Consider the following 56,891-nt stretch of genomic DNA (forward strand, 5'->3'; position numbering starts at 1 on the left):
GGCTCGGGGGTCGCGGCGGTCTTCTTCGCGGCGCTCTTGCGCGCCGGCGCCTTCTTGGCAGGCGCTCGACGCGAGGTGGTCTTCTGCACGACCGGGGCGTCGGCGTCTCCGGTGTCACCGGTCTCGCTGGCGTCGGGGGCGGGCGCGGCGGCCGCCTTCTTCGCAGGCGCCTTGCGCGTCCGCCGGGTCACGACGGGCGTGGCAGGCGCGGCGGCCTCGGTGGGCTGGCCCGCCTCCGACTCGGTGCGCTCGGGCTGGTCGTTCTGGTCATCACTGAGCATGTGGTGCTCCTCGGGCACCGTGACGGTGCCGGTACGGCGTCCGCCCCTCTCGCAGGACGATCGGCGCGGACGCAAAGCTTCTGTGGCGGCGACCCCCTCCGCGGGTGCGTCTCCGGTCGGCCGGTGCGCCACCCGCCGCGGTCGCCGGGCCCCTGAGTCGCTGTCACCGACTCGTGTGGCCGCGTCGCGGTCCGGTGACGTCCACCCATCCGGGGTGCCGACCGCTGGTGCGGCCGGCGAGAACGTCGTCGGCTCGACGGATCCCGACGGTGGTCAGGGCGTCGAACGTGGCGAGTATCGCACACCGCGACCGGAGTGGCGCTATGCCCGATCCGCCAGCGGGTCGCCGACCTGGTCCGACCCGAGCAGGGGGCCCTGGGCCAGCCGCGTCATCAGCGGCGCCTCGTCCATCGGCAGGCCGGCCACGGCCTCGAGCCCGCGCAGGACGTCGTCGGGACGCACGGCCGGGGTCCCGTGCCGCAGCACCACGTCCATCGACGTACGTCCGGGGGCGGCCACGTCGGCCGCGTCGACCACCAGCGTGAGGACCGCGCCGCGCGCGTCGAACTCGCGCATCCCCTTCTTGGTCATCCGCTCCACGAGCACCTCGTCGGCTGCCAGGAACCGCGCGACGGCGTCCGCGACCGCGGCGTGGTCGGCGGTCAGCCCGATCCGCCAGCGGCTGGCCTCGAGCAGGTCGGCCAGCGACCCCCCGGGCGACTCGGCGACCTCGAGGACGTCCAGCCCGGGCGGGAGCGCCTCGTCGAGCATCGCGTGGACGTCGTCCGCCCTGACGACCTGGGCGAGGGCCAGCTCGAGGTACTCCGCCTCGCTGGCGGACCCCGTCGGCGCAGCGCCGGCGTAGGAGATGCGCGGGTGCGGGTTGAAGCCGGACGAGTAGGCCATGGGCACCCGCGCGCGGAAGACGGCACGCTCGAAGGCGCGGCTGAAGTCGCGGTGGCTGGTGAAGCGCATCCGCCCCCGCTTGGCGTAGCGGACGCGGAGTCGCTGGACGGGAGGGGCCTGCTGCTCGGGTTGCTGCTGGGGCACGGCTGAACGGTAGTGCCGTGCAGCAGCCTCGCCGAAGTCGGCGGCGTCGGCTCAGAAGTTGACCGGGATGAGCTCGAGCCACCAGGGCAGCACGAGGTACGCCGCGAGCAGCAACCAGGACACGACGAGCGCGGTGCGCGTGCGCAGCAGCAGCCAGGCCGCCAACGCCAGACCGAGCGGCCACAGCGCCAGGCCGTACCGGTACTGGATCGGGACGTACTGGTCGGAGCTGACGAAGACCAGCACCACGAGAACGATCGGCGAGACGACGGCGCCGAGGACGTAGCCCGCCGCGACCGGGCGCAACAGCGGGGCCTCCCGATGACCGCTCCCACCCCACACAGCCAGGGCCGAACCGGTGAGCGCGGCCATCAGCATGGTGCCGAGGAGGACGGTGCCATGGCCGACGACGGGTCCGACGAAGCGGGTGCTGTCAAGCATGAGCAGGGCCGGGTCCAGCGACGTCGCTGCGTAGTCGCCGGGCGGGGCCACCTCGGCGAAGCGCATCGCGCCGACGACCGCCAGCCACCCGGCCGTGAGGACGACCGAGCTGATCCCGAGCGCGAGGGAGCCGACCAGGGCCCGCAGGCGCAGCGGCCGCGGGAAGCGGTCCGAGGGCCACACAGCGACCACGAGCATCGCCAGGCACATCGCGACTGTGATCGTCAGGTTGGTGCCCTTGACGAGGCCGACCAGGACGCCGCCGATCACGAGGGTCCACCAAGGCCACTCACGGCGCAGGAACCTCAACGTCGCCAGGGCGACGAAGGCGCCGACCGGAACGTCGAGGGCGTGCGGGGTCATGTAGTGGTACTGCATCAGGAAGACCGGCACCGTCGTCACTGCGATCGACGCGGTCGCCGACGCGGCACGGGTCGCGCCCACCGCGCGCGACAGGATCCAGACGGACCACATGCCCAGGGCCGCCCACAGGATGCCGACGAGGCGTCCGGCGGTCACGGGGTTGTCGACCACACCGACCAGCGTCGCCACCTTGGCCACGGCACCGGTTGCCCAAAAGTAGGTTGGCGGGTCGGAGGCCGCGGAGTTGGTCGTGTGGCGGACCTTGGGCTCGGGACGGCAGTCCGCGGGCGGCACGATCGTCTCGATGCCGCGACAGGTCAGCAGCCGCTGGCCCCACCGGGAGATCTCCTCGCCCTCGCGGCTGACCAGGTCGCCCTCCATGACCTGGTGCACGCGGTCCGCGTACTGCCACTCGTCGAAGACACTGAGCTGGGGGTGCTGTACCGCCTTCGTCGCCACGATGGGCAGGGCCAGCAGGGCGAAGGCGACCAGCAGCAGGAGGTGGCGCTGCCACGGTCGCGTCCGTCCGGCTGCCTGCCGCAGGCGCTCTCCTCGCGCAATCACCGGCACATCCTGACAGCCCGCTTCCGGCGACGCGGGGAGCAGGTCGCCCCGTTGCTACGGTTCGGGCATGCCGCCACCTGCTGCCGTACCGCGCGCGCTCGTGATCGTGCCGGCCTGGAACGAGCAGGACTCGATCGGCACCACGGTGGCCGAGATCTTCGCCACCAACCCCGATCTCGACGTCCTCGTCGTCGACGACGGCTCCAGCGACCGTACGGCGCAGCTGGCGCGTGCCGCGGGCGCCGAGGTCTGCGTGCTGCCCTTCAACCTCGGTGTCGGTGGCGCGATGCGCGCGGGCTACCGCTACGCGTTGCGTCACGGCTACGAGGTCGCCGTGCAGGTCGACGCGGACGGCCAGCACGATCCGCGCTACGTGAAGGCGCTGCTGGAGGCGCTGGACGGTGCCGACGTCGTCATCGGCGCCCGGTTCGCCCGTGAGGGCGACCCCTACCGCGTCCGCGGCCCGCGCCGCTGGGCCATGGTCTTCCTCGCCGCGGTGCTCAGCAGGCTCGCAGGCACCCGGCTCACCGACGTCACTTCCGGCTTCCGCGCGACCAATGGCCGCGCGATCCGGGTCTTCGCCGCCCACTACCCGGCGGAGTACCTCGGCGACACCGTCGAATCGCTCGTCATCGCGATACGCACCGGTCACGTCGTCACCCAGGTGCCGGTCGACATGCGGGTGCGCACCGGCGGGAAGGCAAGCGCGTCCCCCATCCGTGCCGCGATATACCTCGTCCGGGCCGTCGTCGCACTGTGCCTGGCCCTTGTCCGGCGATGGACCGCCACCGTCGAGCCCGATGTCCCGCGCGAGCAGTACGACTCCTCCCCCACCGACCCGGGGACCGCGTCATGACCGGATCGACGATCCTCGGCCTGGTCGGCTCGGTCCTCATCCTGGTCACGCTCTTCGAGATGCTGCGCCGCCAGCGGCTGCGGGAGAAGTACGCGCTCTTCTGGAGCCTGATCGCCGTCGCTGCCCTCGTCCTCGCACTCTTCCCCGGCCTGCTGGCCGGCTTGACCAGCGCTCTCGGCGTCGCGCTGCCGGTCAACCTCGCGTTCTTCGTCGGCGGGCTGCTGCTCTTCCTCGTCTCGCTGCAGCACAGCGCCGATCTCGGCCGCCTCGAAGAGCGCACCCGCACCCTTGCCGAGGAGGTGGCGGTGCTCCGGCTGGAGCTCGACCGGCTCCAACGTCGTTCGGACGACGGCCCGGAGGGACGGCCATACGGCCTCGACGGCCCCACCGACGGCCGTCCCGGCGGCCGACCCCAGGGCCCGGAGTGAGCGAGTCCGGGGCCGCCGCCCGCGACGGGGTCGTGCACCTGCTCGTGCCCTACTGGGGCGACCCCGCGTTGCTCGACCAGACGGTGGCGAGCGTGCTGGCCCAGGACGACGACCGGTGGGCGCTGACCATCGTCGACGACTGCTACCCCGACCCCACCGCCCAGCAGCGCTGGGACGGGCACCCTGACCCGCGCGTCACCTACGTGCGCAACGACACCAACCTCGGCGTGACGGGCAACTTCGAGCGGTGCCGCACCCTGGTGGCCCACGAGCTCGCCGCCTTCCCGGGCTGCGACGACCTGCTCCACCCCTCCTACGTACGGCGGGTCCGGGGGGCGTTCGACGCCTTCCCCGAGGCGGCCGTGTTCCAGCCGGGCGTGCACGTGGTCGACGAGCATGGCGCCGAGGTTCACGGGCTGGCCGAACGGGTGAAGTCGTGGCTGCGCCCGAACGTCGCCGTACCGACGCTGCTCGGGGGTGAGCGACTCGCGACCGGGCTGCTGCACGGGGACTGGCTCTACTGGCCGTCGCTGGCCTTCCGCAGCGCCGCGCTCGCCGGTCGGCCGTTCCGGCAGGACCTGCCGGTGATCCTCGACCTGGCGCTCGTGATGGACGTCATCACCGACGGGGGCGGGCTGGTGCTCGACCCCGAGGTCTGCTTCACCTACCGCCGCCACGACGCCAGCGCGTCCTCGACCGCCCGTTTCGACGGCCAGCGGTTCAGCGACGAGGAGCGCTTCCACCGCGAGGTCGGGGCGCGCCTCGACGAGCTCGGGTGGCGCCGTGCGCGGCGCGCGGCGCGGTGGCACGCCACCAGCCGTCTGCACGCGGTGTCGCTGCTGCCCGGCGCGCTGCGCACCCGCGACTGCGGCCAGGTGGGACCCCTGCTCGGGCACGCACTGGGCCGCGCGCAGGACCTGGACCAGTGAGCACGCCCCGGTGACCCGGACCGCGCCCGCCGCGCGTGACCAGCCTGCGGGCGCTGCCGGCCAGATGACGAGGGGGCGTCGGCCCATGGTGCGGATCGACCGCATGCGAGGTGCCCGCACTCCTGGTCGTGGCACGGGCTAGTCTTCCGCGCGGCGCGACGGGAGACTAGCCCGAGACGAGCGGGGGCTGAGCAGGAGTGCGGAGCAAGACGATCCACGTCGCTGCACGGCAGCACCGCAGCTCACGCAGTGCCTACGTCCTCTGCGGCCTGGTGTTGGCGGTGCTGGCGATCGGTCTGTGGGTGCGAGCGGGCGAGGGGATGCCCATGAGCGCCGTCGACGAGCACATGCACCTCGACACGCACGTGCACGTGCACCGGGGCGACTTCCCGCACCGCGGGTCGCTGATGACGATGGACGTCGTGCGCGAGTGGGCCTGCGGCGTCGGCCACGAGGCGGGTGCCGCCATGGCGCCCTGCGACCACCCGGACCTCGGCCCGAACTCGCTGCCGTCGGGCATCTACACCAGTGGATACGTGCACTACCCGACGTACTTCATCGCCGGGGAGGGATATCGCGCCGTCGAGGAGGCCGTCGCCGCCCCGGACTCGTGGGTGGACACCTATCGCCGGTACGCCGCACTGCTCACCATCGCTGGCCTGGTGGCCTGCCTGGTCGCAGGGCTGGCGCTGGGGTTCCGCGGTGCCGCGCTCGTCGCTGCCACCGTCGCGCCCACAGCGACCGCGGGGATCCTGCTCTACGGCACGATCGCCAACCCCGAGTCCGCCGCGACCCTGTTCGGGGCGCTGATCGCGTGGACGGGCATCAGGTGGGTGCAGACCGGACGCGGCTTCTGGTGGCTGGCGGCGGCCACGGCGCTCGCCTCCGGCGTCGCCGTCACGCACTCGCTGCCGGCTGGCGTCTTCATGCTCGCGATCATCGTCGCACCGCTGTTGCGGCGCATCGGGTGGCGCGTGTCCGGGGAATGGAGCCCGCGGTGGTGGCAGCTCGGAGTCCTCACGGTGCTCGTCGTGGCCCCGGTCATCGTGTTCGGCTGGTGGACCTCGTCGCGCGCCACCCTCTCCAACGAGGAGCTCTACGCATTCGTCGCCCTCGACTCGTGGCGCACCGTGGTCACCGGGGCGCTCGAGGAGCTGCTCGTCATCCACAGCCCGTGGTACGGCACCGAGTCCCTGGGAGCCGGTGCGGACGGCACCCTTCCCCAAAGGCTGCTCCGGGCCGGCGCGCAGGGCCTGCCCCTGTGGCTGACCATCGCCGTGTTCGCCGTCCTCGCCGTGGCGGGTGCGCGCGTGTGCTCCCGGGTCGTGGCCGATCGCAGGCGCGGCGCCGACGCGGTCCCCGTCGAGGAGTCACGAGCCCTGTCCCCGACCGGCCTCATCACCGTCTGCGCCCTCGTCGGAATCACGGTCTACCCAGTCCTGTTGAGGGCGAGCAACGCCATCACCATGGGCTTTGACCATCCGGTCGTCGCACGCTACTCGATCGGCTTCGCGCCCCTGCTGATCTGGCTGGTGCTGCTGCTCGCGCGCGACCGTCCCCTCCTCACGAGGGGCGTGGCCACTGTCGCCGTGGTCTCATCCCTGGCCGTCGGCCTGGCGATCTGGTGACGGGGGCGCGGTCTCGTGCCCGCCGTCTTGGGGCGTGACGGTGCCCACGACTAGGTTGGTGCGCCGCACGCACTCAGGAAGGTGACGACATGCAGTCTGTTCGACAGGTGGCCCTCGGCCAGCCCACGGTCGGCGAGGAGGAGATCGAAGCCCTGCGCGACGTCTTCGCCAGCGGCTGGCTCTCCGGCGCAGGTCCGACGTGTGTCGCCTTCGAGGGTGAGTTCGCCGAGACCACCGGCACGACCCACGCGCTCGCGACCTCCAACTGCGGCTCGTCGCTCCACCTCGCCCTGCAGGTCCTCGGCGCCGGACCCGGCGACGAGGTCATCGTGGCCGACTACACCTTCCCGGCCACCGGCCACTCGGTCGTGTGGACCGGTGCGACGCCCCGCTTTGCCGACGTGCGCCCCGACATCGGCACCATCGACGTCGACTCGGCGGCCGCCCTGGTCAACGAGCGCACCGTCGGCATCATCGCCGTCGACATGGTCGGCCAGCCGGCCGACTACGACGAGCTGGCCTCGCTGGCCCAGCGCCACGGACTCTGGTTGCTCGAGGACGCCGCCTGCTCGGCCGGCGCGACCTACAAGGGCCGTCCCGCAGGCAGCCTCGCCGACCTGGCGGCGTTCAGCTTCCACGGCCGCAAGGGCATCACCGCAGGTGAGGGAGGCGCGCTCGTCGGCTCCGACGCCGAGCGGATGAGTCTGGCCCGCAAGCTGCACACCTACGGCATCGCACCGGCCGTCAGTCGCGAGGGGACCTCCTCGCTGGCCGTGCCGTCCTTCGACACCGCGGGCTACAACTACCGGATGTCCGACGTGCAGGCAGCCATGATGCGCGTCCAGCTCAAGCGCCTCCCCGACCTCGTCGCGTCGCGCACCGCCGCCGCGGACGGCTACGCCGAACGGCTCGCCGACGTCGACGGGATCGACTTGCCGGTCGTGCTGGAGGACCGCACCCACCCGTGGCAGTCCTACCTCGTCACCAGCCACGACTCCGTCGACCGCGACGCCGTCGTCATGGCCCTCCGCGAGCGCGGCGTCGGCAGCAACTTCGGCACCTACGCCTCGCACGTCCAGCCGGTCTACGGCACCACCGACGTGTGCCCGGTGTCCGCCCGGCTGTTCACCTCGCAGTTCGCGCTGCCGATGCACGCCAACCTGTCGGCCGACGACCTGGACTACGTCGCCGAGCAGCTGCGCGCGGTCCTCGCCGACTCCGGCGTGCGCCGCTGAGCCGGGCGCAGGGAGCACAGCCGTCGTGAGCAACCGGATCCACCCCACCGCCGTGGTCGGGCCCGAGGTCACCCTCGGTGAGGGCAACACCATCGGCCCCTACTGCGTGCTGCAGGGCCGAGTCACCCTGGGCGACGACAACTACCTCGCCTCCCACGTCGTGGTGGGTGGGGCCGCGGAGGTCCGCGGGCACGACATGACGGCGTCATGGGAGGAGCCCTTCGACGGCGGTCCGGTGCTCATCGGGTCGCGCAACGTGCTGAAGGAGCTCGTCACCATCAGCGGTGGCTGGGCCCACGAGACCTCCGTGGGCGACGACGGCTTCTTCATGACCAAGGCGCACATCAACCACGACGGCCGCATCGGCGACGAGGTGACCGTGTCCGCCATGGTGGTCGCGGCCGGCCACGTCACCATCGGCGACGGCGCCAACCTCGGTCTCGGCACCGTCGTGCACCAGAGGCTCACGGTGCCGGAGGGATCGATGATCGGCATGCAGTCCGCCGTCACCCGCGAGCTCCCGCCCTTCGTCGTGAGCATGGGCGTGCCCGCTCGCGCCGCACGCCTCAACACCTACCGCCTCGACCGCCTGGGCGTGCCGGCCGACCAGCACGAGCCGCTCGCGGCGGTGCTCCTCCACGGCTCGCGCGACACCTCCGCGATCCAGGACTCGCTGCGGCCCTCCGTCGACGCGTGGCTCGACCGCTCCGCGTCCCACTGACACCGAACCCACGACAGCCCACCAGGCTCACGCCCCGCCACACCAGCACCGAAAGGCACCCCATGTCCGCCGAGTCCGTCCCGTTCATCCCGCCCGCAAAACCGATCGTCGGCGATGACGAGCGCGCTGCCGTGGACCGCGTCATGCGCTCGGGCATGATCGCCCAGGGTCCCGAGGTTGCCGCCTTCGAGCAGGAGTTCGGCACCACGGTCACGGGCGGTCGCACGTGCGTGGCGGTCAACTCTGGCACCTCCGCGCTGCACCTGGGCCTGCTGGCCGCCGGCGTCGGCCCGGGCGACGAGGTCATCGTCCCGTCCTTCACCTTCGCTGCGACCGCCAACTCCGTGGCCCTCACCGGCGCGACGCCGGTCTTCGCCGACGTCGAGCCCGACTATTTCTGCCTCGACGCCGACAGCGTCCGCGCCGCGGTCACCGAGCGCACGGCCGCGATCATGCCGGTCCACCTCTACGGCCACCCGGCCGACGTGGACGCCCTGCGCGCGATCGCCGACGAGCACGGACTGCGGCTCTTCGAGGACGCGGCGCAGGCCCACCTCGCCACGTGGAAGGGCACCCAGGTCGGCACGTTCGGCGACTTCGCGATGTTCAGCCTCTACCCCACCAAGAACATGACCTCCGGCGAGGGCGGCATGGTCTCCTGCGCCACCGACGACATCGCCCGCACGGTGCGCCTGCTGCGCAACCAGGGCATGGAGAAGCAGTACGCCAACGAGGTCATCGGCTTCAACGCCCGGATGACCGACATCCACGCCGCCATCGGCCGGGTGCAGCTCACCAAGGTCGAGGGCTGGACGAAGGTCCGCCAGGACAACGCCGCCTACCTCGACAACCACCTCGACGGCGTCGTCGTGCCCCCGGTGGCCGAGGGCGCTACCCACGTCTACCACCAGTACACGATCAAGGTCGACGGCGCGGAGCGCGACCGGATCGTCACCGCGATGCGCGAGGAGCACCAGGTCGGCACGGGCGTCTACTACCCGATCCCCAACCACCAGCTCGCATCGCTCACCAAGTACGCCGATGGCCTCGAGCTCCCGGTGACCCAGCAGCTCGCGCGCGAGGTCATCTCGCTCCCGGTCCACCCGTCTCTGGACGAGGCCGACCTCGAGCGCATCGTGACGGCGGTCAACGCCACCGTCCGAGCCGGCGCCTGACGACCGCACCCGCACAGCCGCACCGGCCGGTGTCCCGCGGGGACGCCGGCCGGTCCTCGTCTCAGCCGCGGTCGCGCAGCGCGTAGACGTACTGCGGGCCGCCGTTCCAGGTGAACGTGCGCACCGGCGTCACGCAGCGCCCGGTCACCTCGATGGTGGAGACCAGGTAGCCGACGTCGAGGTCGCTCTCGGCGAGCCAGCACGGGTGGGCGTGGATGACGATGACGTCCGGGGCCGCCTCCTCCACCCAGGGCGCGTCGCGCTCGCCGTCGAAGGCGACGTAGAGATAGCTCGCCCCTCGGTTCCACACGTTCTCGTACTCGTGGTCGGGGTCGACCTTCTCCCACTCGGACACGATAGGGCCGGTGACCTGGTTGCCGGTGAGGGTCGGGGCGCCGTTGGCGATAAGGAGCGCGTTGGCGGCCATCGAGTTGGTCGCGATGAGCGTGCCGTCGGCCTCCGCGCGCTGGGTGAGTGCGCGGGCCGCGTCGGCCGCCGGGCTGGAGCGCAGGTCGCCCACCCCGCGTACGACCGGGTTGGCGTCGATGCCGGCGGCGAGGCACACAACGAGCGTGCCGACGACCGGCCAGGACCGGGACGGCCAGCGGGTCACGGCGTAGGCCACGGCCGACACCGCCAGCACCGCCGCCCAGACCTGCCAGGTGGCGAGGTCGGGCAGCGCCCGACGCGCGTCGGAGGCGCCGTAGGCCGTGACCACGCCCGTCGTCGCGGCGGCGGCGACGGCGAGGCGTGAGGAGTCCCCGGTCAGGCGGGAGACCAGCAGGACCAGCAGCAGCGTCGCCGGGAAGCCGACGGTCTGCGCCGCGCGCACCGGCAACACCGAGCTGAGCAGCGGGATGTTCTCGCCGAGCGACCCCCAGTCGAACATCGCCCATGCGCTCCAGAGGGCGGTGGCCACGGCGAGCGTGGCGATCGCACCCCGTTGGGCCGTGGTGGCACCCGTCCAGGCGCGCCGCCAAACCACCAGCGCCCAGAAGGCGCACACGAGGAAGCCGGAGGAGATCTCGCTCTGGTTGAGCAGGGTCGGCGCGGCCCCGTCCTCCATCTCGAACAACGCCGGCCCGCCGACGAGCTGAGCGGGCATCTGGGCCGCGCCGGTGACGCGCCGCAGCCCCGGATAGACGGTGTTGAGCTCGGCCGACAGCGACGCGGCGTTCTCGAGCAGCGTGCCGGCGAGCACGGCCAGCGAGACGAGGGCGCCCGCGCCGACGGTCAGCAGGGCCTGCCGCCGGGTGACCCGGTCGGCGACGAGGTAGACGCCGGTGGCGATGACGAGGGGCACGCCGAGGGTGAGCGACCACGGGACGTAGTAGGTCACCAGCCGGGCGAGCAGGATGCCCGCGACGGCGGCCTGGGCCAGCGCGGTGACACGTTTGCCGGCGACCATCCGGTCGCGCGCCAGCCAGAGCACGTAGCTGCCAGCGGCGGCGAAGGCCATGATGCGCACCGGCATGAACGACCACCACAGCGAGGCCGGGGCGAGGAAGACGAGCACGACGCCCAGCCAGGACAGGGGCCGCGAGGCACCCATCCGGCGCAGCAGCGGCGGCAGGGCGAGCAGGAGGAGGAGCCACGGCCACGCCCGGAAGGCGGAGAACAGCATCTCGTCGGGTAGCCAAGGTCCGAGGCGCAGGAAGTTGCCCTCGTGGAAGAGGACCGACTCCACGACCTGTCCGGAGGAGATCTGGTAGATCAGGTCGGGGTCCTGCGACAGGGCCGGAGCGGTCGACGAACCGGCCGCCAGCACCGACAGGTCGATCGGCGCTTGGGTGAGCCACTCGTCGCTGCGGATGGGGAGCGAGTTGCCCCACTGGTCGGCGCCCTCACCGGTGCCCTCGACCGAGAGCAGGCCGAGCGAGGAGGTCGACAGGCCACCGAGCGAGATGACGACATAGGCCAGCAGCGGCAGGAGCACCTCGAGCCGGTCGGCCCAGCTCCCGCGCAGCCGCATCGTCGGCCGCGGTGGAGGCGTGGCCGACGCGGTGTCCTCGGGGGGTTCCGGCGGAGCGGTCGGCTCCGCTGACGTGCTGGTGATGACGGCCTCCCCGTGTCTGGACCCGAGCGGCGGTCAGGCTACTGCACCGCGCCATCGCGCGCGGCCTCCGGGACGCGCTCCGATGGATTGGGCGGAGGGAGGCAGACCTCGTTATGGTTGCCCGGTTTGTCGGCGCAATCGATCGGGGTCCCTACGTGCGCATCGTCGTGGTGAACAACTTCTACCCGCCGCGGGTGGGAGGCAGCGCCCACCTCAGCGACGCCCTCGCGCGTGGCTACGCGGCGCGCGGGCACGAGGTGCTCGTCGTCACCGCCGCCTACCAGGACGCCCCGGCCGAGGAGTGGCGCGACGGCGTGCGCGTGGTCCGCTTCCCCGCCTTCGTGCTGCCTGAGAGCCGACTCGCGGTGTCGTTCGACATCTCCTTCGCCACCCGTCCCGGCCTGCGCAGCCGCCTCGCCCGGCTGCTCGACGACTTCCGCCCCGACGTGATCCACCAGCACGGCCAGTTCATGGACCTCACCTGGGCCACCGGCGCGTACGCCCGGCGACGCGGGATCCCCGTGCTGCTGAGCATCCACACCCGGCTGGAGAACCCTGCCGCGACCTACCGGCACGCCTTCCGCTTCCTCGACGCCACACTGGTGGCACCGCGCCTGCGCCGCTTCAATCCCACTCTCGTGGTGATGGACTCCTACATGGACGAGTACATCAAGCAGCGCTACCGCGGCCGCTACCGAGACCTGGTCCCCATCCCGGTCGGCGTCGACCCCGACTGGGTCCGCTCGGGCGAGGCGGCCCGCGGGCGCGAGCTGGCCGGCGTGGGCGCGGACGCTCCGATCATTCTCTCGGTCGGCCACGTCATCCCGGTGCGTGACCGGCTCGGCATCGTCGAGGCGCTACCCGCCGTGGTCGCCCGTCACCCCGACGCACGGCTCGTCGTCGTGGGCCGCGTGTACTACGACCTGTTCCAGAAGCGTGCCGAGGAGCTGGGTGTCGCCCACGCCGTCGTCAGCCTGGGCGCGGTTCCGAAGGCCGACATCCCGCACCTGCTGGCCGCGGCGACCGTCGAGAGCCACGAGCAGGGTCTGGGCCTGGGTACCGCCACCTTGGAATCCATGGCAGCAGGTACCCCCGTCGTGGCCTGGGGCCGCATCGACAACTTCCCAGGCATCCCGATGATCGACGGCGACGACATCTTCATGTGTGACGTGGGCGACGTCGAAGGTCTGGCCGAGCGCCTCAACATCGCCCTCGACGATCCCGAGGCCACCCGCCTCGTCGGCGCGAGCGCCCGGGCGATCGTCGACCAGCACTTCGCCCTCGACCGGGTGACGGAGCGGCACCTCGAGGTCCTTGGCGACCTGGTGGCCACCCCGGCGCCGGCGCGCACCCGCTGAGCGGCGCGACCGCACCCAACGTCCCGAAACCCCCGTTCACACACCGAGGAGATTCACCAGATGAGCTCGAAGGAAACCGTCTTCTTCACCGGCGGTGCCGGCTTCATCGGCCTGCACGTCGTCCCCATGCTGCTGGAGAAGGACTACAAGGTCCGGATCTTCGACAACATGTTCCGCGGCGACCGCGACGCGGTCGCGGCGCTCGGTGACGATGTCGAGCTCATCGACCAGGACGTGCGTTACGGCGGCGCCGTGCACTCCGCGATGAAGGGCTGTTCCAAGGTCATCCACGCCGCCGCGGTGTCGATCAACAAGAGCCAGTCGGACCCGTATGAGTCCATGGACATCAACATGATCGGCAACCACAACGTCTTCGCCGCGGCTGCGGACCACGGCGTCGACCGCCTGGTCTACTGCTCGTCGGCGTCGGTCTACGGCGATCCCGAGCGGCTCCCGATGCACGAGGACGACAAGCTCCTCCCCATCACGCCCTACTGCATCGCCAAGCGCGCCGGAGAAGACCTCCTGGCGTACTACCAGCGCCGGGCGAACCTGTCGTGGGTCGCGCTTCGCTTCTTCAACGTCTACGGCCCCGGCCAGAAGACCACGGCGTACTACACCTCGGTGATCAACCACTTCGTCAACCGGATCAAGAACGGCGAGCCGCCGGTCATCGACGGCAAGGGCGAGCAGTCGATGGACTTCATCCACGTCCACGACATCGCGCGCTCGGTCGTGCTGGCGCTGGAGTCGGAGCAGGCGAACGTCCCGGTCAACATCGGCACCGGCATCGACACCTCGATCGCCGACCTGGCCCGGCTCCTCATCGACGCCGTCGGCGCCGACGTGGAGCCGCAGTTCAACCCCCGCGACGTGCTCGTCAGCCGCCGTGCGGCCGACACCACCCGCGCCAAGGAGGTCCTCGGCTTCGAGCCGACGATCGACGTGCGCACCGGCATGACCGAGCTCATCCGCGGTCAGTGAGCGAGCGGTGAGCGCGTCCTTCCCACCCAACCCGTGGAACGAGCACGCGTGGGTGGTCGGCGAGCCGACGGTCGGTGAGGGCACCTGGATCGGGGCCTTCACCATGATCGACGGCTCGGGCGGGCTCACCATCGGCCGGGGCTGCGACATCTCCTCCGGCGTGCACATCTACACGCATTCCTCGGCGAAGCGGTGCGTCTCCGGCCGCCGCTTCGCCGAGGTCGAGCGGCGCCCGGTCACCATCGGTGACCACGTCTTCATCGGCGCCAACGCCGTCATCAACATGGGCGTCACGATCGGCGACGAGGCCGTCGTCGGCGCGGGCGCCGTGGTGACCGCCGACGTCCCGGCCCGCACCATCGTGGGCGGCGTCCCGGCGCGCCGCATCGGTCGGGTCGACCTGACCGACCCGACCGACCCCGGCTTCGCCGTCAGCGGGTCCTGAGGACCTCGTCCACCACGCGGTGTGCCGGCAGGATGCTGGCGCGCTCGGCGTCGACGTCGACCTTGCCTGCGACGAGGTCGACGAAGTGGTCCAGCTGCGAGACGAGGGGCTCGGCGCCGCCGATCTCGGGAACCTCGATCTCGGTGAACTGGCGGAAGCCGACGAACGCGTCGTCGCCCTCGATGCTCGAGTGCCGGTAGCTGGTCAGCCCACGGCGCAGCAGGTCTATCTCGATCATCCGGTCGAGCTCCTGGATGACCATCGAGCGCACCTTGACCTGGCCGAGCCGGCTCGCGGACACCGAGGCGATGCCGCCGCCGGAGAACCGGACGCCCGCCTCCACGATGTCCTCGGCGCCCGGGACGCTCGCGGGGTGGAACTGGCCGACCTTCACGTCGAACGACTCGGGCTGCTCGCCGCCGAAGGCACGCACGACGAGGTCCACGTCGTGCACCAGCAGGTCCCAGGCCACGCCCGTCTTGATGCGCGGCGCGTACGGCGAGTGTCGTTGGGCACGGACGTAGAGGGGCGCCTCCACCATCCTCATCGCCGTCATCACGGCGGGGTTGAAGCGCTCGAGGAAGCCGCACATCAGCGGCGTGCCGGCGGCCGCGGATGCCTCGACGAGCTCTTGGGACTCCTCGAGAGAGGGGCACAGCGGCTTCTCGACGAGCAGGGGGAGGCCGGCGTCGATGACCTGCGCCGCGAGCTCGCGGTGGGCCTCGGTCGCGGCGGCGATGACCACCGCGTCGTAGGCGCCGATCTGGTCGAGGTCGGCCTGCCACGCTGAGCCGTACTGATCGGCGACGGCACGTCCGCTCTCCTCGTGCGGGTCGATCACGGCGGCCAGCTCGGTCCGCGGACCGCTGGCGATGACACGGGCATGGTTGCGGCCCATGGACCCGGATCCGACGAGTGCGATACGCAGTGGTTCAGCCATGGCGGCACCATATCGACGCGTCGTGTTTTGGTCGCATCGCGCCCCGGTGAGGCAAGATGGCTGTCCGGACGCCGACCGCGGCGTCGTCTCAGCAGGCGCTGCTCCGGCGGGCGCCCGACGAAGGGATCCGTCACGTCCTCCGAAGTGCAGTCCGCGCACACCACGCGCGGCCGGCTCATCCACTGGGCGCGCATCCTCCTCGTCGTCGCCGTTGTGCTGGCCGCGGGCTATGCCCTCTGGTCCAACCACGAGGTGGTGCAGGAGACCCTCGCCGAGCTCTCGTGGCGTGACTGGCTCCCGTCTTTCGTGGCCCTGCCCGTCGCGATCCTGCTCTCCACGCTGAGCTGGCAGCTGCTCGTCGACGAGCTCGGCGAGCCGATCGGCGTGGCGCGCGGCGCCCAGATCTTCCTCGTGGGCCAGCTCGGCAAGTACCTCCCCGGCTCGGTGTGGGCCTACGTCCTCCAGATCGAGCTCGGCCGCCGCGCCGGCCTGGCGCGTGCGCGCATCTTCACCGCCACCCTCTTCTCCCTCGCGGTCGCCGTCGTCGCGGCGCTGCTGGCGGGCTCGCTGGTCCTGCCCGGTTTCGTCCGCGACTACGAGGCGCTGCGCGGCCTGGTGTGGCTCTACCTCCTGCTGCCGGTTGGGCTGGTGTGCCTGCACCCCGCGATCCTCCAGCGGATCGTCTCCATCGGCTTCAAGCTGCTGCGCCGCCCCCAGCCGGACCACCCGGTGCGGATGCGCGCGGTCGCCCTCTCGCTCCTCGCGGCCGTGGCGTCGTACGGCTTCTTCGGCCTGCACCTGTGGCTGCTCGTCCGGGGCGTGTCGAACGTCGACGGCAACGCGTCGTTCCTGCTCGTGTGCATCGGCACGATGGCGATCGCGATGATCTCGGGCCTCTTCTTCTTCCTGCTGCCCTCCGGCGCCGGCGTGCGCGAGCTGATCATCGTCACCGCCCTGGCGCCCACCATCGGCTCGGGCGAGGCCATCGCCATCGCGGCTGTCTCGCGGGTGCTGATCGTGCTGGCCGACCTGCTCACCGCGGCCTCGGCCGCGGGTCTCGGGTGGTGGGAGCGGCGCCACTTCGGCCCGATCCCGCACGACCAGGGCGTCGACGACGACGAAGCCTGATCCTCAGGCGCGCGCCTCGTCGACCCGGTCGACGATGAGGCCGGCGATCGGCAGGGCGGACGTCGCGGCGGGCGAGGGCGCGTTGACGACGTGCAGGGTGCGCGGGGTGTCGCGCAGCAGGAAGTCGTGGACGAACGAGCCGTCGCGCATGACCGCCTGCGCCCGGATGCCCGCCTCGCGGGGCGTCAGGTCGTCCAGCCGCAGCTCGGGGCAGTACTTCTGACACAGGCGCAGGTAGCCCCGCTTGGACAGCGAGTTGCGCATCTCCCGGGCGCCGGTGCGGACGTTGGCGCGCGCCACCCGCCACATGCCCGGGAAGGTGACGATGTCGCGGACGTCGCGCCGGTCGAAGGAGAACTTCGGGTAGCCCTCGCGCGAGAGCCCCAGGACCGCGTTGGGGCCCACGTTGAGCCCGCCGTCGACGGTCGGTGTGAGGTGGACCCCGAGGAACGGCAGCTCGGGGTCGGGGATCGGGTAGACCAGGGTGTCGACGAGGTCCGCACGCTCGGGCCGGACGTCGTAGTACTCGCCGCGGAACGGCACCATGGCGAAGTCGACGTCGATGCCGGCCATCGCGGCCACCCGGTCGGCCTGGACGCCGGCACAGAAGACGACGTGGGAGCCGCGTACGTCCCCGCGGCTCGTGTTCAGCACGACCTCCTGCGCGGTCTCCCGGATCCCCAGGACGCGGGTGTCGCGCATCAGGGTGCTGCCGGCCTCCTCGACCAGCGTGGCCAGGCGGCGGTTGATCATGCCGTAGTCGGTGATGCCGGTGGCCGCCACGAAGAGCGCGCCGAGTCCGGTCACGTGCGGCTCACGCTCGCGGAGCTCCTCCCCGGAGAGCACCGTGGCCTCGATCCGGTTGACCGCGGCCCTCTCGGCCAGCGCCTGCATGGCGGCGAGCTCGCGCTGGTCCGTCGCGACCAGCAGCTTGCCGATGCGTCGCCACGGGATCCCGTGCTCCTCGGCGAACTGCTCGGTCGCGGCCGCGCCGGCGCGGCACAGGTCGGCCTTGAGGCTGCCGGGCGTGTAGTAGATCCCGGAGTGGATCACGCCACTGTTGTGACCGGTCTGGTGCCGGCCGAACTCGCCCTCCTTGTCGAGCAGCAGCACGCGCCGGCCGGGGTGGCGTCGGCTCAGGGTCCACGCGGTCGCGGCTCCCACGATGCCGCCGCCCACGACGACGTGGTCATAGGTGTTGGCCACTGGGTCCTCCACGGGGTCCTCCAAGATGCCGGCGCGAGATCGGGCGACAGCATAGGTACTGCGTGCCGAGGGTAGGGTGCTGCCCCGTGGAGAATCGGCGAGACGAGACCGAGGTGGCCGTCAGGCTCGCCCGCACGGAGAAGGCCCTGCGCCAGTCCGGCCGCGAGCTGAAGTGGTGGCAGATCGAGCTCGAGCACTGCAAGGAGGCCCTGCAGCGCGCGCGCCGCCAGCGGGCGCGGCTGCGCGAGCAGGTCGACGTCCTCTCCGACGTCCTCGCCACCGCCCTGTCGCAGGCCTACTGGGCCGAGCACGAGTCGCGCGGCTCCGGCGTGGCCCGCCTGGTCGGTCGGCGTTTCTCCGGCGATCCCGAGGCCGCGCTGGTGCGTGAGGTCGAGGCCAGCACCGCCTTCGACGGCGGGTGGTACCTGCGCACCCACCCCAAGGCGGCGCGCTCCGGACTGAGCCCCGCCCTGCACCTCGTGCGCCACGGCAACGCGAAGCGGCTCGACCCCGGGCCGTCCTTCAGCACCGCCGCCTACCTCGAGCGCCACCCCGAGGCGGCCGAGGCCGGCGTACCCGCGCTCCTCCACGCGATCCGCCACGGCCGGCTGGACGAGACGAGCGACGACGCGACCGCGTCCCCGGCCAGCGACCTGCACCTGTGACGGACATGTTGGACCTCACCGAGTTCACCTCGCGCTGGCGCGCCTTCGTGCCCCGATGGGTGGCCGCATCGCCCGAGGAGCGGACGCGCCTGGTCGAGGACGCGATGGCGCGCGGCCTGCCCGAGGCCGAACCCGCCGAGGCGCCCGACCGCGACGCCGTCCTGGCGGCCGAGGTGGCCGTGATCCGGGCGAGCGGGGAGTTCGACGAGTTCGGCTACATGTGGCACAACCCGGACCTGCGCTGGCACCTGTGCACCGGTCCCGAGCAGGCGATCCACTTCGCCGAGCGCGGTTGGCACGAGATGCGGCACCCCTCCCCCGGCTTCGACCTGTGGCACTACACCAACGCCCACCTCGACCCCGAGGACGACGAGGTCAACCCGGTCGTCCACTACGCGCTCGAGGGACGGCGCCACGGCCTCGACACCCTCCCGGAGGTGCGGCAGCAGCCCGCACCGACCGCGCCGTCGGGGTCCCCGCGGCGCGTCTGCCTGTTCGCCGCCTTCGACGTCGACGGCATCATCGACCCGACCGTGGTGTCCTACCTCGCCGACCTCAGCCGGTTCGCCGACGTCTACTACCTCGCCGACTGCGAGCTCGAGGACGGGGAGCTCGACAAGATCGCGCCCTACACCAAGGATGCGTGGGCCCTGCGCCACGGCCGCTACGACTTCGGCTCCTACTCCATGCTCGCCACCGACCTCGTCGGGTGGGACGTCATCGACACCTACGACGAGATGATGCTCGCCAACGACTCGGGCTGGCTCGTGCAGCCGCTCGACACCGTCTTCGCCAAGATGGACGCCACCGCGTGCGACTGGTGGGGGCTGCAGGCCACCTACGAGGACTTCGGAGTCAAGGAGTTCGAGGAGCTCGGCCGGCCGCTGGCCCTCGACGACGTCGAGGAGCAGATGCGCCAGCAGGACCTGTGGCGCTACTCCGACTTCATCCACGTCGGCTCCTACTTCCTCGTCTACCGTCGACGCGTGCTGCAGGACCCCGGGTTCCGCAGGCGCCTCGAGACCGTGGCCGAGCAGCGCGACAAGACCGCGATCATCCTCAAGTACGAGATCGGGTTCTCGCGCTACCTCATCCTCAGCGGCTACCACCTCGCGACCTTCATCGACGGGATCCTGCCGTACCACCCGGTCTACCGGGCGTCCGCCTTCGACCTCATGGCCAAGGGCTTCCCGCTCCTGAAGCGGCAGTTCCTCTACGAGAACCCCTTCTCCGCGCCCGACCTGCGGCTGTGGAAGGAGCGGGTGCTGGATCACGTCCCCGACGCCGACGTCGAGGCGATGGAGCGCAACCTGCGTCGCGTCTCCCCGGCCTGGAGCCTCCACCGCAGCTTCGCGATCCGCTCCCGACCCGACGGCACGGCGGTGCTTCCCGAGCCCCTCGGCCCGGAGACCTTCCCCGACGAGGACCGCTGGGTCCCGTCCTTCGACCACTGGTGGGGCTTCCCCGCCGACCCTCGCACCGGCCTGCTCAGCGGCGCCGTCCGTGCGGTCTTCGACGCGGTCAGGGACGACCCGTCGATCAAGAAGATCGTGCTCGAGGGATCCCGGCCGCTTGGCACGTCGGGGCCCAACGTGGTCCGCGTGGCCACCGAGAGCCCACCGGGGCAGATGCACAGCCTGCGGATGGGCACCATCTTCACCAGCGTGGGGCCACGCTCCGACGTCAACCACCCGCTCTCGCCGCGGCACCACCGCTTCGTCCAGCTCGGGCGCCCGGCCGGGCTCGTGCCGCCCGACGTCGGGCTCGGCGGCAGCGGCGACACGTGGGGGCTGCGCGACGCTCGGGCCCTCGAGCTCGACGACGCCCTGACGCGCGTCGTGGTCGTGGCCGGCGCCGAGGGTGCTGCGGCCGCCGCGGGGCTGCCGCGGCTGGACCCCGACGGAGCGTGGGAGCTCGGCTCGCCCCGGATCGACCTGCTGGTCGCCGACGAGGACCGGCTCGCCGCCGCCCACGTCGGCGAGCTCGGCCGGTTGCGCGCGCTCCTCGACGGCCGTCGCCTGGTCGTCGTCGAGCCGTGGGACCAGGCGATCGACCTCGCCCCGCTGGCCGACTGGGCGCAGGCACACCCCGAGGTCGCGGTCGGCGTACGCGGTGCCGGCCCGGGGTCAGGGTCGGGCTCGTCGCCCCTCCCCGCCCCGCTGCTGGACCTCGCCGACGAGAAGCTGATCTCCGACTCGCCGAAGACCCTCGAGCCCGTGCTCCCCGAGACGGCGTGGCGGCTCGCCGACGTCCTGGTGTCCGGGTCGGCGGCCGACCTCGCCGACTGGGCGGTGCTGGGGCGCGGAGCCGTCAGCCTCGTCGACGGCGTACCCCTGCCGGTCACCGCCGCTGCCGGGCTGCCGGACGCGCTGGACGCGGCGCTGGCCCCCGGTGCGCCGGCGGACTACCTGGCCTGGGGTCGTGCCCTGCACCGCGCGAGCGACGGCCACGCGGCCGAGAGGGTGGTGCTCGCGATCAAGCGCACCTACCAGCCGATCGACGCCTGGCTGGCGGACGAGGAACCGGTCACCGCGCCCGGGTGACCTCGAGCCGCTCCAGCTCGCGCAGCCGCACGCGGTGCACGAAGCGTCGGGCGGCCCCTCCGTCGAGCGGCACCTCGTCGTCCGCCCGACCCGCCTCGGCAGGCCAGCCTGTCGCGGCGAGGGACGACAGGTCCTCGAGCAGCGACTCCACGGGGTCTCCCGCACGGTGCACCAGCAACGGGTGACCGGCTGCCCGGGCGTCCGACCGGCCGGCCGGGGAGTCGGCCACGACCGCAGACGCGGCCCGCAGCACGACCGCCTCTGACACCACGCTGCGGTCGCTGAGACCGAGAGGCGCCAGCGGAGCGAGAAGCCGGGTCAGGCCGTGCGGCGCGTCCGGACGCGGCTCACGCACGCCCACCGCGACGCCGGCGTCCTGTGCCCAGTCGCGCAGGCGGGCCACGTCGTCCGGGGCGTACGCCGCGGGACCGGTGGCGGTGAAGAGCACGAGGGGTCGTCCGGCCAGCCGTGCGCGCAGGTCCACCTCGGCGCGGGCGAGGTCCGGCGGCAGCTCGGTGCCGGGGAGCAGGAGGTCGTGGCGGGGCAGGCCGATCAGCCAGGTCCCTCCGGCATCGAGACCGGCCTCGGCCGCGCGCCACGCGTCCGCCTCGCGGACCGACGACACCGCGACGGCGTCGATGCCCCCGAGACCCGGCAGCGCGGTGCCGGGAGCGAACGGCGCCCCCACGTGGACGATGCGGTGCCGCGCAGGGAGCACCGCGTGCGGCAGGGCCACCTCGAGCGGGTCGCCGAGGACCAGCACCCCGCAGCGCACCGCCGTCTCCTGGCCCTCGCGGGTGCCGATCGGCACGACCGTCACCCGGGCACCGGACACGTCGTCGAGCAGCGCCCGCGTCCGGGTCAGCACCACCGCGTGCAGGCTGGGGTCGTCACGCACGGCGTCGAGGACCGCGCGCACGCCGGGGTCGAGCCGCCCGGACGGCCCGGCGGCGAAGGCCCACCAGTGGCTGAATGACGGCGTCTCGCGGTCCATCCGGCGGAAGGGGTGGCCGGCGAGCGGTGAGGGCCGCACTGTGCGGCGCCCCGTCGCCGGGTCCTGGGTGACGTCGTAGGCGTCGTGCAGCCGGGTCGGGTCGCTCACCCGCGCGATGTTGGCCGCCATCTCCTCGGTGCGGGCCGTGGGTGCGACCTCCTCGAGTCGCTCGCGCCACTCCCCCACGCCGGGCGCGCGGCGCGGGTTCTCGCCGAGGAAGTTGCGCTTGGCGAGCGGGAAGCCGCGCTCGACGAGGTCGAAGACGTGGCGGGAGTAGAGGGGGTGGAAGGGCTGCAGCTCGGGGAGCCAGGTGTCGAAGTCGAAGCCCGCGTCGACGAGGTAGCGGCTCATCCCCACCTCGTACTTGTGCACCACCAGCGCCTTCGCCTCCTGCGGTACGACGGTGTCGAGCCGCCACCGGAAGCCCGGGTCCGCGACGACAGGTCGTCGGAACGCGAGGAAGTAGGAGCTGAGGTGCAGGTAGTGGACGTCGCTGAAGTGGCGCGGGCCGAGGAGGCGCTGCTTGGCCTCGGCCAGCGGGATCGGGGAGTCGTCGAGGAAGTAGTTCTCGTCGTGCTCCATGGAGGTCGCCTGAAGGCTCCACCAGTCGCCCGGCCGGGCGTCCATGTCCGCGAAGACCTCGTCGAGCGGGTGCACCAGGAAGCACGAGTCGTTGGCCAGCAGCAGCTCGTCGTAGGTGTCGACCACGTCCCAGCCGACGAGGTCGCGCGCCAGCATCGAGAAGGAGCCGAAGTCGTAGCCGCCGTGCGGGACGCTCCACGCGCCGCGCGTGACGTCGGCCAGCTTGTCCAGCTCGCCGGGCTCGAGCACGCCGTCGGCGAGGTAGTAGACGTCGGCGTGGCGCGCGAGCTCGCGCAGGTAGGTCACGACGTAGGCGTCGACGATCCCGTCGCTGTCGTAGGCGGCGTACAGGCAGATTCGGCGCAGCGGCCGGTCCGCGGTGTCCCCGAGCGTGTGGACGGGGCGTACGGGCGGGGGCGGGGGCACCGGCGCCCAGCCGAGGTGGCGGCCCACGAGGAGCCAGTGCAGCAGCGGGTCGACGTCCTCGGTCGTCGGGTCGAGGTGATCGACCCAGTAGGACCAGAGGTCGAAGCGGGGGCTGGGGTTCTGCAGCAGCCGCCAGCCGGTCTCGACGTGGTGGCGGTAGGGGTCGGTGCCACGCCGCAGCCGATGGCGTACGGCGTACTCGTCGGCGTCGAGGAACCCGCTGGCCGCGACCACGGCCCGCGCGGCGCGCAGGGAGGCCTGCTGCGGCGGCTCGGCGCCCCGGGAGGCGTCGGCCTCCGGCAGACCGTCGCGCAGGACCTCCTCGACGAGGGCCGCGGCGGCCTCCGGACCCTCGGCCGCCGCGCGGCGCCAGCGCCGCGTGAAGGCGGCCCAGCGCACGCCGAAGTCGTCAATCGTCGCCCGGGGCCCGGCCAGCCGCTCCGCGAGGGCGGGATGCGCGTCCGTCGTCACCGGCTGGCCGGCGGGTAGGCGTCGGCGCCGTCCGACTCGGGCGAGGACAGGAAGTGGACGAGCGGGTTGACGCGCTCGACCAGGACCTCCGGGTGGTCCATGACGTACTGGCCGATGTCGAAGGCCTCGCTGGGCGCGCGGAACGGGTGGAACCAGTGGCGCAGGAAGTGGACGCCGGGGTCCTCGCCGCGGCGGACCACGTCGAGGTGGCTGCGCAGGTAGTAGGCGGCGTCGAAGAGCGGCGACTGGCGGATCAGCTCGAGCTGACCTGCCTCTTCCGGGGTCACGGTCGTGGCGCCGCGGCGCCACCAGGAGCGCTCCCCCGCGCCCGCCACAGCCGTCTCGCCACGCAGCCGCTCCGCCAGCAGCGTCGAGAGCACCTCGGCCGCCTTGGCGGCGCGGTCGCGGGACTTGCGCAGGCGCGCCTCACGCTCGCCCCACCGCTCCTGGTCCGCGCGGGCCGCGGCCAGCTCGCGGCGCAGCAGGTCCACCTCGTCACGCAGGTCGTCGGGGTCTCTCACGCGCCGCACTCTAGCGACCCGGTGGTCCGGGCACGATGCCCGTGCGGCCCTCCCACGACCCGTGCTCCGAGCGCGCCCGGAAGCGGAACGTCGCGAACTCGTGGTGGAAGTCGCGCCGGTCGCGCTCGGCCATCGCGTCGACGTGCCGATGCGGGTCCGCCACGGTGGAGCGCCCGTGCACCATGTCCTCCATCTCCTGCACCGTGCGCCAGACCGAGAAGGTGGAGATGGTGTGCGGCGGGCGCAGGGCGGCAGCCGCGAGGGTGACGCCCGGGTGGTCGCGCACGAGCCGCTCGACGGGCTTGCCGCTGCGCAGGAAGCGCGGCACCTCCCCCAGCCGCATCCGGGCCAGCGTCACGGCCACGACGGGCTCGTCCTGCCGCCACGTTCCCGCGCGGACGGGCAGCCCCGGGAGGGCGGCGATGGTCGACCACCGACGCAGGTACTCGAGCCGCACGTGCCAACCGCCGGCCAGCTCACGCCCCAGGGGGTCGCGGGCCAGGAAGCGCTCGAGCGCGGCCTCGTCACGCCACTGCGCGAAGACCGCGAGCCGCCGGACCTGCAGCCGGTCCGGGGACACCGTGGGAGCACCGAGCCGCATCAGGGACAGGCACTCGGCGTGGTCGAGCCCGGGCGTCGCGGTGGCAGGCGGGCGGAGGAGCGCCCGCACGCCCACCCGGCGGGGCACCTCGGCGAGGTGGAAGGAGTGGATCACCGGACCCGCTCGAGCTTGTAGTGCAGGCGGACGGCCGACGCCGACCAGAGCCGCAGCTCGTGGTCGGTCCGCAGCACCCCGTCCGCGTCGACGTACACGTGGAAGGTCTCGTGCAGCGGGACTCGCGCGGCGTGGGCGCGACGGTCGCGGACGACGACGTACGCCCCGTCCTGGCCGAACCGGCCGGTCGGTGACTCCAGGAGGAGCCCGCCGTCGTCGGTCACCGTGGGACGGAGGAACACCTGGACGTTGCCCGACTCGAGCGGGAACGCGACGTGCACGCTCGGCCGGTCGGCGCCGGGCAGCGTGCGCGCCGAGTAGGCGCCGCTGAACACCGGCCTCCCGCTGCCGCGCAGGGTGCGGTTCCACGCAGCGGCGACCTGGTCGCCGTTCCGGTCGCGGATCGGGGTGACCCGGCTGTCCATGCCGCGGGCGACCTCGAGGGGGCGCATCGGCAGGGCGAGCTGCTCGACGCGTCGCCCCCAGAGCCGGGACACCAGCTCGCCCGCGGGCCAGAAGACGGGAGACCAGCCCGACCACACCTCCACGTGCCACGCCGCGGTGTGCTCGTAGAAGTCGCGGACCTCCGGGCGCAGCCGCTCGGACTCGAAGCCCGGGCCGTCGAGGAGCGCCATCGAGGCCAGCAGCCCGGCGCCCGGCTCGTCACCGCCGAGCACGCCTCCGTGGCGGGCTGCCTCGGCGGCGAGCCACTCCTCGCTCACGCGCGGCGACCGGCTGACGGGTGCGTCCAGCCACCGCTCGCGACCCGCGAGGTCGACCTGACGACCCGTGAGCTGCCAGAACTTCCGGGAACCGAGGTCCAGCACGTGGGGCACGAGCCGGATCATGCCAGTGTCAGACGACGCTGAGCGGCAACAGCTTCTGGCCTGTCGGGCCGACCTGGATCTCGGTGCCCATCTCGGGGCAGACGCCGCAGTCGTAGCACGGCGTCCAGCGGCAGTCCTCGATCTCGATGTCGGCGCCGGCGGCGGTCGCCAGGGCGTCCTCCCAGTCGCCCCAGAGCCAGTCCTTGTCGAGGCCGGAGTCGAGGTGCTCCCAGGGCAGCACCTCGTCGTAGTCGCGCTCGCGGGTGGTGTACCAGTCGACGTCGACGCCGGTGCCGGCCAGCGCCTTCTCGGCCGACGACATCCAGCGGTCGTAGGAGAAGTGCTCGCTCCAGCCGTCGAAGCGGCCGCCGTCGCGCCAGACCTCCTCGATGATCCGGCCGACGCGCCGGTCGCCGCGGGACAGCAGTCCCTCGACGATGCCGGGCTTGCCGTCGTGGTAGCGGAAGCCGATCGCGCGGGCGAACTTCTTGTCGTCGCGCACGACGTCGCGCAGCTTCTTCAGCCGGTCGTCGGTGGTCTCGTGGTCGAGCTGCGCGGCCCACTGGAACGGTGTGTGCGGCTTGGGGACGAACCCGCCGATCGACACCGTGCAGCGGATGTCGTTGCGGCCGGTGACCTCGCGACCCTTGGCGATCACGCGCCTGGCGAGGTCGGCGACCTGCAGCACGTCGTCGTCGGTCTCGGTGGGCAGGCCGACCATGAAGTAGAGCTTCACCTGGCGCCAGCCGTGGGAGTACGCCGCCGCGACGGTGCGGATCAGGTCGTCCTCGCTGACCATCTTGTTGATGACCTTGCGCATCCGCTCCGAGCCGCCCTCGGGCGCGAAGGTGAGCCCCGAGCGGCGGCCGTTGCGGGAGAACTCGTTGGCCAGGGTGATGTTGAAGGCGTCGACGCGCGTGCTGGGCAGCGACAGCGAGACGTTGGAGCCCTCGTAGCGGTCGGCCAGGCCCTTGGCGACCTCGCCGATCTCGGTGTGGTCGGCGCTCGAGAGAGACAGCAGGCCGACCTCCTCGAAGCCGGACTTGCGGATGCCGTTCTCGACCATGTCGCCGATGGTCTTGATGGACCGCTCGCGCACCGGGCGGGTGATCATCCCCGCCTGGCAGAAGCGGCAGCCACGGGTGCAGCCGCGGAAGATCTCGACGGAGAAGCGCTCGTGCACGGTCTCGGCGAGCGGCACCAGCGGGTTGGCCGGGTAGGGCCACTGGTCGAGGTCCATCAGCGTGTGCTTGCGCACCCGGAACGGGATGCCCGGCCGGTTGGGCACGACGGCCTCGATCGAGCCGTCGGCGGCGTAGGCCACGTCGTAGAACTGGGGGACGTAGATGTTGCCGGTGACCGCGAGCCGGCGCAGCAGCTCGTCGCGGCCGCCCGGTCGACCCTCGGTCTTCCACTCGCGCACCACCTCGGAGATCGCGAGCACGACCTCCTCGCCGTCCCCGAGGACCGCGGCGTCGACGAAGTCGGCGATCGGCTCGGGGTTGAACGCCGCGTGGCCGCCGGCGATGACGACGGGGTCGTCCTCGCCGCGGTCGACCGCGTGGAGCGGGATCCCGGCCAGGTCGAGGGCGTTGAGCATGTTGGTGTAGCCGAGCTCGGTGGAGAAGCTCAGGCCGAAGAGGTCGAACGCTCCGACCGGGCGGTGGCTGTCGACGGTGAACTGCGGGATGGGGCCCTGCTCGTCACCCTCGCGCATCACCCGCTCCATGTCGGGCCACACCGAGTAGGTGCGCTCGGCGACGATCCAGTCGCGCTCGTTGAGCACCTCGTAGAGGATCTGGACGCCCTGGTTGGGCAGGCCCACCTCGTAGGCGTCGGGGTACATCAGTGCCCACCGGACCGTGGGCCCGCCGGACTCGGACGTCGTGGCGCAGTCCCAGTCCTTGACGACCGAGTTGAGCTCGCCGCCGACGTACTGGATGGGCTTCTGCACCGATGGAAGCCTCGCCTCCAGGCGCGGGAAGACCGACGCGACCGACATGACAGCAACACCTCGAACGGGGATCGGGACCAGGGAAGGGCGGGCGCCGCTTGCGCGCCGGGCCTCAAGGTTACGTCCCAGAAGGTGGTGCGGCCTACTCAGCGCCGGATCGGACCGGCCGACCGGAGGTGGATGTTCTGGAGCAGGCCGAGCGCCAGCATCCCGGCGAACAGCGAGCTGCCGCCGTAGGACACGAACGGCAGCGGCACCCCGGTGACGGGCATGATGCCGAGGCACATGCCGATGTTCTGGAAGGCCTGGAAGCCCCACCAGCAGGCGATGCCGGCGGCTGCGACACGGCCGAACAGGTCGCCGGCCTGGGCGGAGATGGCCAGGGCGCGCCAGATCAGCACGGCCACGAGGAGGATCAGCACGCCCGCCCCCACGAGGCCGAGCTCCTCGCCGGCGACGGTGAAGATGAAGTCGGTGTGCTGCTCGGGCACGAAGCCGGAGCGGGTCTGCGAGCCGTCGAAGAGGCCCTGGCCGAAGAGCCCGCCGTTGCCGACGGCGATGCGCGCCTGCTCGGTGTTGTAGCCGGCGCCCCGGGGGTCGAGCCCGGGGTTCGTGAAGGCGAGGAAGCGGTCGACCTGGTAGGGCTTGAGCACCCCCATCGACACCGCGGCGACGGCGCCACCGACGGCCCCGAACGTCAGGCCCGCCAGCCACAGGCGGCCGGCACCGGCCACCGCGAGCACACCGAAGACCGTCGCGGAGAGCACGAGCATCGTGCCGAGGTCGGGCTGCAGCAGGATGAGCGCGGCGGGCACCCCGGCGATCGCGAGCATGGCGATCACCTCGACGCTGCGGACCCCGCGGCCCCACCGCCGTTCGGTGCGCTCGGCCACGACGAGCGCCATGCCGATGACCACGGCCAGCTTCGCGAACTCCGCGGGCTGGATGGACATGCCGCCGAGCTGGATCCACGAGCGCGACCCGTTGATCGTGCTGCCGGCCACGAGGACCATGACGAGCCCGCCGACGCTGGCGACGTAGGCCAGGGGCGCGAGGATGCGCACCCACCGGTGGTCGGTGGCGAGGACGGCGACCATCAGCACCAGGCCGATGGCGACGTTGACGAGCTGCTTGCGGAGGTAGGCGTTGGGGTCGCCGCCGGTGAGGTCGGCGCGGGTCGAGGTGGCCGACCAGACGAGCAGGGTGCCGAGCGTGACGAGCGCGAGGGCGGCCAGCATCAGCAGCCAGTCGAGGCCGGGGGCGCGCAGGCTGGACGCTGTGCGCAGGGGCCGGGACGACGGTCGGCTGGTGGGCCGGGTGCTGGGCCGGTTGGACAGGACGGTCATCGCACTCACTCCCCTGCCTTGTCGGGGACGGGCGGCATGATCGACCCGTCCTCGAGGAACTGCGGCAGCTTGGCGGGCGGCACGGTGCCGGGGATGGCCGCGCGCGCCGGGCGCACGGTCTCGCCGTCGATGCCGTAGAGCGCCTCCCAGATCGCACGGATGCCCTCACCCGTCGATCCGGAGCCGGTGCCGCCCTGGCTGATCATCATCACCACGACGTAGTCCTTGGAGTAGGACGCGACCCACCCGGTCGACTGCTTGCCGTAGACCTCGGCGGAACCGGTCTTGGCACGGATCGTGACGTCGTCGAGCGGGAAGCCGACGAGCTTCCAGGCCATCGTGCCGACCCGGGAGACGTTCTGCAGGGCGCTGTCGATGTAGTCGAGGTACTTCTTCGGCACGTCGACCTTGGCGACCTTGCGCGGCGCGATGCGACGCAGCACCTTGCCCTCGGGGCTGACGATCGCCTTGGCGACGGTCGGCGCCCAGAGGGTGCCGCCGTTGCTCAGCGCTGCGTAGCCCCGGGCGAGCTGGAGCGGGGTGACGATCGTGTCGCCCTGGCCGATGGAGAAGTTCACGGCGTCACCGGCGCGGTAGAGGTTGCCCTCGATGCAGAACTCGCGGGCGAACTTGTAGACGAAGTCGCTGGTGTCCTGGGTCTGCGGCTTGCCGCTGAGCTCGCAGTAGTAGTCCTTCTGCGACTCGTAGTAGGCCTGCTTCCAGTGGCGGTCGGCGATCCGTCCGGGCGCCTCACCCGGCAGGTCGATGCCGGTGCGGGAGCCGAAGCCGAACTCCTTGGCCTCCTCGACGAGCGGGTCCTTGGCGTCGATGTCGGCGGGATCGCTTCCGAACCGCTGCCAGAAGTTGTAGCCGACGCGGTAGAAGAAGGTGTTGCAGGAGACCTCGAGCGCCTTGGCGAAGCCGATGTTGCCGTAGGCGCCGGACTCGTAGTTCTTGAAGACGCGGTTGCCGACCTGGAAGCCCGAGGAGCACGGCAGCGTCGTGTCCATCGAGTAGCCGTTGGTCAGGGCGCCGGCGGTCATGAACGGCTTCCACGTCGAGCCCGGGGCGAACTGGCCCTGGGTGGCGCGCGACAGCAGCGGCGTGCCGGCCTTCTCCGAGTAGAGCCGGGTCAGCTGCTTCTCGCTGATGCCGCCGGTCCACACGTCGGGGTCGTACGTCGGCTGGCTGGCCATCGCGATCACCCGACCGGTCTTCGCGTCGAGGACGACGGCGGCCCCGGAGTCGGCGGCGTACCTGCGGCCCGTGACGGTGTCGAGCTGGGTGCGCTGGAAGGCGATCCGCTCGGCGAGCTGGCGCTCGACGACCGACTGCACCTTCGCGTCGATCGACGTGACGAGGGTGTCACCAGGGGTGCTCTCGACGAGCGAGTCGTCGCCCAGCACCCGGCCCATCGAGTCCACCGCGACGCGGCGGTAGCCGGGCAGGCCGCGCAGCCACTCGTCGTACTGCTTCTCCACGCCGGCCCGGCCGACGACCGAGGCACCGTTGAGCGAGCGGTCGTCGCGCTCGGCGGCGAGGTCGTACTCGTCCTCGGTGACCGGGCTGAGGTAGCCCAGCACGTGGGCGAGGTTGATGCCGAAGGGCCGCGGGTAGGAGCGGACGTTCTGCTGCTCGGCGAGCACGCCGGGGTAGTCCTCGGGCTGCTCGAGCACCTGCAGGGCGACGCTCTTGGGCACGTCGGTGGCGACCGGCACGGGCTGGTAGGGCGAGCCGTTCCAGCAGACGTCACGGACGCTGCCGGCGTCGCCGCAGGTCACGAGGCGGGCCTCGACGTCCGCCGGCTCGGCGTCGACGACGACCGCGACGCGCCGGACCAGCTCGGTGCGCTGGCCCTCCTCCAGCTTGGCGAGGAGCGTGCGGTCCATCGAGATGACCCACGACGTGCGGTTGGCCACGAGCGGGCGGCCCTGGCTGTCCACGATCAGGCCGCGCTGGGGCTGGACGACGATGTCGCGCACCGACTGGTCGGCGGCCTGCGCCTGGTAGGACTCCCCGCCGATGACCTGGAGGTAGTAGAGCCGGACGAACAGGGTCGCGAACAGCGAGAACACCAGGGCCTGCACGACCACCAGGCGCAGACGGCTCTTGTCGCTCCTGGCGGTGCTCCCTCCCCTCACGACGCGGCCCACTGCGGGCTGGATCGTGCGAAGAGCTTCATCAGCGGCGGGAGCACGAACGGGGTCAGCAGCACGTCCCACACGACGGCGACCAGGACGACCTCGAGGAGGCCGGCGACCGACATGTCGGGGTCCTGGAGCAGCACGCCGGTGAGGGCGAACAGCGACGTGGCCACGAACGACGCGGCCGCGACGGTGCCGACGACGGCGAGAGCGGTGGGCTTCTGGTCCTGGCGCACGCGGGCGGCGAGGAACGCTGCGATCGTCAGGGCGAGCGCCCAGCGGCCGGCGACGTGGTCGGCCGGCGGTGCGAGGTCGAGGGTGAGACCGGCGGCGAAGCCCAGCACGAGCGCGAACGGCGCCTCGACGGTCAGCGCGGCCGCGACCACGACCAGCAGGCAGAGGTTGGGCACGATGCCGTGCCAGGCGACGTGCGGGAAGAGCGTGACCTGCACGACCAGCGCGACGACGACGGCCGCGAGGGCCATCAGCAGCCGGAGCCCCTTCATCGCAGGCTCCCGTCCGCCTCGATCACGGCGCGGTCGCTGCTGGAGCCACTCGGGACCATCACGCCGACGACGTCGAGGGCGGAGAAGTCCACGAAGGGCTTGACGACCGCACGCTGGGAGGCCTCGCGCAGCGAGCTGTAGACCTCGGTGATGGTGCCGATCGGGACGCCCGGTGCGTAGGGCCCGGTCGCGCTGCCCCACGTCACGACGGTGTCGTCGCGGGCCGGCACCGAGGCGTCGTCGACCAGGCGGAGGTCGAGCCCCGACTTCTGGTCGAGCGACCCGCTGCCGGTGACGAAGCCGATCTCCATGCTCGAGCCGACCCGGCCGCCCACGGTCGAGTCGGGGTCGATGACGAGCAGCACGGTGGCCGTGCTGCGGGTGACGCGAAGCACCCGGCCGACGAGGCCGTCGTTGTTGACCACCGTCATGTCCGGGCCGACCCCGGCCTCGGAGCCGGCGTCGATGGTGACGGTGAAGCTCTGCGACTGGCGCGAGCCGAGCGCGACCACGCGGGCCGGGACGAGGGCCGATCCCAGGTCCTCCGCGGCCGTGGTGAGTCCGTCGTACTGCTCGAGGCGGTTGCGGTCGAAGCCGGCGAGCTCCACCTGACCCTTGAGCTCGGCGTTGCTGGCCTCGAGGTCGCGGACCTGGTCGGCGAGGTCGCCCTTGCTGCGGAACCAGGTGGGCACGGCGGTGAAGGGGCGCACGGCCGCGGCGACGCCGGCCTCGGCGGGCCCGAAGGCCTCACCGACCGCGCGCCGCGCCGGCTCGAGCGGCGAGCTGCCGCCACCGGACACGTCCAGCGTGATCAGCGTGACGCTCGCCAGGACCAGCGCCACGAGCAACGAGCGTGGCGGACGGTTGCGCGACTCCAGCTTGTCGAGGCCGGTCCAGCGTCGCTCCCGACCCTCGTGCCCCCCGAAGGCCCCCATCAGAAGCGCCTCGGGTCGGAGACGAGGACCTGCTGGAGCGCCTCGAACTCCTCCACGCACTTGCCGGCGCCGTAGGCCACCGACGACAGCGGGTCCTCCGCGAGGTGGACGGGCATGCCGGTCTCGTGCCGCAGCCGCTCGTCGAGGCCGCGCAGCATCGCGCCGCCGCCGGTGAGGACGATGCCGCGGTCCATGATGTCGCCGGCCAGCTCGGGCGGCGTCTGGTCGAGGGTGCTGCGGACGGCGTCGATGATGTTGTGCAGCGGCTCCTCGAGCGCCTGGCGCAGCTCGGAGCTGGAGACGACGACGGTGCGGGGCAGGCCGGAGACCATGTCGCGACCGCGGATCTCGGCGTCGGGCTCGCTGGGCAGCGGGAAGGCCGAGCCGAGGGTCATCTTCATCTCCTCGGCGGTGCGCTCCCCCAGCATCAGGGAGTACTCCTTCTTCATCCACGCGATGATCGCCTGGTCGAGGTCGTCGCCCGCGGTGCGCACCGACAGGCTGGTGACGATCCCGCCGAGGCTGATGACGGCGACCTCGGTGGTGCCGCCGCCGACGTCGACGACCATGTTGCCGGTGGCCTCGTGGACCGGCAGCCCGGCGCCGATCGCGGCCGCCATCGGCTCCTCGACGATGTAGACCCGGCGCGCGCCGGCCTGGTAGCCGGCCTCCTTGACCGCGCGCTGCTCGACCGCGGTGATGCCGCTCGGGACGCAGATGACCATGCGGGGCTTGGCGAAGTAGCGCCGGCGGTGCACCTGGTGGATGAAGTAGCGCAGCATCTGCTCGGTCGCCTCGAAGTCGGCGATCACGCCGTCCTTGAGCGGCCGGATGGCGGCGATGTTGTCGGGGGTGCGGCCGATCATCCGCTTGGCCTCGTGGCCGACCGCGAGCACCTCACCGGTGGTGGTGTTCATCGCGACGACGGACGGCTCGTCGAGCACGACGCCCCGGCCGCGGACATAGACCAGCGTGTTGGCGGTGCCGAGGTCGACGGCCATGTCTCGGCCGATGAAGCTGTTTGCCATGCCGCTGCTGCCCTCGCAGATCGGGTCGTACCGGGAAGTGGAGTCAGCGAGGCTGCCGACCCACGCTCAGGTTAAGGAGCGGGACAGCGTCTTCCCGGGAGGACACGCGCGAGGCGTGTGGCCCGTGTGACTGGCGTTGCGAGCGATCTCGCGCTCAGCGACCCAGCTCAGGGAACCAGATGCCGATCTCGCGGGCGGCCGACTCCTCGGAGTCCGAGCCGTGGACCAGGTTCTGCTGGACCGCGAGGCCCCAGTCGCGGCCGAGGTCCCCGCGGATGGTGCCGGGGGCGGCGACGGTCGGGTCGGTGGCGCCGGCGAGGGAGCGGAAGCCCTCGATGCAGCGCTGGCCCTCGATCACGACGGCGAGCACGGGGCCCGACAGCATGAACTCCACGAGCGGGCCGTAGAACGGCTTGCCCTCGTGCTCGGCGTAGTGCTCGGCGAGGATCTCGGGGGTCGCGGTGCGCAGCTCGACGGCCGCGAGCGTGTAGCCCTTGGCCTCGATCCGGCGCAGGACCTCGCCCGAGAGGCCGCGGCGCACGCCGTCGGGCTTGACGAGGACGAGGGAACGCTGGACGTCGGTCATGCGGGGCAGCCTAGCGAGCGGGCGCCCGCATCCAGCGGTCGACGCCGTCGCGAGCGACATCAGGCGGGTGTGATGGCAAGGCGGAGGGCCGAAGGCGGGCCGCCAGGCCCGTCGAGTGCTCGACAACGCAGCCAGCGTGCCCGCATGGTGGCGTGCAGCAGGCGAGAGACCGCTGGATGCGGGCTAGTCCTGCTCCGAGCGGTACGCCGCCCAGGCGGCGGCACGCTCGCGCTCGATCTTGCGACCGAGCAGGTCCGCGCCCGTCCAGAGTGCGGCGAAGACGAGGCCGAGGCCGAACATCACGGGGACGACGAAGCCCAGACCGATGGCGGCGACCTGCACGAGGTAGCCCGCGACGTAGGCCCACTCGGCCCGCAGCATGCCGGCCAGCAGCAGGCACACGACCGCGAGCCCGAGGCCGACGGCCACCGCGGTGCCAGCCGGGACGTCGGCGATGGTGATCATCACCGGCGTGGTCAGGCCGAGGGTGATCGCCTCGAGGCTCAGCACGGCGGCAGCCATGCCACGTCGCGGCGAGCGCTCGGTGTTGGTCGGCACCTGGTCGTCGGCGGGGCCCGGGGCCTGGTCGCTCATCGGCGACCCTTCAGCAGGGAGCGGGCCTCGCCCACGGTGACCACCGAGCCGGTGACGAGCACCGCACCGGCGCCGATCGAGACGGTGATGGCCTCTCCCGCCTCGGCCAGCGTCGCGGCCCGGTCGATCGCGTCGGCCAGGTCGGGCACGACGCTGACGCGGTCCTCACCGAAGACCTCCACGGCGGCGCGGCCGAGCGCGGCGGCCGACATGGATCGCGGGGTGGAGTTCTGGGTGCACACGAGGTGCTCGAGGTACGGCTCGAAGGCGGCGAGCAGGCCTTCGTGGTCCTTGTCCTCCATCACGCCCATCACCCCGACCAGCGGGCTGAACGAGAAAGAGTCCTCCAACGCCGCCGCCGCGGCCTCGGCCCCGTGCGGGTTGTGCGCGGCGTCGAGCAGGATCGTGGGGCTGCGCCGGATGATCTCCAGGCGCCCGGGTGAGGTGACTTCGGCGAACGCCGCGCGCACCACCTCGTCGTCGAGCACGCCGGTCCCGGCGAACGCCTCGACCGCGGCGAGCGCCACGGCGGCGTTCTGGGCCTGGTGGGCGCCGTAGAGCGGCAGGAACACGTCGTCGTACCTCGCGCGCAGGCCCTCCAGCGAGATGACCTGGCCACCCACGGCGGGGGTGCGTGCGACCACGCCGAACTCCATGCCCTCCCGGGTGATGGTCGCGCCGACCTCGGCGGCGCGCTCGAGGAGCACCGCGGCGACCTCGGGCGTCTGCTCGGCCAGCACGACGACGGAGCCCGGCTTGATGATCCCGGCCTTCTCGGCCGCGATGGTCACGGCGTCGTCACCGAGGTACCTGGCGTGGTCGACGGCGATCGGCAGCACCACGGCGACGTCGGCGTCGATGACGTTGGTGGCGTCCCAGCTGCCGCCCATCCCGACCTCGACCACGGCGACGTCGACCGGGGCGTCGGCGAAGGCGGCGTAGGCCATCCCGACGATCGTCTCGAAGAAGCTGAGGGGGTGGTCCTGCTCGGCGTCGACGAGGTGGGTGTAGGGGGCGACGTCGTTGAAGGCGCGGACGAACGCCTCGTCGTCCAGGGGCTCGCCGTCGATGCTGATCCGCTCGCTCATCCGCTCGAGGTGCGGGGACGTGAAGCGCCCGGTGCGCAGGTCGAGCGCGCGCAGCAGCGTCTCGATCATCCGGCTGGTGCTGGTCTTGCCGTTGGTGCCGGTGAGGTGGATCGAGCGGAAGGAGTGCTGGGGCTCGCCGAGCAGCTCGGTGAACGCCACGATCCGGTCGAGGCTGGGCTCGAGCTTGGTCTCGGGCCAGCGGGACAGCAGGGCGTCCTCGACCTCGTCGAAGGTCTGGGCCAGGCGCGGGGCATCAGGGGCATCAGTCATGGCGCCCCGAGTCTATTGACCCGGTCAGCAGGTGACGACCCGCCGCCACGGCTTCACGACCTCGAGCGACTTGCCGTCGACCGGTCGCGCGCGGAACTGGTCGAGCGCATCGGCCCAGCGCGGGTCCGACGTCCCGGTGACGTACATCGACGAGCCCTGGTCGGCGAGGACGAGGCCGTACTTCTTCATCGCCACGACGATCGTGCGGGCGACGCCGGTGTAGCGCCTGGCCGGGAACGACGGCGCGAGCCGGAAGCGGAGGCCGTACGCCGGCAGGTCGCGCGCCGTGTTGCCGCTCGGACCGCAGTGGCGGGCCGGCCACGTGTACGCGGAGCGGGCGGACGGGAGCGTGAAGCGCAGGGCGTGGGTGATCCGCCCGGACGCCGCCTCCTCGTAGGACAGCAGCCCGGGGAGGATCGGCAGGCCGGCGGCGTCGGCCGAGGTCCAGCCGGCCGGACGCAGCTGGTTGGACGACAGGTCCCAGCGGGCGGCCGACGCGGCCCGCCAGGCGACGACCGCGCCCGAGGCGTCGCGCACCCGCTCGGCGGCGTACAGCTCGACGAGGTCGCAGGTGTCGCGGCGGACCGTGATCACGTGCCGGTCACCCTCGTCCGGGTCGGGGTCGCCGGCGCTGCCGCCCTCGATCGCCGCCCCGGCCGGCACGAAGACCGGACCGCGGTCGCTCTCGTCGCGGTAGTCCTCGCCGTCGGTGCCGAACTGCAGCGGCAACAGCGGCTGGTCCTCGTCGACGACGTTGACCGGGATGCCGTAGTAGGCCTCGGTGGTGCCGAGGTCGAGGTGCAGGTCGTGGCCCGCCGCCTGCTTGCGGACGATCGCCGACGACGACCTCCACACCGGCCGCCGGTCGATGCGCCTGTTCCACGGGTTGTCGGCGGGGAAGAGCTCGCAGCCGCCGACGGCGTGGACGCGTGCGGAGCGATCCGGTGACTGCGCCGCGGGCGCCGGGCCGGCCAGCACCGGCGAGGAGGCGGTGGCGACGACGACCAGGGACAGGGTGAGGGCCAGGCTCCGCCGCATCCGCCGAGACTAGGGCGTCCCGGGGACGGTGACGAGGTGCTCGGCCATGTCGACCGTCGGCTCGTAGCCCAGCCCCGCGTAGATCTTGTTGGAGGTGGGGTTCGCCCGGTCGGTGAACAGGCACATGCGGTGGCCCGCCTCGAGGCCGCGACGCGTGAGCTCCCCGACGACGTACGACGCGATGCCTCGGCCGCGGAACTCCTTGGGCGTGTAGACCGGACCGATCCGGCCGACGCCGTAGGCCGGCAGCCCGGAGCCGGTCAGGTGGGCGACCGTGCCGTCGGGGAGCTCCCACAGCCACTCGACGCCCTCGCGGATGCGCACCAGCACGCTGTCGATCGTGTTGTGCTCGCCCGACGCCGGGTCCGGCTCGCGGCCGGCCTGCTCGTCGGCCTCGGCGTGGAACGCCTCGAACCACGCGAGCACGAGCCCGGCGTCGTCCTCCGTCGCCTTCCGCAGCCGGCCCTCGGGGGCGCGCGGCACCTCGACGGACGTGGCCTCCCACAGGCGGGTCGCCTTGTCGGCGACGACCTCTCCCCCGACCAGCTCGGCCGTCGACCGGGCCAGCACGGCGGCGCCCGGGAGGGCACCGTTGGCGCCGCCCAGGACCTCCCCGCGCTCGTGGAGGGCAGCGGCGAGCGCACGTGCGGCGGGATCGGGCAGTGGCATCGAGAACGACGGGTGGGGCTTGAACGGAGCGGTCCTCATCACCGCGCTCACGACCTCGCCGGCCCGGTCCCGGACCACGACCCACCACCGCTCGAAGGGCGCGCCGACCTCGGCCCACGAGTCCCGGCCGTCCGCGAGCTCGCGGGCGGTCCGCTGGCTCACGCTCGCGATGACGCTGCCCAGCACGGGGTCGGCCGCCAGCAGCTCGCCCGCCGCGTCGAGGAAGGGCTGCGGGGTGTCGAAGAACTCCAGCGTGAGGTCGTCGTCCATGGCCGCACGCTAGGCCCACCGCACGCTGGGTCGATACTCGTTTTCGCAGGCCGGAGGCCCGTCAATAGACTCGGAGCATGACTGAGAACCCCAGCACCCAGGCCCCGGAGGCCGGCCCGACGACACCGAGCACCGACACGCGTGCCGTCGTCGTACCGGAGCGACCGGCCCTGGAGGGCCTGGAGGAGAAGTGGTCCCGGGCGTGGGCCGACAACGACACCTACGCCTTCGACCGCACCCAGCCGCGGGAGAACGTCTACTCCATCGACACGCCCCCGCCGACCGTCAGCGGCTCGCTGCACGTCGGCCACGTCTACTCCTACAGCCACCCCGACCTCATCGCGCGCTACCAGCGCATGCAGGGCAAGGCCGTCTTCTACCCGATCGGCTGGGACGACAACGGCCTGCCGACCGAGCGCCGCGTGCAGAACTACTTCGGCGTCCGCTGCGACCCGACCCTGCCCTACGAGGCCGACTTCACCCCGCCGGAGAAGCCGGACCCCAAGCGACAGGTCGCCATCAGCCGGCCCAACTTCATCGAGCTGTGCGAGCAGCTCGTCATCGAGGACGAGAAGGCCTTCGAGGCGCTGTGGCGCCAGCTCGGCCTGTCGGTCCAGTGGAACCCGACCTACACGACCATCGGTGACCATTCGCGCACCGTCAGCCAGCGGGCGTTCCTGCGCAACTTCGCCCGCGGCGAGGCCTACCTCTCCGAGGCGCCGACGCTGTGGGACGTCACGTTCCAGACCGCCGTCGCGCAGGCCGAGCTCGAGGCGCGCGACTACCCGGGTGCCTACCACCGCGTGGCCTTCCACAAGCCGGACGGCACCCCGATCCACATCGAGACCACGCGTCCCGAGCTGATCCCGAGCGTGGTCGCGCTGATCGCCCACCCCGACGACGAGCGCTACCAGGACGTCTTCGGCACGACGGTCACGTCGCCGGTCTTCGGGGTCGAGATCCCGGTCCTCGCCCACCACGCCGCCGAGCCCGACAAGGGCGCGGGCATCGCGATGTGCTGCACCTTCGGTGACCTCACCGACGTGATGTGGTGGCGCGAGCTGAGCCTCCCGGTCCACACGGTCGTCGGCCGCGACGGGCGCCTGGTCCGCGAGACGCCCGAGTGGCTCGCCGCCGAGCCCGCCGCGACGGCGTACGCCGAGATGGCCGGCAAGACGACCTTCAGCGCCCGCGAGGCGATGGTCGCGATGCTCCGCGAGTCGGGCGACCTCGACGGCGAGCCCAAGGCGACCCAGCGCATGGCGAACTTCTACGAGAAGGGCGACAAGCCGCTCGAGATCGTCGCCACCCGCCAGTGGTACATCAAGAACGGCGGCAAGGACGCAGCGCTCCGCAAGGAGATGCTGGTCCGCGGCGAGGAGATCACCTGGATCCCCACCCACATGAAGCACCGCTACGACAACTGGGTCGGCGGACTCAACGGCGACTGGCTGATCTCGCGCCAGCGGTTCTTCGGCATCCCGTTCCCGGTCTGGTACCCCCTCGACGCCGACGGCGAGCCCGACCACGACCACCCGCTGATGCCGAGCGAGGACCAGCTGCCCGTCGACCCGTCGACGCAGGCGCCCGGCGGCTACACCGAGGACCAGCGGGGCAAGCCCGGCGGCTTCGTCGGCGACCCCGACGTGATGGACACGTGGGCGACGTCCTCGCTGACGCCGCAGATCGCGGGCATGTGGGAGGTCGACGACGACCTGTTCTCCCGGGTCTTCCCCTACGACCTCGCCACCCAGGCGCACGACATCATCCGCACCTGGCTGTTCTCGCGCGTGGTCCGTGCCGACTTCGAGAACGGCGTCGTCCCGTGGTCGCACGCGATGATCTCCGGCTTCATCGTCGACCCCGACCGCAAGAAGATGTCGAAGTCCAAGGGCAACGTCGTCGTCCCGACCGACATCCTCGACAAGTACGGCGCCGACGCCGTCCGCTGGCGCGCCGCCATCGGCCGTCCCGGCATGGACTCCCCCTTCGACGAGTCGCAGATGAAGGTCGGCCGACGCCTGGCGATGAAGGTCCTCAACGCCTCGAAGTTCGTCCTCGGCAACGTCGGCGCCGTCGAGCTCAGCCCGGCCGTCGTCAGCGCCCCGGTCGACTGCGCCCTGCTGGGCCGGCTCGAGGTCGTCGTCCGCCGGGCGACCGAGGCTTTCGACGCCTACGACTACACGACCGCGCTCGAGGTCACCGAGAAGTTCTTCTGGGAGTTCTGCGACGACTACCTCGAGCTGGTCAAGGAGCGCGCGTACGACGCCGAGGGCGGCGCCGGCACCGACTCCGCGCGCGCCACCCTGGCCATCGCGCTGCACGTCCAGCTCCGGCTGCTCGCACCGTTCCTGCCCTACGCCACCGAGGAGGTCTGGTCGTGGTGGCAGGACGGCTCCATCCACCACGCCTCGTGGCCCACCGCCGCCGACCTCGGCTCGGCTGCTGCCTCGCAGCCCCTGGTCCTCGACGCGGTGGCCGCTGCGCTGACCGGCATCCGCGGCGCCAAGTCGCAGGCCAAGGCCAAGATGCGCGCTCCGCTGTCCCGCGTCGAGATCACCGGCCCGGCCTCCCTGGTGGAAGCCGCCCAGCAGGCGCAGGACGACCTGCGGGCCGTCGGCACCATCGTCGGGGACCTGGACTTCGTCACCGACGAGTCCGCCACCGAGCTGCGGGTGACCGCCGCGGAGCTCGCGCCCACCGAGGACTGAGAAGAAGCCGATCCCCCTCGCGCGCCGTCAGCGGTGCGTGAGGGGGATTCGTGCGTCCGGGCGAGAACCGGGGCGTCAGCCCTTGCCGTTGCCGTTCCCGTGGCCGTTGCCGTTGCCGCTGTTGCCGGGGGCATCGCCCGCGTGCGTGGCGGCTTGGGCGGCTGCGCGCTCGGCCTCACGCTGCGCCTTGGCAGCGTCACGTTCGGCCTGCTGCTGCGCCTTCACGGCGTCCTTCGCGGCGTCCTTCGCCGCGTCGCGCTGGGCCTTGGCTGCGTCGCGCTCGGCGTCGCGCTGGGCCTTGGCAGCGTCGCGCTCGGCATCGCGCTGGGCCTTGGCAGCGTCGCGCTCGGCCTCCCGCTGGACCTTGGCAGCGTCACGCTCGGCATCGCGCTGCGCCTTGGCAGCGTCACGCTCGGCGTCCCGCTGCGCCTTCACCGCGTCGCGCTCTGCCTTGGCTGCGTCGCGCTCGGCCTCGCGCTGGGCCTTGGCTGCCTCACGCTCGGCCGCGCGCTGGGCCTTCGCCGCGTCGCGCTCGGCGTCGCGGTCGATCGTCGTGGTGCTGCTGTCGTCCGTGGAGCCGGGGTCGGTGCCCTGGTCGTCGGTGGACTGGTCGTCGGCGTCGTCGGAAGCGTCCTGGGAGCCGCTCGCGGAGTCGTCCGTGGCGGACGACCCGGAACCGCCGGAGGCCTCGGCCCCCTTCGTGGCGGCCTTCTCCGCGGAGGCTGCAGCGACGACGGCGGCGAGCGGCTGGGCGCTCAGCTCGGCGGGGATCGCGGCGGGGACGGCGGCGGGGACGTCCTTCCGCGCCGGGCCGGCGGGGCGCTCGGACGGGGTGCGCTCGACCGGCGCGGAGATGGGCCGGCCGGGGTGGACGAGGTCGGTGAGCCCGAAGCCGCGGCCGACCGACACGAACATGAGGACGGCGCACAGCACTGCCACGAGAGCGAAACCGACGAGCGGCCGCTTCTGGTCAACCCCCACGGGGTCCCCTTCCCACATGCTGACGAGACGCCAGTCTCTCCGGGTCATGACGCATGTCCAGCGTCGATGGCCCGGAATAGTCCGAAATGACTAGACCGTCATGGTCATGTCGGACCAGGGGTCAGGCGGACTTCTTCTTCCGGCCCTCGGCCTCACGCGGGATGAGGGTCGGGGCGACGTCGTCCTCGACGACCTCCCGGGTGACGATCACCTTGGCGACGTCGCCCCGCGACGGGACGTCGTACATCACGTAGAGGAGGACCTCCTCGATGATCGCGCGCAGGCCGCGGGCGCCGGTGCCGCGCTCGAGGGCCGCCTCGGCGATCGAGTCGATGGCGTCGTCGGTGAACTCGAGCTCGACACCGTCGAGGTCGAAGAGCTTCTGGTACTGCTTGACGAGCGCGTTGCGCGGCTCGGTGAGGATCTGGACGAGCGCCTCGCGGTCGAGCTTGTTCACGCTGGCGATCAGCGGCAGGCGACCGATGAACTCGGGGATCAGGCCGAACTTGGTGAGGTCCTCCGGACGCACCTGTGCGAGCAGGTCGTCGGACTCGCGCTCGGCGGCACCGCGCACCTCGGCGGTGAAGCCCAGCGACTTCTTGCCAACCCGCTGCTCGATGATCTGCTCGAGCCCGGCGAAGGCACCACCCACGATGAAGAGGATGTTGGTGGTGTCGATCTGGATGAACTCCTGGTGCGGGTGCTTGCGACCGCCCTGCGGGGGCACCGACGCGGTCGTGCCCTCCAGCATCTTGAGCAGGGCCTGCTGGACGCCCTCACCGGAGACGTCGCGCGTGATCGAGGGGTTCTCCGACTTGCGGGCCACCTTGTCGATCTCGTCGATGTAGATGATGCCCGTCTCGGCCTTCTTGACGTCGTAGTCGGCGGCCTGGATGAGCTTGAGGAGGATGTTCTCGACGTCCTCGCCGACGTAGCCGGCCTCGGTCAGCGCCGTGGCGTCCGCGATCGCGAAGGGGACGTTGAGCATCCGCGCCAGGGTCTGCGCGAGGTAGGTCTTGCCACAACCGGTCGGCCCGATCACCAGGATGTTGGACTTCGCGACCTCGACCACGTCGTCCTTCGCCTTGCCGCTGACGGGCTGGAGGCCGGCCTGGACGCGCTTGTAGTGGTTGTAGACCGCGACGGCGAGGGACTTCTTGGCGTGCTCCTGGCCGATCACGTAGGAGTTGAGGAACTCGAAGATCTCGCGGGGCTTGGGCAGCTCCTCGAGGCTGACCTCGGCACCCTCGGCCAGCTCCTCCTCGATGATCTCGTTGCACAGCTCGATGCACTCATCGCAGATGTAGACGTTGGGGCCAGCGATGAGCTTCTTGACCTGCTTCTGGCTCTTTCCGCAGAAATTGCACTTGAGCAGGTCGCCACCGTCACCGATACGTGCCACGAGTCGTGTCCTCCAGTCTCGCCGGGAAAAGGCCCCGGCACTCCACACCTTGCGCTGCGCTGCCTTGCAGTGGGCCGTACGACGGTACCCCGCGCCGGCCCCCGACGGGGGCCGGACACGAGATGTCGTCGGCCATCATTTCGAGCCTCGGCGCACCCTCAGACGAGGGCCGGGGCGCCCTTGCGGGACTCGATGACCGCGTCGATCAGGCCGTACTCGACGGCCTGCTCGGCGGTCAGGATCTTGTCGCGCTCGATGTCGCGGCTGACCTGGTCGATGTCCTTGCCGCTGGAGTCGGCGATCATCTTCTCCAGGAGCTCGCGCATGCGGAGGATCTCGTTGGCCTGGATCTCGATGTCGGAGGTCTGGCCGAAGGTGCCCTCGGTGTAGGGCTGGTGGATCAGGATGCGGCTGTTGGGCAGCGCCATCCGCTTGCCCTTGGCACCGGCGCCCAGCAGGATCGCCGCCGCCGAGGCCGCCTGCCCCAGGCACACCGTCTGCACGTCGGGCTTGATGAAGCGCATCGTGTCGTAGATCGCGGTGAGCGCGGTGAACGAGCCACCGGGGCTGTTGATGTAGATGCTGATGTCGGTGTCGGGGTTCATCGTCTCCAGGCACATCAGCTGGGCGATGACCGCGTTGGCCACGTCGTCGCTGATCGGCGTGCCGAGGTAGATGATGCGCTCCTCGAACAGCTTGGCGTAGGGATCGATGCGGCGGAAACCGTAGGAGGTCCGCTCTTCCCACTGCGGGATGTAGTAGTTCATGTGTCAGTCCTTGGTCCGGGCCGGGCGGCCCTCGTCGGCGGCTTCGCGGGCGTTGGTGACGACCTGGTCGACGAGTCCGTACTCGACGGCCTGGTCGGCGGTGAACCACCGGTCACGGTCGGCATCGGCGACGACCTGCTCGACGGTCTGGCCGGTGTGCTCGGCGATCAGGTCGAGCAGCACCTTCTTGATGTGCAACGACTGCTGGGCCTGGATCTTGATGTCGGAGGCCGAGCCACCCATGCCCGAGGAGGGCTGGTGCATCATGATGCGGGCGTGGGGCAGGGCGTAGCGCTTGCCCTTGGTGCCGGCACAGAGCAGGAACTGGCCCATCGAGGCCGCCAGGCCCATGCCCACCGTCGCCACGTCGTTGGGGATGTAGTTCATCGTGTCGTAGATCGCCATGCCGGCGTCGACCGAGCCGCCGGGGCTGTTGATGTGGAGGAAGATGTCGGCCTCCGGGTCCTCCGCGGAGAGCAGGAGGAGCTGCGCGCAGATCGCGTTGGCGTTCTGGTCGCGCACCTCCGAGCCGAGGAAGACGATGCGCTCACGGAGGAGTCGCTGGTAGATGTGGTCGTCGAGGCCATACATCCCACCGGCGCCGTTCATCTCGGGCGAGAGGGCTGGGCTGGAGTTCTGGTTCACGCTGGCGACACTAGCCGGAAGGACGGACACTTCCACGCGCTGACCCACCCTGTTCGCCCAGAGCGGATTCGGGCCCGGCACGCTCAGTCGAGCGCGACCTCCTCCAGCACCTCGCGGAACACCCGCCACCGCTCCGGACCCACCTGCGCGGCCCACGCCTCGTCGCAGGCGGCGAGCACCGCCGCGGAGCGGGCGAGGGCGTCGCGCCCGGCAGCAGTGATGCGTACGACGCGGGCACGGGCGTCGTGGTCGGCCACCGACACCTCCACCATCCCGAGCGCCTCGAGCTGGCGGACGAACTGCCCGCACCCCTGCGTCGTCATCTCGGCGCACTCGGCGAGCTCGCTGATGGTCAGCCCGTCCGCCGGGAGCCACTCCAGGACGCGCAGCTGGGACGGCCGCAGGTCCGGCGCCTCGACGGCGAGGCGCTCGCGCAGCTGGGCGAACACCATGCCCATCAGCATCGGCAGGTGCGGCCGGGCGGCCGGGAGCCTCTTGACGCGAGTCATGAAAGCAACTTACCTTCCATGATCATGAAAGCAACTTTCACGCTGTCGCCCGGGGTCGACCGGCGTGAGGTGCTCGGCGCCGACGACGTCAGCGACGCCGAGCTCGAGGCGATGGTCGCCGACCTGTGGGACGTGCCGACTGTGCGGTTGCACGACTCCACGGCCGAGCCCGTCGCCTACGACGTCCCGTCGATCCTCACCGGCGCCCGGACGTGGGTCCGTGGCCGTGCCACCGCCGGGGCGGACACCGGCCCCGACGGCGAGGGCCGGGAGTTCACGTTGTTCGTCAAGCGGGTGCACAACTGGCGGCACTCCCCCGCCTTCGCCGGCGTACCGCCCGAGATCGGCGAGTGGGCGGCCGCGTCGCTCCCGTGGCGCGCCGAGCCGCTGGTCTACGGCTCCGACCTGCGTGAGCGGCTTCCCGAGGGGCTCTCGATGCCCCGGGGGCTGCGGGTCGAGGAGCGCCCCGACGAGACCGCCGTCATCTGGATGGAGGCCGCCGACGCCGACCCGGTGCCGTGGGGGCCCGACGACAGCGTCCGCGCAGCCCGCCTGCTCGGGCGCCTGTCCGCCAGCCGGGCGGTCGCCGCACTGGCGGACATCGACCCGCAGCCCTGGCACATCGACAGCTTCGTCGCCGGTCGGTTGGCCTTCACCGTCCTCCCCGGCCTGCACGACGAGGCCACGTGGCGCCACCCCGCCGTCGCCGAGCACTTCGGCGGCCTCCGCGACGGCCTGCTGGCGGCCGCCCGCCACCTCGACGTCCTGGCCCAGGAGTTCGCCGCGTCGCGCCACCTGGCCGCGCACGGCGACGCCTGCCCCAACAACCTCCTGCGCCGCGCCGGCCAGCCGGGCTTCACGCTGATCGACTTCGGCTTCTGGCGGTCCCAGCCGGTCGGGTTCGACCTCTCCCAGCTGCTGGTGGGCGACATCCAGATCGGGCGGCAGGACGCCGACGACCTGCCCGAGCGTGCGGCCGCGTGCGTGGCGTCGTACGCCGTCGGGCTCGCCGACGAGGGGCTCGAGGTCCCGCTGGAGGAGGTGCGGCGCGGCCACGCGGTGAGCCTGATGCTGTTCAACGGCCTGCCGAGCCTGCCGCTCGAGCGGCTCGACGACCCGGACACCGACGCCCTCGACCACTGGTCGCGCCAGCGGGCGGCGATCGCCCGCTACGCCCTCGAGGTGCTCGCCGACACCGAGCCCGGCTAGACGACGACCGGCGCCCACCCGGGAGGGGTGGACGCCGGTCGTGGAGCGGAGCGGGTCAGGCCTTCTCGGCCTCGTCTGCCTCGTCGGACTCGTCGGTGCTCTCGTCCGCGCTCGCCTCGGTGCTCTCCTCGGTGGCCTCCTCGACGGGCTCACCGATGGTGCCGTCGGGACGCAGGTTCTTCAGCTCGACCACGTTGCCCGAGGCGTCCTTGACGGTCGCCGCCTCGACGATCGTCGCGAGCGCCTTGCCGCGCAGGATCTCCTGCACGAGCTCGGGGATGTGGTTGTGCTCGAACATGTGGTTGGCGAACTCCTGCGGGTCCTGCCCGGACTGCTGGGCACGCCGCACGAGGTGCTCGGAGAGCTCGGCCTGGTCGATGCCGAACTCCTCCTTCTTCGCGATCTTGTCGAGGATGAACTGGGCGGCGACGGCGTCGCGGACCCGGCGGTCGAGGTCGGCCTCGAACTCCTCCTGGGTCTGGCCCTCGTCCTCGAGGTACTTCTCCATGGTGATGCCGGCCATCGCCAGCTGCTGCTCGACGTTCTGGCGACGGGCGTTGAGCTCGTCGGTGACCATGACCTCGGGAAGCGGGATGGAGACCTTCTCGAGCAGGGCCTCGAGGACCGCGTCGCGGGCGGCGGCGGCCTGCTCGAGCCGCTTGCCACGACCCAGGCGCTCGCGCACGTCGGCGGTGAGCTCCTCGACGGTGTCGAACTCGGAGGCGAGCTGGGCGAACTCGTCGTCGTACTCGGGGAGCTGCTGCTCCTGCACGGCCGTCACCGTGACGGTGACCTGGACGGGCTCGCCCACCAGGTCGCCACCGGCGAGCTCGGAGTCGAACGTCGCGTCGCCGCCGGCGGAGAGGCCGACCAGGGCCTCGTCGAGGCCGTCGATCATGCCGCCGCGGCCGACCTTGTAGGACATGCCGGTGACCTCGCCGCCCTCGACGGTCTCGCCGTCCTTGGAGGCGACCAGGTCGATGGTGACGAAGTCGCCGTCGGCGGCCGCGCGCTCGACCGGGACGAGGGTGCCAAAGCGCTCACGCAGCGCCTCGACCTGCTCGTCGACGTCGGCGTCGCTGATCTCGACGTCGTCGACGCTCGCCTCGAGGCCGTCGTAGGAGGGCAGCTCGAAGTCGGGCTTGACGTCGACCTCGGCGGTGAACTCAAGGGACTCGTTGTCCTCGAACTTCGTCACCTCGATCTCCGGCTGGGCCAGGGGCTCGAGGTCGTGCTCCTGCAGGGCAGCCATGTACTGCTGCGGGACGACGGCGTTGATCGCCTCGTCGAGGACCGGACCACGGCCGACCTGGCGGTCGATGACCGCCGGCGGGACCTTGCCGCGGCGGAAGCCGGGGACGTTGATCTGCTTCGCGATCTTCTGGTACGCCGCGTCGAGGCTCGGCTTGAGCTCCTCGAAGGGCACCTCGACGGTCAGCTTGGCCCGGGTGGGGCTCAAGGTCTCGACGGCGCTCTTCACAAATGTCTCCTGATGCTGAAGGTATGTGGGTGACCACACGGGGAAAGGAGCGGCACTGCCAGGGCACGGGGCCCGGCGACCGCAAACCGCGCCAGTCTATCGAGGGCACGGGCACAGGCCGAATCACGCCCTGGCCTGCCGTTCGAGGCGCGGGGACCGCGTGACGGGTGGGGCCAGAGGGTCGGGGCGACAGGACTCGAACCTGCGGTCTCCTGCTCCCAAAGCAGGCGCGCTAGCCACTACGCTACGCCCCGCCAAACGGGCTCCGACTCCCCTGCGCGGGGCACTCGCAGCCTGCCTGGAGCGGATGACGGGAATCGAACCCGCGTAGCCAGTTTGGAAGACTGGGGCTCTACCATTGAGCTACATCCGCGCGCGTCCCGGCGAGGTGTCCGCCGGTGCGGGAGTCATGGTGCCACACGCGCGAGCGTGCGCCCCAACCCGGCTCAGCGCCGGTGCACCAGGAGCAGCGCGCGGTCGTCGTTGCGGGAGCCGAGCGCCTCGACGAGCCGGGTGGCGCCGCCCTCGAACTCGCCGCGCAGCAGCCGTTCGGCCTGCCCGAGCATCCGGTCGATGCCGAGGGCGATGTCACGGTTGCGGGTCTCGACCATGCCGTCGGTGTAGAGCAGGAGCGCGTCGCCGCGGCGGATCTCCCCCGAGACGGCGGAGAAGGTGGCCCCGTCGACGAGACCCAGGATGGGTCCCTCGGACTCGAGCACCTCCCACCGGCCCGACCCGGCGTGGCGCAGGGCGGCCGGCGGGTGGCCGGCGCTGCGGATGTCGTAGTGGCCGGTCGTGAGGTCGAGCGAGAGGTGGATCGCGGTGGCGAACCCCTCGTCCCAGTCCTGCTGGAGCAGGAACCGGTTGGCGCCGTCGAGGAACTCGCTGGGCGGCAGCGCGCTCAGCAGCCCGCCCAGGGCTCCGCACAGCAGGAGGGCGCGGGTGCCGGCGCCCTGTCCCTTGCCGGAGACGTCGACGACCGCCACCTCGAGACGACCCTCGACGCGCGAGGCGACGACGAAGTCGCCCGCGAACGGGGTGCCCCCGGCCGACCGCAGCTCGCTGGCGGCGTACCACTCCGCGGGCAGGTCGGGGATCCCGCCCTGGCGCAGGATCCGGTCACGCAGGTCGACGAACATCATCTCGCCCTGGATGCCGGCCACCCCGAGGCGCGAGCGGCGGAAGGAGGACAGCAGCACCACGAACCCGAGGCTGAAGATGATGACGACGGTGAGGGCGATGCGGACGTTGATGTCCTGGCTCGGCACGACCAGGGCCAGGACGAGGAGCACGAAGAGCACGAACCACGGCAGCTGTCGCGGACCGAGCACCAGGCTCGACAGCACCATCGGCACCAGCAGGGTCACGAGAGGGACGTACCGGTCGAACAGCCAGATGGCGACGCCGACCAGCAGCGTCGCGACGACGAGCAGCACCAGGGTGCGCGACCCCCGCGGGACCAGCCGGGTCGCGGCTGCACGGAGCGATGGAGAACTCATGCTCGAGCCCCTCCTGCTCTCCCAGTCCCCTTGGTGGGAGATCGTAGGGCCCGCGACCGGAACTTCGGCTGACATTTGGGGCACCAGAACGAGTTGCGTCCCGCCAGCTCCCCCGTTCGCACCGTCGTGCCGCACACCAGGCAGGGCAGCGACGTACGCCGGTAGACGTAGACCTCGCCCCCGTGGTCGTCCTTGCGGGGCGCCCGACCCATCGCCTCGGGCGTGTGCTCGGGGCGCACGGTGTCGATCCGACCGGTGCGCACGCCCTCGGCCATGAGCGCGACGAGGTCGGCCCACATCGCGCGCCACTGGCTGCTGCGCAGCGTGTTGCCGGGGCGCAGGGGGTGGATGCGGTGCCGGAAGAGCACCTCGGCGCGGTAGACGTTGCCGACACCGGCGAGGACCTTCTGGTCCATCAGGAGGTCGCCGATGGCGCGCGGGCTCGCCGAGATGCGCCGCCAGGCCAGGTCGGGGTCGGCGTCGGGTCGCAGCGGGTCGGGCCCGAGGCGGCCGAGGACCTCGGCGCGCCGGGCAGCGCCGACGAGGTCGCAGATGATGGCGCCGCGCAGGTCGGCGTACGCCGTCGGGCGCGGGTCCGTCGGTTCGTCGAGCGTGACCATCCGCAGCCGCACCGCGCCGACCGGGTCGGGCACCCCGGCCGCGCCGCCCTCGACCCCCGTGTGGACGTCGAACTGGCCGATCAGGCCGAGGTGGACGTGCACGAAGCGCTCGCCCTCGTGCTCGACGAAGAGGTGCTTGCCGGCGGAGTCGGAGCCGATGACCAGTGACCGGTCGAGCTGCTCGGCGTCGGCGGCGAAGCGGCCCTGCGGCGACGACACCCGGACCCTGCGGCCCGCGAACGCCGCGGTGAGGTCGTCTGCCAGCTTGCGAAGGGTGTGGCCCTCAGGCATCCGTGCGGTCGCGGGACGCGTCGATGGCGGGGCCGCGGAGGGCGGACTCCGGCAGCGGCGGCAGCTCTCCCGTCTCGTCGTAGGTGGAGAGCTGGCCGATGCGACGCACGTGGCGCTCGTCGCCGGAGAAGTCCGTGGTGAGGAAGACCTCGACGAAGCGGGTCATGTCCTCGACCGGGTGCATCCGCCCGCCGACGGAGACGACGTTGGCGTCGTTGTGCTCGCGGGCCAGCGCCGCGGTCTCGTCCGACCAGGCGAGCGCGCACCGGATCCCCTCGACCTTGTTGGCCGCGATCTGCTCCCCGTTGCCGGAGCCGCCGATCACCACCCCGAGGCTGTCGAGGCCCTCGACGCGGTCGGCGGCCACTCCCTCGGCCGCCCGGAGGCAGAAGCAGGGGTAGTCGTCGAGGGCGTCGTAGACGAACGGTCCGTGGTCGACGGCCTCGTAGCCGTGGTCGACCAGCCACATCAGGAGGTGGTCCTTCAGCTCGAGGCCGGCGTGGTCGGAGCCCAGGTGTACGCGCATGGGAAGGAGTTTGGCAGAGGCGGACGGGCGAGACGCAGGGGACTACGGCGCGTTCGCCTCGTCCACGAGCTCCTGCGCGATGGCGCGGAGCTTGATGTTCCGGTGGGACGAGGCACGGACCAAGAAGGCGAAGGCGCGGTCCTCGTTCATCTCGTAGCGCGTCATGAGGATCCCGATGGCCTGGCCGATGACACGGCGCGTCTGCAGTCCCTCGGTAAGACTTGCGCGCTCCTGTGCGTGTCCGAGCGCAATGGCTGCGTGGGTGGCGAACAGCCCAGCGAGCGCCCGCGCGTCACCAGTCACCTCGTCGGAGATCGTGGAGTAGAAGCTGATGCCACCCAGGGTGTTCTCGTCGAGGTAGAGCTTGACCGCCATCTGGGACCGGACACCTGCCTCGAGGGCTTGGGGCACGTACCGGGGCCATCGCTGTTCCTGATCGAGGATCGACACGGACACCGCGTCGGTGCCCTGGAGCACCGCGGAGCACGGGCCTTCGCGCAGCGCGTACTGCACGGCATCGAGCCGCAGGACGAGGCCACTGGTGCATGCCTCGGTCTCGATCGTCCCCTGCTTCTCCACCGTGGAGATGCCTGCGTGGTCGAACCCCGGCACCGAGTTGCAGGCCACCTCGACGATCGTCTGCATGGTCTCGTCGAGGCTGCGGGGTTTGTAGAGCGTCCGCGCTGCCTCGGCGATGGACTGGGCGAAGTCGGATGTCGTGAGCACGGGGACTCTCTCGGTGCGCTGGAAGTGAGGCACACAGAGAGGCGCTCGTACGAGCCCTGCAGACCATCCGTCGGCTCGGAGGTGAGTCGGGCGGCTCTGCCAGTGTACTCCGCGGACGGGCCCTCTCCCGACGTGCGTGGATCCGTTCGCCAGGGCGCCGCCGCTCAGCTCGCCGTGAGGTGCTGGTCGAGCCAGCCGGCCACCTGGCGCACCAGCGGCTCGGAGGCGGTGAACGTGGCGTGCCGCCAGAAGCCGTGGGTCTGGCCCAGGCAGCGGATGCCGACGACCTCGACGCCCGCCTCGGCGATCCGCCGGGCGAGCTCCTCCCCCTCGTCGCGCAGCGGGTCGGCCTCCGCGGTGGCGACGAAGGTGGGCGGCAGGGTGTGGAGTCGGTCGGAGAGCAGCGGCGCGAGGTCGGGGTCGTCGTAGTCGGCCTCGGTGCGGGCGTACTGCTCCCAGTACCAGGTCGCCTCGGCCGGGTCGAAGCCCGACTCCTCCCCCTGTCGCCACGACGGGTAGCCGGCGCGCGGGTCGAGGAAGGGGTAGACGAGCGCGACCGCGCTGAAGAAGCCGGGGTTGCGCAGGGCGGCGACCAGGGCGAGGTTGGCGCCGGCCGAGTCGCCGTGGGCGGCGTACGGCCCGGGCGCGCCCTCGCGGCGCAGCCAGCCGACGACCGTGTCGAGGTCGTCGGGCGCTGCGGGGAACGGGTGCTCGGGCGGTCGGCGGTAGTCCACGCTCAGCACCGCGCGGCGACCCCGGTTGGCCATGCGCCGGGAGATGCCGTCGTGGACGTCGATGTCGTTGAGCACGAAGCCGCCGCCGTGCGCGTGCACGACGAGACCGGGCACGGGGTCGGCAGGCAGGTAGAGCCGGCACCGCACCCCGTCTGCGTCGACGTCCTCCACGGACGCGACGTCCTCGCGTGGCAGGCGCAGGTTGGCGAGCCGGGCCTCCTCGCGGTGCGCGGCGAGGTCGAAGCCGGGCGCGCCGAGCCCGCCGCCGACGTCCGCTGCCACCGCGGCGCGGACCTCGGGGTACATCACGACGGTCGCACCACCTTCAGGTTGAACTCCGCAGTCCCGAGGGCGCCCATCAGCCGCAGCCACAGCGGCAGCCACATCTCGGTGCCGCGCGCGGTCTCGAGCCCGCCGAGGTCGATCACGTCGCGGTGACCGAGCTGCGTGAGCAGACCTGTCACCAGCCGCTTGGCGTCGGCGTCGTCGCCGCTGACGAACACGGTCGTCGGCTCGGGCAGCCGGTCGGGGTGGACCATCAGCTCGGCGGTCAGGGTGTTGAGCGACTTGACCACGCGGGTGTCGGGGTACGCGCGCTGCAGCTGCTCGGCCAGCGAGTCGGTGTCCTTGACGGCCAGCGTGGGCGGGAACCCGGCAGAGAAGTCGAGCGGGTTGGAGATGTCGAGCAGCACGGTGCCGGCGAGGTCGCCGGCCTGCCCCAGCAGGTCGAGCGCGGCCAGTCCGTTGCCGGCATGCACGACGAGCTCCGCACCTGCGGCGGCCTCGGCGAAGGTGACGAGCTCGACGCCCGGCAGCTCCGTCCAGCCGTCGCGGGCCCGGGTGGCCGCGGGGTCGCGGGTCCCGAGGCGGACGGAATGTCCGAGCTCAGCCAGTCGTGGGGCGATCGCGCGACCCACCGAACCGGTGCCGAGGACTGCGACCTGCATGACGACCTCCTGGGGATCGGTCAGGTGGGACGGGGTTGCTCAGAGGGAGGCCGCGCGGGCCAGCTCCTCCTCGACGACCGACGGGTCGAGCTTGGTGAAGACCGGAGTCGGCTTGGCGACCTTCGCGCCGATCACGACCGGACGCGACTCCCACGCCGGCGTCGAGGTGTACTCGCCGGTGATGACGGAGTACGACCTGTGCCCGGCGCCGTTGTCGGGCTCGAGCTCGTCGACCTGCTCGATGCGCGGCATCGGCATGAACTCGCCCTCGCCGCCGAGCACCGTGTGCACCTTGTTGGCGGCGTGGGGCAGGAACGGCGACAGCAGCGTGTTGCAGTCGCTCACGCACTGGGCGGCAACGTGGAGGACGGTGCCGAGGCGCTCGCGCTGCGCGTCGTCCTTCATCTTGTAGGGCTCGGTGACCGTGAGGTACTTGTTCACCTCGCCGACGACCCGCATCGCCTCGGCGATCGCGGCCCGGAGCCGGTGCTTCTCGACCAGCTCGCCGACCGACGTGAAGCCGTCACGGACCGTCGCGAGCACCTGCTCGTCGACCTCCTCGAGCGGGCCGGCAGCGGGGATCTCGCCGAAGTTCTTGGCGATCATCGTGGCGGTGCGGTTGACCAGGTTGCCCCAGCCGGCGACGAGCTCGGAGTTGTTGCGGGTGACGAAGTCGGCCCACGTGAAGGCGGCGTCGGAGGTCTCCGGGCCGGCGGCGCAGATGTAGTAGCGCAGCGCGTCGGGGCTGTAGCGGGCGAGGAAGTCACCCACGTAGATGACGTTGCCCCGGCTGGTGGAGAACTGCGAGTCGCCGAACGTCAGGAACTCGCTGGAGACCACCTCGGTCGGCAGGTTGAGCGTGCCGAAGGGGCCGGGCTCGCCGCCCTTGTCGCCCGCACCGTTGTAGGCCAGCAGCTCGGCCGGCCAGATCTGGGAGTGGAAGACGATGTTGTCCTTGCCCATGAAGTAGTAGGACTCCGCCTCCTGCCCTCCATCAGGCGCCGGGTTCCACCACTCGCGCCACTTGTCCGGCTCGCCCAGACGACGGGCCCACTCGATGGAGGCCGAGAGGTAGCCGATGACGGCGTCGAACCAGACGTAGAGCCGCTTGGTCGGCTGGTCCTCCCACCCCGGCACCGGGATCCCCCAGTCGATGTCGCGGGTCATCGCCCGCGGCCGGATCTCCTTGAGGATGTTCTGGCTGAACTTGATGACGTTGGGCCGCCACAGGCCGGTGGCCTCGCGCTGGTCGAGCCACTCCCCCAGCGCCTCGGCGAGCGCGGGCAGGTCGAGGAACCAGTGCTGGGTGTCCTTGAACTCCGGGGTCTCGCCGTTGATCTTCGACCGCGGGTCGATGAGGTCGGTCGGGTCGAGCTGGTTGCCGCAGTTGTCGCACTGGTCGCCGCGCGCCTCCTTGTAGCCGCAGATGGGGCAGGTGCCCTCGATGTAGCGGTCCGGAAGGGTGCGCCCGGTCGAGGGGCTGATGGCGGTCTTCGTCGTCTCCTCGACCATGTAGCCGTTGCGGCGGCAGGTCTCGAACATCTCCTGCACCACGGCGTAGTGGTTGCCGGTGGTGGTGCGGGTGAAGAGGTCGTACGACAGCCCGAGTCCGCAGAGGTCGTCGACGATCACCTGGTTGTACTTGTCGACCAGCTCGCGGGCGGGCAGGCCCTCGTTGTCGGCCAGCACCAGGATCGGGGTGCCGTGCTCGTCGGTGCCGCTGACCATGAGGACGTCGTGGCCCGCCATCCGCATGAACCGGCTGAAGACGTCGGAGGGCACGCCAAAACCGGCGACGTGGCCGATGTGGCGCGGGCCGTTGGTGTACGGCCAGGCGACGGCAGACAGGACACGGGTCATGGGGGCAAGCCTAGTGACCGGACGCCACCCGGTTTCCCCGGGTGGCGTCCGTGATCAGGTCGGGTGACCGGGTGGGTCAGCTGAAGTCGAGGTCGCCGGTGCGCGAGCGCTTCAGCTCGTAGAAGTAGGGGAACTTCGCGACGGCGACCGCGCCGTCCCACAGCTCACCGGCCTCCTCGCCGCGCGGGATCTTGGAGAGGACGGGGCCGAAGAACGCGGACCCGTTGATGTGGATGGTCGGGGTGCCGACGTCGTCACCGACGGGGTCCATGCCCTCGTGGTGGCTCTTGGCGACGGCGTCGTCGAGCGATGCGTCGTCCCAGGCCTCGATCAGGTCGGCCGGGAGGCCGACGTCGGCGAGCGACGCGGCGACGGTCTCCTTCGAGAGCTCCTCGCCGTTGTTGTGGCGCCGGGTGCCGATGGCGGTGTACCAGTCACCGAGGGTCTTGTTGTCGTGGTCCTCGGCGATCTTGATCGCGACGCGGACGGGCTTCTCGGTGCCCTGCAGCATCTCGCGGTAGCCGTCGGGGATGTCCTTGTCCTTGTTGAGGTAGGCCAGCGACATCACGTGCCACTGCACGTCGATGTCACGGACCTGCTCGACCTCGCGGATCCAGCGCGAGGTGATCCAGGCGAACGGGCAGAGCGGGTCGAACCAGAGGTCAGCGGTAGCCATGTCCACAACAATTCCTCGCCCCGGCCACCTATTCCCCACCGATGCGTGCGCCGCCACACCCCGGTGGCAGGATGCCGACATGCCTGGAACCAACCTCACCCGGGACGAGGCCGCCACCCGCGCCGCCCTCCTGGACGTCACGGCGTACACCGTCGACCTGGACCTGACGTCAGCCACCCAGCCCGAGGCGGCCACCTTCGTCTCCACCACCACGCTCGAGTTCACCTGCCGCGAGCCCGGGGCCGGCACCTTCGCCGACCTGGTCGCCCCCACCGTCCGCGAGATCACCCTCAACGGGCGCAGCCTCGACCCCGCCACGGCGTACGCCGACAGCCGCATCGCGCTCGACGGCCTCGAGGAGACCAACACGCTCGTCGTGACCGCGGACTGCGCCTACTCCAACACCGGTGAGGGCCTGCACCGCTTCGTCGACCCGGCCGACGACAAGGTCTACCTCTACAGCCAGTTCGAGGTGCCCGACGCCCGCCGCGTCTTCACCACCTTCGAGCAGCCCGACCTGAAGGCCGTCTTCACCTTCAACGTCACCGCCCCGTCGCACTGGGTCGTGGTCTCCAACGCCGCGACGCCCGAGCCCGAGGCCGCCCAGGACGGGCAGGGCGGCGCGTCGACCTGGCGCTTCCCCACCACCAAGCGGATGTCGACCTACATCACCGCGATCGTGGCCGGTGAGTACCACGGCGAGTTCGACACCTACGAGGGCAAGTTCGGCACCATCCCGCTCGGCCACTACTGCCGCCAGTCGCTCAAGGAGCACATGGACACGGCCGAGCTGGTCAAGCTCACCAAGCAGAGCTTCGAGTGGTTCGAGGAGCAGTTCGACTACCCCTACCCGTTCGGGAAGTACGACCAGCTCTACGTCCCCGAGTACAACGCCGGGGCGATGGAGAACGCCGGCTGCGTGACGCTGCGCGACGAGTACCTCCCCCGCAGCCGCCAGCCGCGCTCGTTCTTCGAGTTCCGCGCCTCGGTCATCACCCACGAGATGGCCCACATGTGGTTCGGCGACCTCGTCACCATGAAGTGGTGGGACGACCTCTGGCTCAACGAGTCGTTCGCCGAGTGGGCCTGCTACTGGTGCGAGGCCAACGCCACCGAGTTCGACGACGCGTGGACCGGCTTCGCCAACGCCCGCAAGCAGACCGGCTACCGCGCCGACCAGCTGCCCTCGACGCACCCGATCGCGGCCGACAACGTCGACCTGCACGCGGTCGAGGTCAACTTCGACATGATCACCTACGCCAAGGGCGCCTCGGTGCTCAAGCAGCTCGTCGCGTGGGTCGGCATCGACCCCTTCCTGGAGGGCCTGCGCAGCTACTTCAAGGAGTGG

General features: G+C 71.7%; 51 protein-coding genes and 2 tRNA genes (2 of these 53 cut by a window edge). 16 read left to right on the forward strand and 37 right to left on the reverse strand.

What is annotated here, in order from left to right:
* From AC1DP1_RS00530 to AC1DP1_RS00540, 3 genes are all read right to left on the reverse strand, one after another.
* Positions 1 to 281, reverse strand: partial view of an Rne/Rng family ribonuclease gene (locus tag AC1DP1_RS00530; RefSeq protein ID WP_477505175.1) — the start only. 3,043 nt of this gene lie to the left of the window's left edge; the window shows 281 of its 3,324 coding nt (coding positions 1-281); the start codon lies at positions 279 to 281; its stop codon lies off the left edge, out of view.
* Between the two features lie 321 nt (positions 282 to 602).
* Entirely contained in the window at positions 603 to 1,331 is a 729-nt protein-coding gene (locus AC1DP1_RS00535) for a TIGR03936 family radical SAM-associated protein (RefSeq protein WP_477505176.1), read from the reverse strand.
* 51 nt (positions 1,332 to 1,382) lie between these two features.
* A complete protein-coding gene (locus tag AC1DP1_RS00540) occupies positions 1,383 to 2,699 on the reverse strand; it encodes a hypothetical protein (RefSeq protein WP_477505177.1) in 1,317 nt (438 codons plus the stop codon).
* A 67-nt stretch (positions 2,700 to 2,766) separates the two neighbouring features.
* Between AC1DP1_RS00540 and AC1DP1_RS00545 the strand changes: the two genes are divergently transcribed.
* The 7 genes from AC1DP1_RS00545 (at position 2,767) to AC1DP1_RS00575 (ending at position 9,671) form a co-directional block, all read left to right on the forward strand.
* A complete protein-coding gene (locus AC1DP1_RS00545) occupies positions 2,767 to 3,555 on the forward strand; it encodes a glycosyltransferase family 2 protein (RefSeq protein WP_477505178.1) in 789 nt (262 codons plus the stop codon).
* The gene (locus tag AC1DP1_RS00550) at positions 3,552 to 3,983 is read left to right on the forward strand and encodes a DUF2304 domain-containing protein (RefSeq protein ID WP_477505179.1); all 432 of its coding nucleotides are present in this window, start codon (positions 3,552 to 3,554) and stop codon (positions 3,981 to 3,983) included. The genes AC1DP1_RS00545 and AC1DP1_RS00550 overlap by 4 nt, the downstream gene beginning before the upstream one ends.
* Positions 3,980 to 4,912, forward strand: a complete 933-nt coding sequence (locus AC1DP1_RS00555) for a glycosyltransferase family 2 protein (protein WP_477505180.1) — start codon at positions 3,980 to 3,982, stop codon at positions 4,910 to 4,912. The genes AC1DP1_RS00550 and AC1DP1_RS00555 overlap by 4 nt, the downstream gene beginning before the upstream one ends.
* 326 nt (positions 4,913 to 5,238) lie before the next feature.
* Entirely contained in the window at positions 5,239 to 6,540 is a 1,302-nt protein-coding gene (locus AC1DP1_RS00560; RefSeq protein WP_477505181.1) for a hypothetical protein, read from the forward strand.
* 89 nt (positions 6,541 to 6,629) lie between these two features.
* Complete coding sequence (locus tag AC1DP1_RS00565; RefSeq protein WP_477505182.1) at positions 6,630 to 7,775, forward strand: DegT/DnrJ/EryC1/StrS family aminotransferase; 1,146 nt, start codon at positions 6,630 to 6,632, stop codon at positions 7,773 to 7,775.
* Between the two features lie 25 nt (positions 7,776 to 7,800).
* Positions 7,801 to 8,496 (forward strand): acyl-ACP--UDP-N-acetylglucosamine O-acyltransferase family protein, encoded by a 696-nt coding sequence (locus AC1DP1_RS00570; protein ID WP_477505183.1) that lies wholly within the window; start codon positions 7,801 to 7,803, stop codon positions 8,494 to 8,496.
* Between the two features lie 62 nt (positions 8,497 to 8,558).
* Complete coding sequence (locus AC1DP1_RS00575; RefSeq protein WP_477505184.1) at positions 8,559 to 9,671, forward strand: DegT/DnrJ/EryC1/StrS family aminotransferase; 1,113 nt, start codon at positions 8,559 to 8,561, stop codon at positions 9,669 to 9,671.
* A 61-nt stretch (positions 9,672 to 9,732) separates the two neighbouring features.
* On the opposite strand, the gene AC1DP1_RS00580 is transcribed toward AC1DP1_RS00575, so the two are convergent.
* The gene (locus AC1DP1_RS00580) at positions 9,733 to 11,643 is read right to left on the reverse strand and encodes a DUF7657 domain-containing protein (RefSeq protein WP_477505185.1); all 1,911 of its coding nucleotides are present in this window, start codon (positions 11,641 to 11,643) and stop codon (positions 9,733 to 9,735) included.
* A gap of 239 nt (positions 11,644 to 11,882) precedes the next feature.
* Between AC1DP1_RS00580 and AC1DP1_RS00585 the strand changes: the two genes are divergently transcribed.
* Genes AC1DP1_RS00585 through AC1DP1_RS00595 form a run of 3 tightly spaced genes read left to right on the forward strand, consistent with a single transcriptional unit; the run spans position 11,883 to position 14,514 of the window.
* The gene (locus AC1DP1_RS00585) at positions 11,883 to 13,085 is read left to right on the forward strand and encodes a glycosyltransferase family 4 protein (RefSeq protein WP_477505186.1); all 1,203 of its coding nucleotides are present in this window, start codon (positions 11,883 to 11,885) and stop codon (positions 13,083 to 13,085) included.
* 60 nt (positions 13,086 to 13,145) lie between these two features.
* Positions 13,146 to 14,069 (forward strand): NAD-dependent epimerase/dehydratase family protein, encoded by a 924-nt coding sequence (locus tag AC1DP1_RS00590; protein ID WP_477505187.1) that lies wholly within the window; start codon positions 13,146 to 13,148, stop codon positions 14,067 to 14,069.
* A gap of 7 nt (positions 14,070 to 14,076) precedes the next feature.
* Complete coding sequence (locus AC1DP1_RS00595; RefSeq protein ID WP_477505188.1) at positions 14,077 to 14,514, forward strand: acyltransferase; 438 nt, start codon at positions 14,077 to 14,079, stop codon at positions 14,512 to 14,514.
* Here the strand turns inward: AC1DP1_RS00595 and AC1DP1_RS00600 are convergent.
* Positions 14,501 to 15,454 (reverse strand): Gfo/Idh/MocA family protein, encoded by a 954-nt coding sequence (locus AC1DP1_RS00600; protein ID WP_477505189.1) that lies wholly within the window; start codon positions 15,452 to 15,454, stop codon positions 14,501 to 14,503. The genes AC1DP1_RS00595 and AC1DP1_RS00600 overlap by 14 nt on opposite strands.
* Before the next feature lie 144 nt (positions 15,455 to 15,598).
* Here AC1DP1_RS00600 and AC1DP1_RS00605 point away from each other — a divergent pair, with 144 nt between their 5' ends.
* Positions 15,599 to 16,582: a lysylphosphatidylglycerol synthase domain-containing protein gene (locus AC1DP1_RS00605; protein WP_477505190.1), complete on the forward strand. Its 984-nt coding sequence runs from the start codon at positions 15,599 to 15,601 to the stop codon at positions 16,580 to 16,582.
* 3 nt (positions 16,583 to 16,585) lie between these two features.
* On the opposite strand, the gene lhgO is transcribed toward AC1DP1_RS00605, so the two are convergent.
* The gene (lhgO, locus tag AC1DP1_RS00610) at positions 16,586 to 17,800 is read right to left on the reverse strand and encodes an L-2-hydroxyglutarate oxidase (RefSeq protein ID WP_477505191.1); all 1,215 of its coding nucleotides are present in this window, start codon (positions 17,798 to 17,800) and stop codon (positions 16,586 to 16,588) included.
* Between the two features lie 74 nt (positions 17,801 to 17,874).
* Between lhgO and AC1DP1_RS00615 the strand changes: the two genes are divergently transcribed.
* Together AC1DP1_RS00615 and AC1DP1_RS00620 are read left to right on the forward strand one after the other, a co-directional pair.
* Entirely contained in the window at positions 17,875 to 18,453 is a 579-nt protein-coding gene (locus AC1DP1_RS00615; protein WP_477505192.1) for a hypothetical protein, read from the forward strand.
* A 5-nt stretch (positions 18,454 to 18,458) separates the two neighbouring features.
* The gene (locus tag AC1DP1_RS00620; RefSeq protein ID WP_477505193.1) at positions 18,459 to 20,996 is read left to right on the forward strand and encodes a rhamnan synthesis F family protein; all 2,538 of its coding nucleotides are present in this window, start codon (positions 18,459 to 18,461) and stop codon (positions 20,994 to 20,996) included.
* On the opposite strand, the gene AC1DP1_RS00625 is transcribed toward AC1DP1_RS00620, so the two are convergent.
* The 15 genes from AC1DP1_RS00625 to AC1DP1_RS00695 all read right to left on the reverse strand — a co-directional run bounded on the left by AC1DP1_RS00625 (position 20,980) and on the right by AC1DP1_RS00695 (position 37,960).
* Positions 20,980 to 23,469: a rhamnan synthesis F family protein gene (locus AC1DP1_RS00625; RefSeq protein WP_477505194.1), complete on the reverse strand. Its 2,490-nt coding sequence runs from the start codon at positions 23,467 to 23,469 to the stop codon at positions 20,980 to 20,982. The genes AC1DP1_RS00620 and AC1DP1_RS00625 overlap by 17 nt on opposite strands.
* Positions 23,466 to 23,990, reverse strand: coding sequence for a hypothetical protein (locus AC1DP1_RS00630; protein WP_477505195.1), 525 nt, complete (start codon positions 23,988 to 23,990; stop codon positions 23,466 to 23,468). The genes AC1DP1_RS00625 and AC1DP1_RS00630 overlap by 4 nt, the downstream gene beginning before the upstream one ends.
* 10 nt (positions 23,991 to 24,000) lie before the next feature.
* Entirely contained in the window at positions 24,001 to 24,705 is a 705-nt protein-coding gene (locus AC1DP1_RS00635) for a hypothetical protein (protein WP_477505196.1), read from the reverse strand.
* Entirely contained in the window at positions 24,702 to 25,541 is an 840-nt protein-coding gene (locus tag AC1DP1_RS00640; RefSeq protein ID WP_477505197.1) for a hypothetical protein, read from the reverse strand. The genes AC1DP1_RS00635 and AC1DP1_RS00640 overlap by 4 nt, the downstream gene beginning before the upstream one ends.
* Before the next feature lie 19 nt (positions 25,542 to 25,560).
* Positions 25,561 to 27,534 carry a TIGR03960 family B12-binding radical SAM protein gene (locus AC1DP1_RS00645; RefSeq protein WP_477505198.1) on the reverse strand — a complete coding sequence of 658 codons (1,974 nt, stop codon included), beginning with the start codon at positions 27,532 to 27,534 and terminating at the stop codon, positions 25,561 to 25,563.
* A gap of 98 nt (positions 27,535 to 27,632) precedes the next feature.
* Entirely contained in the window at positions 27,633 to 28,832 is a 1,200-nt protein-coding gene (gene rodA, locus AC1DP1_RS00650) for a rod shape-determining protein RodA (protein ID WP_477505199.1), read from the reverse strand.
* A gap of 5 nt (positions 28,833 to 28,837) precedes the next feature.
* Positions 28,838 to 30,973: a penicillin-binding protein 2 gene (mrdA, locus tag AC1DP1_RS00655; RefSeq protein WP_477505200.1), complete on the reverse strand. Its 2,136-nt coding sequence runs from the start codon at positions 30,971 to 30,973 to the stop codon at positions 28,838 to 28,840.
* A complete protein-coding gene (mreD, locus tag AC1DP1_RS00660) occupies positions 30,970 to 31,482 on the reverse strand; it encodes a rod shape-determining protein MreD (RefSeq protein WP_477505201.1) in 513 nt (170 codons plus the stop codon). The genes mrdA and mreD overlap by 4 nt, the downstream gene beginning before the upstream one ends.
* Positions 31,479 to 32,417 carry a rod shape-determining protein MreC gene (gene mreC, locus AC1DP1_RS00665; protein ID WP_477505202.1) on the reverse strand — a complete coding sequence of 313 codons (939 nt, stop codon included), beginning with the start codon at positions 32,415 to 32,417 and terminating at the stop codon, positions 31,479 to 31,481. The genes mreD and mreC overlap by 4 nt, the downstream gene beginning before the upstream one ends.
* The gene (locus AC1DP1_RS00670; protein ID WP_457185083.1) at positions 32,417 to 33,445 is read right to left on the reverse strand and encodes a rod shape-determining protein; all 1,029 of its coding nucleotides are present in this window, start codon (positions 33,443 to 33,445) and stop codon (positions 32,417 to 32,419) included. The genes mreC and AC1DP1_RS00670 overlap by 1 nt, the downstream gene beginning before the upstream one ends.
* Positions 33,446 to 33,599: 154 nt before the next feature.
* Positions 33,600 to 34,031: a nucleoside-diphosphate kinase gene (gene ndk, locus AC1DP1_RS00675; RefSeq protein ID WP_477505203.1), complete on the reverse strand. Its 432-nt coding sequence runs from the start codon at positions 34,029 to 34,031 to the stop codon at positions 33,600 to 33,602.
* 183 nt (positions 34,032 to 34,214) lie between these two features.
* Positions 34,215 to 34,625 (reverse strand): DUF4233 domain-containing protein, encoded by a 411-nt coding sequence (locus AC1DP1_RS00680; RefSeq protein WP_477505204.1) that lies wholly within the window; start codon positions 34,623 to 34,625, stop codon positions 34,215 to 34,217.
* The gene (gene folC, locus AC1DP1_RS00685; protein WP_477505205.1) at positions 34,622 to 35,983 is read right to left on the reverse strand and encodes a bifunctional tetrahydrofolate synthase/dihydrofolate synthase; all 1,362 of its coding nucleotides are present in this window, start codon (positions 35,981 to 35,983) and stop codon (positions 34,622 to 34,624) included. The genes AC1DP1_RS00680 and folC overlap by 4 nt, the downstream gene beginning before the upstream one ends.
* A 24-nt stretch (positions 35,984 to 36,007) precedes the next feature.
* Positions 36,008 to 37,021 (reverse strand): hypothetical protein, encoded by a 1,014-nt coding sequence (locus AC1DP1_RS00690; protein WP_477505206.1) that lies wholly within the window; start codon positions 37,019 to 37,021, stop codon positions 36,008 to 36,010.
* A gap of 9 nt (positions 37,022 to 37,030) precedes the next feature.
* Positions 37,031 to 37,960: a GNAT family N-acetyltransferase gene (locus AC1DP1_RS00695; protein ID WP_477505207.1), complete on the reverse strand. Its 930-nt coding sequence runs from the start codon at positions 37,958 to 37,960 to the stop codon at positions 37,031 to 37,033.
* Between the two features lie 77 nt (positions 37,961 to 38,037).
* On the opposite strand from AC1DP1_RS00695, the gene valS reads away from it, so the two are divergent.
* Positions 38,038 to 40,671: a valine--tRNA ligase gene (gene valS / locus AC1DP1_RS00700; protein WP_477505208.1), complete on the forward strand. Its 2,634-nt coding sequence runs from the start codon at positions 38,038 to 38,040 to the stop codon at positions 40,669 to 40,671.
* Between the two features lie 75 nt (positions 40,672 to 40,746).
* Here the strand turns inward: valS and AC1DP1_RS00705 are convergent, their stop codons facing one another.
* From AC1DP1_RS00705 to AC1DP1_RS00725, 5 genes are all read right to left on the reverse strand, one after another.
* Positions 40,747 to 41,652, reverse strand: coding sequence for a hypothetical protein (locus AC1DP1_RS00705; RefSeq protein WP_477505209.1), 906 nt, complete (start codon positions 41,650 to 41,652; stop codon positions 40,747 to 40,749).
* 121 nt (positions 41,653 to 41,773) lie between these two features.
* The gene (clpX, locus tag AC1DP1_RS00710; RefSeq protein WP_300046127.1) at positions 41,774 to 43,054 is read right to left on the reverse strand and encodes an ATP-dependent Clp protease ATP-binding subunit ClpX; all 1,281 of its coding nucleotides are present in this window, start codon (positions 43,052 to 43,054) and stop codon (positions 41,774 to 41,776) included.
* A 158-nt stretch (positions 43,055 to 43,212) separates the two neighbouring features.
* Positions 43,213 to 43,821, reverse strand: a complete 609-nt coding sequence (locus AC1DP1_RS00715) for an ATP-dependent Clp protease proteolytic subunit (RefSeq protein ID WP_300046128.1) — start codon at positions 43,819 to 43,821, stop codon at positions 43,213 to 43,215.
* A gap of 3 nt (positions 43,822 to 43,824) precedes the next feature.
* Entirely contained in the window at positions 43,825 to 44,430 is a 606-nt protein-coding gene (locus tag AC1DP1_RS00720) for an ATP-dependent Clp protease proteolytic subunit (RefSeq protein WP_477505678.1), read from the reverse strand.
* 119 nt (positions 44,431 to 44,549) lie between these two features.
* The gene (locus tag AC1DP1_RS00725; protein ID WP_457185063.1) at positions 44,550 to 44,975 is read right to left on the reverse strand and encodes a MarR family winged helix-turn-helix transcriptional regulator; all 426 of its coding nucleotides are present in this window, start codon (positions 44,973 to 44,975) and stop codon (positions 44,550 to 44,552) included.
* Between the two features lie 24 nt (positions 44,976 to 44,999).
* Here AC1DP1_RS00725 and AC1DP1_RS00730 point away from each other — a divergent pair, with 24 nt between their 5' ends.
* The gene (locus AC1DP1_RS00730) at positions 45,000 to 46,184 is read left to right on the forward strand and encodes a phosphotransferase (protein WP_477505210.1); all 1,185 of its coding nucleotides are present in this window, start codon (positions 45,000 to 45,002) and stop codon (positions 46,182 to 46,184) included.
* Between the two features lie 55 nt (positions 46,185 to 46,239).
* Here the strand turns inward: AC1DP1_RS00730 and tig are convergent, their stop codons facing one another.
* The 11 genes from tig to AC1DP1_RS00785 all read right to left on the reverse strand — a co-directional run bounded on the left by tig (position 46,240) and on the right by AC1DP1_RS00785 (position 55,543).
* On the reverse strand, positions 46,240 to 47,664 hold the full coding sequence (gene tig, locus AC1DP1_RS00735; protein ID WP_477505211.1) for a trigger factor: 1,425 nt from the start codon (positions 47,662 to 47,664) through the stop codon (positions 46,240 to 46,242).
* 181 nt (positions 47,665 to 47,845) lie between these two features.
* Positions 47,846 to 47,918: transfer RNA gene (locus AC1DP1_RS00740), tRNA-Pro, on the reverse strand.
* A gap of 45 nt (positions 47,919 to 47,963) precedes the next feature.
* Positions 47,964 to 48,037 (reverse strand) — tRNA-Gly (locus tag AC1DP1_RS00745).
* Positions 48,038 to 48,110: 73 nt separating this feature from the next.
* The gene (locus AC1DP1_RS00750; RefSeq protein WP_477505212.1) at positions 48,111 to 49,163 is read right to left on the reverse strand and encodes a PP2C family protein-serine/threonine phosphatase; all 1,053 of its coding nucleotides are present in this window, start codon (positions 49,161 to 49,163) and stop codon (positions 48,111 to 48,113) included.
* Positions 49,160 to 50,074, reverse strand: a complete 915-nt coding sequence (locus tag AC1DP1_RS00755) for an Fpg/Nei family DNA glycosylase (RefSeq protein WP_477505213.1) — start codon at positions 50,072 to 50,074, stop codon at positions 49,160 to 49,162. Before AC1DP1_RS00755 ends, AC1DP1_RS00750 begins: the two co-directional genes overlap by 4 nt.
* Entirely contained in the window at positions 50,067 to 50,600 is a 534-nt protein-coding gene (locus tag AC1DP1_RS00760) for a ribose-5-phosphate isomerase (protein ID WP_477505214.1), read from the reverse strand. Before AC1DP1_RS00760 ends, AC1DP1_RS00755 begins: the two co-directional genes overlap by 8 nt.
* Before the next feature lie 42 nt (positions 50,601 to 50,642).
* The gene (locus AC1DP1_RS00765; RefSeq protein WP_477505215.1) at positions 50,643 to 51,326 is read right to left on the reverse strand and encodes a GAF and ANTAR domain-containing protein; all 684 of its coding nucleotides are present in this window, start codon (positions 51,324 to 51,326) and stop codon (positions 50,643 to 50,645) included.
* 164 nt (positions 51,327 to 51,490) lie between these two features.
* Positions 51,491 to 52,366 (reverse strand): alpha/beta hydrolase, encoded by an 876-nt coding sequence (locus tag AC1DP1_RS00770; protein ID WP_477505679.1) that lies wholly within the window; start codon positions 52,364 to 52,366, stop codon positions 51,491 to 51,493.
* Complete coding sequence (locus AC1DP1_RS00775; RefSeq protein WP_477505216.1) at positions 52,366 to 53,007, reverse strand: NADPH-dependent F420 reductase; 642 nt, start codon at positions 53,005 to 53,007, stop codon at positions 52,366 to 52,368. Before AC1DP1_RS00775 ends, AC1DP1_RS00770 begins: the two co-directional genes overlap by 1 nt.
* A 39-nt stretch (positions 53,008 to 53,046) precedes the next feature.
* A complete protein-coding gene (gene metG / locus AC1DP1_RS00780) occupies positions 53,047 to 54,867 on the reverse strand; it encodes a methionine--tRNA ligase (protein ID WP_477505217.1) in 1,821 nt (606 codons plus the stop codon).
* A 76-nt stretch (positions 54,868 to 54,943) separates the two neighbouring features.
* The gene (locus AC1DP1_RS00785; protein ID WP_300046143.1) at positions 54,944 to 55,543 is read right to left on the reverse strand and encodes a mycothiol-dependent nitroreductase Rv2466c family protein; all 600 of its coding nucleotides are present in this window, start codon (positions 55,541 to 55,543) and stop codon (positions 54,944 to 54,946) included.
* A 79-nt stretch (positions 55,544 to 55,622) separates the two neighbouring features.
* Between AC1DP1_RS00785 and pepN the strand changes: the two genes are divergently transcribed.
* Positions 55,623 to 56,891: the 5' portion of an aminopeptidase N gene (gene pepN / locus AC1DP1_RS00790; RefSeq protein ID WP_477505218.1), read on the forward strand. The gene runs 1,308 nt beyond the window's last position; the window shows 1,269 of its 2,577 coding nt (coding positions 1-1,269); it begins with the start codon at positions 55,623 to 55,625; its stop codon lies beyond the right edge, outside the window.

Source organism: Nocardioides sp. P4_G10 (assembly GCF_056401175.1).

Bases quoted from the DNA above. Each gene is read 5' to 3' on its own strand.
- ndk (WP_477505203.1), bottom strand. From the start codon at position 34,031: ATGACCGACGTCCAGCGTTCCCTCGTCCTCGTCAAGCCCGACGGCGTG.
- AC1DP1_RS00770 (WP_477505679.1), bottom strand. From the start codon at position 52,366: ATGTACCCCGAGGTCCGCGCCGCGGTGGCAGCGGACGTCGGCGGCGGG.
- AC1DP1_RS00550 (WP_477505179.1), top strand. From the start codon at position 3,552: ATGACCGGATCGACGATCCTCGGCCTGGTCGGCTCGGTCCTCATCCTG.
- AC1DP1_RS00725 (WP_457185063.1), bottom strand. From the start codon at position 44,975: ATGACTCGCGTCAAGAGGCTCCCGGCCGCCCGGCCGCACCTGCCGATG.
- AC1DP1_RS00545 (WP_477505178.1), top strand. From the start codon at position 2,767: ATGCCGCCACCTGCTGCCGTACCGCGCGCGCTCGTGATCGTGCCGGCC.
- AC1DP1_RS00560 (WP_477505181.1), top strand. From the start codon at position 5,239: ATGAGCGCCGTCGACGAGCACATGCACCTCGACACGCACGTGCACGTG.
- AC1DP1_RS00775 (WP_477505216.1), bottom strand. From the start codon at position 53,007: ATGCAGGTCGCAGTCCTCGGCACCGGTTCGGTGGGTCGCGCGATCGCC.
- rodA (WP_477505199.1), bottom strand. From the start codon at position 28,832: ATGACCGTCCTGTCCAACCGGCCCAGCACCCGGCCCACCAGCCGACCG.
- AC1DP1_RS00730 (WP_477505210.1), top strand. From the start codon at position 45,000: ATGAAAGCAACTTTCACGCTGTCGCCCGGGGTCGACCGGCGTGAGGTG.
- AC1DP1_RS00590 (WP_477505187.1), top strand. From the start codon at position 13,146: ATGAGCTCGAAGGAAACCGTCTTCTTCACCGGCGGTGCCGGCTTCATC.
- AC1DP1_RS00645 (WP_477505198.1), bottom strand. From the start codon at position 27,534: ATGTCGGTCGCGTCGGTCTTCCCGCGCCTGGAGGCGAGGCTTCCATCG.
- AC1DP1_RS00695 (WP_477505207.1), bottom strand. From the start codon at position 37,960: ATGGACGACGACCTCACGCTGGAGTTCTTCGACACCCCGCAGCCCTTC.
- AC1DP1_RS00670 (WP_457185083.1), bottom strand. From the start codon at position 33,445: ATGGCAAACAGCTTCATCGGCCGAGACATGGCCGTCGACCTCGGCACC.
- mreD (WP_477505201.1), bottom strand. From the start codon at position 31,482: ATGAAGGGGCTCCGGCTGCTGATGGCCCTCGCGGCCGTCGTCGTCGCG.
- AC1DP1_RS00720 (WP_477505678.1), bottom strand. From the start codon at position 44,430: ATGAACGGCGCCGGTGGGATGTATGGCCTCGACGACCACATCTACCAG.
- AC1DP1_RS00565 (WP_477505182.1), top strand. From the start codon at position 6,630: ATGCAGTCTGTTCGACAGGTGGCCCTCGGCCAGCCCACGGTCGGCGAG.
- mreC (WP_477505202.1), bottom strand. From the start codon at position 32,417: ATGGGGGCCTTCGGGGGGCACGAGGGTCGGGAGCGACGCTGGACCGGC.
- AC1DP1_RS00680 (WP_477505204.1), bottom strand. From the start codon at position 34,625: ATGAGCGACCAGGCCCCGGGCCCCGCCGACGACCAGGTGCCGACCAAC.
- AC1DP1_RS00760 (WP_477505214.1), bottom strand. From the start codon at position 50,600: ATGCGCGTACACCTGGGCTCCGACCACGCCGGCCTCGAGCTGAAGGAC.
- AC1DP1_RS00785 (WP_300046143.1), bottom strand. From the start codon at position 55,543: ATGGCTACCGCTGACCTCTGGTTCGACCCGCTCTGCCCGTTCGCCTGG.
- folC (WP_477505205.1), bottom strand. From the start codon at position 35,983: ATGACTGATGCCCCTGATGCCCCGCGCCTGGCCCAGACCTTCGACGAG.
- AC1DP1_RS00750 (WP_477505212.1), bottom strand. From the start codon at position 49,163: ATGAGTTCTCCATCGCTCCGTGCAGCCGCGACCCGGCTGGTCCCGCGG.
- AC1DP1_RS00755 (WP_477505213.1), bottom strand. From the start codon at position 50,074: ATGCCTGAGGGCCACACCCTTCGCAAGCTGGCAGACGACCTCACCGCG.
- AC1DP1_RS00715 (WP_300046128.1), bottom strand. From the start codon at position 43,821: ATGAACTACTACATCCCGCAGTGGGAAGAGCGGACCTCCTACGGTTTC.
- AC1DP1_RS00580 (WP_477505185.1), bottom strand. From the start codon at position 11,643: ATGCGGCTGCGCGGGAGCTGGGCCGACCGGCTCGAGGTGCTCCTGCCG.
- AC1DP1_RS00690 (WP_477505206.1), bottom strand. From the start codon at position 37,021: ATGCGGCGGAGCCTGGCCCTCACCCTGTCCCTGGTCGTCGTCGCCACC.
- valS (WP_477505208.1), top strand. From the start codon at position 38,038: ATGACTGAGAACCCCAGCACCCAGGCCCCGGAGGCCGGCCCGACGACA.
- AC1DP1_RS00600 (WP_477505189.1), bottom strand. From the start codon at position 15,454: ATGGCTGAACCACTGCGTATCGCACTCGTCGGATCCGGGTCCATGGGC.
- AC1DP1_RS00575 (WP_477505184.1), top strand. From the start codon at position 8,559: ATGTCCGCCGAGTCCGTCCCGTTCATCCCGCCCGCAAAACCGATCGTC.
- metG (WP_477505217.1), bottom strand. From the start codon at position 54,867: ATGACCCGTGTCCTGTCTGCCGTCGCCTGGCCGTACACCAACGGCCCG.
- AC1DP1_RS00620 (WP_477505193.1), top strand. From the start codon at position 18,459: ATGTTGGACCTCACCGAGTTCACCTCGCGCTGGCGCGCCTTCGTGCCC.